Here is a 56,584-nt window from a genome sequence, read left to right on the forward strand (position 1 = left end):
ATATTCGGCGAAACCCTGGGCATCGCACTTGAGCCGCGAGTCCAGCCCGAGCACGCCGTGCTCCAGGGCATTGGAATACAACTCGGCCATCACGCTGTAGAGCGCCCCGCTCTGCTCGCGCAGGCCGTGGATTTCCAGCAGCAGCTGCAGCAGATAAGGCAAAGGGTTGTAGCGCTTGAGGGTCTCGGCACGGAATTCGAAGCTGACCGACCAATCCAGCGGGCACGATTGGCCACTGTCGGCATACAACGGCCCGGTGGCACGCAGTGACTGGCCGGCCCGCAGGGTGATTTCCACCATGCTCACGTCATCCCGCGCCTCACCGCGAAACGCCGCCAGGGCCTCTTCGATATCCTCGAACAGGCGATTGGGCTCGCGATTGGCCGCGAAGACCTGCTGCAAACGCTCGGCACCGAACAGTTGATCATGGGCATCGGCGGTATCCAGCACGCCGTCGGACAGCAAAAACACCCGGTCGCCCAAGGCCATGGGCCACACCTCGGTGCGGTCATCAAAGGCTTGCGCCGACAGCACCCCCAACGGCAAATGCCGCGATTGCAGCGGCGTGCGCTTGCCGCTGGCGACGTCATGCACATAACCGTCGGGCATACCGCCGTTCCACACCTCCAGCGCACGCCGCTCGGTGCTCAGGCACAACAGCGTGGCGCAGCAGAACATGTCCACCGGCAGGATGCGCTTGAGCTTGGCATTCATCTCCCGCAGGATCTGAGACAGGCCATACCCCTTGGCGGTCATGCCGTAGAACACTTCCGCCAGGGGCATGGCGCCCACTGCCGCCGGCAGGCCGTGGCCAGTGAAATCGCCGAGCAGCACGTGCATGTCGCCCGACGGCGTGTAGGCCGCCAGCAGCAGGTCGCCATTGAACAGCGCATAGGGCGATTGCAGGTAGCGGATGTTCGGGGCGGCGTTGATGCAGCCGGAGTGGGCGACCTTGTCGAACACCGCCTTGGCCACCCGCTGCTCATGCAGCAGATAGTCATGGTGCCTGGCGATCAGGTCACGCTGTTGCAACACCGTGGCTTGCAGGCGGCGCAGGCGGTCCATCGCGTTGATCTTGGCCGCCAGGATCAGTTGGTTATAGGGCTTGGGCAGGAAGTCATCACCGCCGGCATCCAGGCAATCGGCCAGGGCGGCGCTATCGCGCAGGGAGGTGAGGAAAATGATGGGGACCAACTCCTCCCCCGCCAGTTGCTTGATCCACCGCGCGGCGCCGTAGCCATCCATCACCGGCATCAAGGCATCCATCAGCACCAGTTGCGGACGCTCGCGGGCAAAGAGCTCGACAGCTTCTTCGCCGTTGGTGGCGGTAAGCACCTGATGCCCCTGGCGCCGCACAATGGTCGACAGCAGCAGAAGATCGGTCGCATTGTCATCGGCGATCAAGATCGTCAGCGGCTCAACCGCAGGGGCCAGGGCGCTCAATTGATGTCGAACAGCTTGTCGAAGTTGGAGATGGCGAGGATCTTGCGCACGTCGGAGTTGCTGTTGATCACCTCGACTTGCGCATCGTCCCCACCCGCGTGATCGCGCAGCAGCAGGAGCATGCCCAGGGCCGAACTGTCCATATACGTGGTGTCTTTCAGGTCGACCACATAGGACTCAGGCACTTTGTAGAAACGCTCGTAGGACTCACGAAAGTCCTGATGACTGCCGAAATCAAACCGGCCCTTGATTGCAATCGTCAACTTCTTCCCATCCAGGGATACTTCTGACTCGACTGACATACGACGGCTTCCTTGTCATTGGCGATATGCAACAAGGTTTAGCAGGTGATGGGGCTGTGGGCAACTTCTCGCCAAGATCAATACACATCTTTACGCGGCATGCGCTGGGACAACTCATCCAGCAGCTTTTGCTCGCGCTTGTCTTCGAGGGCCCGCGCCTCATCGATATAGCGCTGCACCAGCTTGCGCAAGCCTTCGACTCGCGCAAACGCTTCCTGCCAACTTTCGCGGGCTTTATCGAGGTTGTTCTGGTGCCAGGCCAGGCTCTGGCGCTGTTGGCCGACGGCGGTTTCCAGTTGATTGAGAAAGCCCTGGTAGCCCATCAGCCATTGGCCCGAAACGCCCTTGGTGCCGCGCTCGATCCATTGTTGCTGGTACTCGCCGCGAAAGCGTTCCAGGTCGCCCAGCTTGCTTTCCGCCAGGCGAACCTGGCCCTGGAAATAACCCAGGCGCTGCACGGCGGTTTTTTCGGCCTTTTCGGCCATGTCCACCACCGGGGCCAGGCGCGCGGCGCGGCTGTTGGCCATGGCTTAGCCGCCTGGCGCAGGCGCGAAGATGGAGTGCAGATGGGCTTCGCTTTCGCCCATGCTGATCTTGTCGTTCAGGCCCTGGCGCAGGTAGGTCACCAACTGCGGTTGCAGGGCGATCGCCAGGTCGGTGTCGCGATCACCACCGGCCACGTAGGCGCCGACGCTGATCAGGTCGCGGCTCTGTTGATAGCGCGACCACAACTGCTTGAATTGTTGCGCACGGACCATATGCTCCGGCGTGACCACCGCCGGCATGACCCGGCTGATGGACGCTTCGATATCGATGGCCGGGTAGTGCCCTTCTTCGGCCAAACGGCGCGACAGCACAATGTGACCGTCGAGCACGCCCCGCGCCGAGTCGGCGATGGGGTCCTGCTGGTCATCGCCTTCGGACAGTACGGTGTAGAACGCGGTGATCGAGCCGCCACCGGCCTCGGCATTACCGGCACGCTCCACCAGCTTGGGCAGCTTGGCAAACACTGACGGCGGGTAACCCTTGGTCGCCGGCGGTTCACCGATGGCCAGGGCGATTTCCCGCTGGGCCTGGGCGAAACGTGTGAGCGAGTCCATCAGCAACAGGACGTTCTTGCCCTTGTCGCGAAAATATTCGGCGATGCGCGTGCAGTACATCGCGGCGCGCAAACGCATCAGCGGCGCATCGTCCGCTGGAGAGGCGACGACCACGGAGCGCTTGAGGCCTTCTTCACCGAGGCTGTGCTCGATGAACTCCTTCACCTCGCGGCCCCGTTCGCCGATCAGCCCCACCACGATGATGTCGGCCTCGGTAAAGCGCGTCATCATGCCCAGCAACACCGATTTACCCACACCGGTACCGGCGAACAGGCCCAGACGCTGGCCGCGGCCGACCGTCAATAATCCGTTGATGCTGCGAATGCCCACGTCCAGCGGCACGCTGATGGGGTTGCGGTTGAGCGGGTTGATGGTGGGGCCGTCCATCGGCACCCAGTCTTCGGCTTTCATGCCGCCCTTGCCGTCCAGTGCGCGACCGGCGCCATCCAGCACGCGGCCAAGCATGCTCATGCCCATGGGCAGGCGACCCGTATCGGCCAGCGGCACCACGCGGGCACCGGGGGCGATGCCCGCCAGGCTACCCACGGGCATCAGGAAAATCTTGCTGCCGGAAAAACCCATCACTTCCGCTTCGACCTGCACCGGGTGGTAGCTGTCGTCGTTGATCACCATGCAGCGGCTGCCCATGGCGGCGCGCAGGCCCTCGGCTTCGAGGGTCAGGCCGACCATACGCAACAAGCGCCCTTCGAGGATGGGCTGGCCGGGCATTTCAGTGGCCTCGGTGTAGCCGCTCAGGCGCTTGGCGAAGCTGGTGCGATCAAGGCGCATCGGTAGCGTCCAGGTCCACGCTGAGGTCAGGTTCGGCGGGGTTCAATACCTGCTCGTGAACTTGATCCAGCAACTTGGCCATGATCTGGCTGATGCGGGTTTCCACCGTGGCATCGATGCGGCTGTGTTCGGTCTCGACCCGGCAACCACCGGGCTGCAGCGCTGCGTCTTCGACGATGCGCCAGGTTTCTTCATGGCGCTCGCGCAGGGCTTTGACCTGCTCGAAATCCTGCGGGTTGATGTACAGCCGTACATTGCCGACACCCAGGGGCAGCAGCTTGAGGGCTTCGCGCATCACACTTTCGATATGGCTGGAATCGAGCACCAGTTCGCGCTGGATGACCTGGCGGGCAATATGTTCCACCAGGCCGACCATGGATTTTTCGATCTGCGAATCCTGCTCGGCGATGGGATCGAACAACACGCCCATCAAGCGCTCCAGGCTGGCCAACTGGACGCTCAGCGCCGCTTCGGCCTCTTGGCGCACCTTGAGGGTGGTGCTGCGAAAACCGTCTTTTTCACCGGCCGCGAAGCCTTCGTTGTAAGCCTCCTGGCGGATGCTTTCCAACTCTTCCAGGGTCAGTGGCTGGACTTCTTCCAGCGGCACTTCTTCCATTTCCACCGGCAGCTCTTCAACCGGTTCCGGCTCAGGCTCCGGCACGTGCGGATCGAAACTGGGCAACGACCAGATGTCGAACCCACCGACATCCCGTGCGCGAATCAGATCGCTGGGCGCCTCATCTTTGTTCGACATCAGGGGCGCCTTAGATCATTTCTTCGCCGCCCTTCCCGCCGAGAACGATTTCTCCGGCTTCGGCCATACGGCGGGCAATGGTGAGGATTTCTTTTTGCGCGGTTTCCACGTCGCTGACGCGCACCGGGCCCTTGGCTTCCAGGTCGTCGCGCAACAGTTCCGAAGCACGCTTGGACATGTTCTTGAAGATCTTCTCCTTGACGCCTTCGTCCGAGCCTTTGAGGGCCAGCACCAGCACGTCGGAGGAGACTTCGCGCAGCAGCGCCTGGATGCCACGGTCGTCGACATCGGAGAGGTTGTTGAAGACGAACATGAGGTCTTCGATCTGGCCGGACAGGGTGTCGTCGATCTCGCGGATCGAGTCCATCAACTGGCCTTCGACCGAGCTGTCGAGGAAGTTCATGATGTCCGCCGCGCGCTTGATGCCACCCAAGGTGGTCCGTGCGGCGTTGGAGTTGCCGGAGAACTGTTTCTCCAGAATGGTGTTCAATTCTTTCAGGGCCGCTGGCTGCACGGTGTTCAGCGACGACACCCGCAGGATGATGTCCAGGCGCACTTTATGGTCAAAGTGGCCGAGCACTTCACCGGCCTGGTCCGGGTCGAGGTACGCGACGACGATGGCCTGGATCTGCGGGTGCTCGAAGCGGATCACGTCGGCGACCGCACGCGGTTCCATCCACTTGAGGCTGTCCAGACCGCTGGTATTGCCGCCCAACAGGATACGGTCGATCAGGCCGTTGGCTTTGTCTTCGCCCAGGGCCGAGGTGAGCATCTTGCGGATGTAGCTGTCGGAGCCGACGCCCAGGCTGGTCTGGTCGCCGACGATCTCGACGAACTCGCTCATCACCTGTTCGACTTGCTCACGGTGCACATTGCGCATTTGCGCCATGGCCACGCCCACCCGCTGAACCTCTTTGGGGCCCATGTGGCGCAGCACTTGGGCGGCGTCGGTTTCACCGAGGGACAGCAGCAGGACTGCGGCTTTGTCGACCTTGGTGAGCTTGGCAACAGCGGCTCGATTATCACTCATCTGCGTTGATCCACTCTTTCACGACCTGGGCCACACGGCCCGGGTCTTCTGCCACCAGACTTTTGATTGCGTTCAACTGTGCGTCGTAGCCTTCGCTCGGGCTTGGCAACAGGATGCTTTGCGGGCCGCCGAGGCTGACGCGGTCGTTGGCCAGTTCGCCGTCCAGGCCGCCCATGCCACCCAACTCGACGTCACTGCCACCAAACGCCGCCAGTTGTTTGTTCTTGCCGTTGCCGGTGATGTTATTGAGCACCGGACGCAGCACGCCAAACACCAGCACCAGGATGAACAACACACCCAGCACTTGCTTGACGATGTCCCAGAACCACGGCTGGGTGTAGAACGCCGCTTCGGCGATGACTTCACCACGCTCGGCGGAGAACGGCATGTTGATCACGCTGACGCTGTCACCACGGCTGGCGTCAAAACCGACGGCGTCCTGCACCAGGCGGGTGAAGCGCGCCAATTCGTCGGCGCTCCACGGCGCACGGGTAACGGCGCCATCCGCCGCGTTGACCTTGACCTGATCATCGACCACCACCGACACCGACAGGCGATTGACGCGACCCTGTTGTTGCTTGGTGTGGCTGATGGAACGGTCGAGTTCGAAGTTCTTGGTGGACTGGTTACGCTTGTCCGCCGGGTACGGTGCGAGCATCGGCTGGCCGGTGGCCGGGTCCATGATCTGCTGGCCGTTGGCGTCCAGCAATGGCTGGCCAGGCTGGATCGCAGCAGCGGCAGCAGCAGCGCCACCGGTGGTTTGCGGGGCCGAGGCAGGGGCCGGTGGCTGGTTGCTCAGGGCACCCGGCACGCCTTGCGGCGGGCCGTTGGCGGCGGTGCGTTGTTCGCTGGTGGACTGCTCGCTGCGCAAGGCCGGCTGGTCCGGGTTGAATTGCTCGGAGGTCGACTCGACCGCGCTGAAGTCCACGTCGGCGGACACTTCAGCCTTGTAGCGGTCGTTGCCCAGCACCGGTTGCAGGATGTTGTGCACACGCTGGGTCAGCATGCTTTCCATGCGGCGGCTGTAGTCGAACTGCTTGCCGGCCTGGGTCAGCGCGGAGTTTTCCGCCATATCCGACAGCAGGTTGCCCTTCTGGTCGACCACGGTGATCTGGGATTTGCTCAGCTCAGGCACGCTGGTCGCCACCAGGTTGACGATCGCCAGCACTTGGCCTGGCTCCAGGGAACGGCCGGAGAACAGCTCGACCAATACCGAAGCACTTGGCTTGCGTTCATCACGCACAAACACCGAGCTTTTCGGAATGGCCAGGTGCACACGGGCGCCCTTGACGTTATTGAGGCTGGAGATGGTGCGGGCCAGCTCGCCTTCGAGGCCACGACGGTAACGCGTCGCTTCCATGAACTGGCTGGTCCCGAGGCCCTGGTCCTTGTCGAGGATTTCAAAACCGATATTGCTGTCGGACGGCGTTACGCCAGCGGCGGCGAGCTTCATGCGCGCACGGGCCACGTCATCGGCCTTGACCAGCAGCGCGCCGGAATTGGGCTCCACGGTATAGGCGATGTCGGCGGCGGCGAGGGTTTCCATGATCTGCTTGGAATCCATGCCCGCCAGGCTGCCGTACAACGGACGGTAATCGGGTTGTTGCGACCACAACACCACGGCAAAACCAATTGCCACGCTCGCAGCCAGGCCGACCATCAGGCCCACCTGACGCAGCATGGTCATTTCCGAGAGGTTTTCCAGGAACGACAGGCCAAACAGCGGCGGCTTGCCATCTGCCTTGGCGGGTACGTTGTCGGAGACTGCTTCTGCCATGACTTAAATCTCGCCCTTAAACCGGCATCTGCATGATGTCTTGATAGGCCTGAACCAGCTTGTTACGCACTTGGGTCAGAGCCTGGAAGGAGACGCTGGCCTTTTGCGAGGCGACCATCACATCGGTGAGGTCCACGCCGCTTTTGCCGATCTCGAATGCATTGGCCAACTGGCTGGAGGCTTGCTGGGTGTCACTGACTTTGTTGATGGCTTGGCCGAGCATGTCGGCGAAGCTGCTTTGGCCCAATTGCGGCGCTGGCGCGACGGATTTCGGTTGAGCCATGGCATCCATTTGCATGGAGCGCATATCCAACATCAATCGATTGAACTCAATACCCTGGCTCATGAACTTCTCTCTCCAACCCGCAAATTTTTGACACTACGCAGCGATTACTAGGGGAGGTAGCAACAAGGGTGCCAGCTCTGTATCAAGTCGTAAGAAAAGGCGACAAACCTTGTCGACCTTGTTACCGGTCAGGTGGCGAACAGATACGCTTCCACGTCCATCCCGGCGTCACGCATTTGCGCCAGCTTGTAGCGCAGGGTACGCGGGCTGATGCCCAGGCGCTCGGCGGCCTCTTTGCGGCGGCCGCGCTCGGCGCGCAGGGTGTCGATGATCATCTGGAATTCGCGGCGACGCAGGTCGTCGCCCAGGGCACCGCCGGGCTCCGCCTCGGCAACCACGGGCGCAGGCGCCAAGGTAGGCAATGGCGCCGCACCACTGCCCATGGACAGGCAGAAATCCTGGGGCTGGATCAAACCGCCCTGCTGCAGAATCAGCGCGCGCTGGATGGCGTTGTCCAGTTCCCGCACGTTGCCCGGCCAGGGATAGCCGATCAGGCAGGCTTGCGCCTCGGCCGACAGTCGCGCCTGGGCGTGCTTCATTTTTTTGACGTGGTTGTTCAGCAGCCGCTCGGCCAGCGGGACGATGTCCGCTGGGCGCTCACGCAGCGGGCGCCAGGCCAGGGGAAATACCGAAAGCCGGTAGAACAGATCTTCACGAAAGCGCCCCGCCGCCACTTCGCCGGCGAGGTCACGGTTGGTGGTGGCGACCACACGGATGTCCAGCTGGATCGGCTTGCGTGCGCCCACGCGCTCCACTTCGCGCTCTTGCAGCACGCGCAGCAGCTTGGCTTGCAGGCCCAGCGGCATTTCCGAGATTTCGTCCAGCAGGATGGTGCCGCCGTCGGCCTGTTCGAATTTGCCCGCCTGGGCCGCGATGGCGCCAGTGAACGAGCCTTTTTCATGGCCGAACAAAGTGGCTTCCAGCATGTTGTCGGGGATCGCCGCGCAGTTGATGGCGATGAACGGTTGTTTGGCGCGAGTGGATTGTTGGTGGATATAACGCGCCAGCACTTCCTTGCCGGTGCCGGACTCGCCGGAAATCAGCACCGTGGAATCACTGCGCGCCACGCGGGCCGCCAGCTCCAGCAATTGCGCACTGGCCGGCTCGAAGGCAATCGGGCCCTCGCCTTCGCTGGCGGGGATCACGCCCAGGGCGTGCCGCGCGACCAGTTCGATCAGCGCCTTGGGTTCGAAGGGCTTGACCAGGTAGTCCGCTGCGCCCTGGCGCATGGCGTCCACCGCGCGCTCCACGGCGCCATGGGCAGTCATCAGCAACACCGGCAGTTGCGGTTGGCGCGCACGCAGCAGGGCCAGCAATTGGTGGCCGTCCATGCCTGGCATGTTCACGTCACTGACCACCAGGCTGAAGGTTTCCTGCTCCACCGCCTCCAAGGCCTCCTCGGCAGAACCGACCGCCCGGTAGTCATGGCCCGCCAACAGCAGCGTGTCAGCCAATGCTTCACGCAGGGCGCGATCGTCTTCCACCAACAGAACCTTGATAGCCATTACTTTTTACTCCGCGCCTGCCGCGCATGAAAACAGCGGCAGGCTTATCAGTGCACAGGTGCCACGCCCCAGTCGGGAATGCAGTTGCAATTCTCCCTGATGGGCACGGGCCACGGCCTTGACCACGGTCAGGCCGAGGCCGGTTCCGTTGGTCTTGGTAGTGAAGAAGGGTTCGCCCAGGCGCTTCAGCACCACAGGGTCGATGCCGGCACCGCTGTCGCTGATGCACAGGCGCAAGGTTTGCTCACGGCTATACAGGTGGACCTTGAGCCGTGCACCCGGGCCGCTGGCCTGGATAGCGTTTTCGATCAGGTTGAGCAGCGCGCCCACCAGGGTGTCTCGATTGCACAGCAACTCGCCGAGGTGGCTGTCGCACTGCCAGCGCACCTGAGTGTCTTGAATATGGGTGCTCGCAGCCGCTTGCAGGGCCTGCATCAGGTGGGCGGGTGTCACACGGTCGGTCAGCGGCAATTCGCCGCGGGCAAACACCAGCATGTCGCGCACCTGGTGCTCCAGTTCGTGCAGACGCTCCTTGAGACGGCCGGCAAACCGCTGCTGGGTGGCGACAGGCAATTGCTCATCAGTCAAATGACTGGCGTAGATCAACGCCGCCGACAGCGGCGTGCGGATCTGATGCGCCAAAGAAGCGACCATCCGCCCTAATGACGACAAGCGCTCGTGGCGCGCCAATTGGTCTTGCAAGTGACGGGTTTCGGTCAAGTCATTAAGCAACACCAATTGCCCCGGCTCCGCGTCCAGGGAACGGGTGGCGATGGACAGGCGGCGCCCGTCCTTGAGGGAGATTTCGTGACCGTCATCTTCACGCGGCGCGAAGCAACGGGTGATGACATGGCGCCACAACTCGCCTTCCAGCGGCAGGCCGAGCATGTCGCAGGCCGCAGGGTTGGCCTCGCGCACGCGGCCCTGGTCATCGATGACAATCACCCCACCGGGCAGCAGCGACAGCAGGTTTTGCAGACGGTTGGCCAGGCGCTCTTTCTCGGCCAACTCTTGCATGCGCTGGGCGCTCACCACTTCCAACTCACCTTTAAGCTCCGAGACGCGGGCTTCGAGCAGGCTGTAGGAGTCAGTCAATTGGCTCGACATCTGGTTGAACAGCGAAAACGCCTGTTCGAGACCCTGACGGCTTTGCTGCTCCACAGAGGGAATAAGCCCCGGGATAGAGGGGCTGGAAGATTGCTGGGCGGCGTGGGGCATCATGCTCTCTCGCTGGCTGACCGTCAGTTAAACGGAACGTTGCGAGGGCTGTAGCAATACTTGTGCCGAAAAAAAACCGCTGATAAATCAGCGGTCTCTGGAATCAGGCGTCAATCATCCGCCTGTTCATCGCCTTCCCGACGACTCATGCCGTACTTGCGCATCTTCTCCACCAGGGTGGTTCGGCGGATGCGCAAGCGCTCGGCGGCGCGGGCGACGATGCCGTTGGCGTCGTCCAGGGCCTGTTGGATCAAGCCTTGTTCCAGGTTGCCGAGGTAGTCCTTGAGGTCCAGGCCTTCGGGCGGCAGCATGGCGGTTGAACCAAAGTCCGGCGTGTGGCCGTTGATGGCGACACGCTCTTCCATGTCGCTGCGCAGGCTGTCGACCATCTGCTCGTCTTCATCGTCGACGTAGCGGAATTTCTTCGGCAACTCGATCACGCCGATCACACCGTACGGGTGCATGATCGCCATGCGCTCCACCAGGTTGGCCAGCTCGCGCACGTTACCCGGCCAGCCGTGGCGGCACAGGGACATGATGGCGGCAGAGTTGAAGCGAATCGAACCGCGCTTTTCGTGTTCCATGCGCGAGATCAGTTCGTTCATCAGCAGCGGGATGTCTTCCACGCGCTCACGCAGCGGGGCCATCTCGATTGGGAAGACGTTGAGGCGGTAGTAGAGGTCTTCGCGGAAGCTGCCCACCTCGATCATGCTTTCAAGGTTCTTGTGGGTAGCGGCGATGATGCGCACGTCGACGCTCTGGGTCTTGTTGCTGCCCACGCGCTCGAAAGTGCGCTCCTGCAACACGCGCAGCAGCTTGACCTGCATCGGCAGCGGCATGTCGCCGATTTCGTCGAGGAACAGGGTGCCGCCGTTGGCCAGCTCGAAACGCCCGGCACGGCTGGTGATCGCCCCGGTAAAGGCGCCCTTCTCGTGGCCGAACAGTTCGCTTTCAAGCAGCTCTGCCGGGATCGCCCCGCAGTTGACCGGCACGAATGGCCCGTCGCGGCGCTTGGAGTGGTAGTGCAGGTTGCGTGCGACCACTTCCTTGCCGGTGCCCGACTCGCCGAGGATCAGAACACTGGCGTCGGTATCGGCCACTTGCTGCATCATCTGGCGCACGTGCTGGATGGCGCGGCTGGTGCCGACGAGGCTGCGGAACAGGTTGGGTTCGCGGTGGCGACCGCGCTCGCGGGCCTGGTCGTACATCTCGCGATAGACCTGGGCACGGTGCAGGGAATCCAGCAATTTGCTGTAGCTGGGGGGCATTTCCAGGCTGGAAAGTACGCGGCGGCGTTGGTCTTCCGGCAGCTCGACAGAAGAAATATCACCAATCAGCAACACGGGAAGGAACTCATCCCAGGTAGACAGTGTCTTTAACAAGCCCAAAACAGCGCCTGGAGCGTTTACCGTCCCGATCAGCACACAAATGACTTCACGGCTCGATGACAACGAGCTGACCGCCTGCTGCCAGTCATGGCTACCGCAGGGCAGATTTTCTTCGCCAAGAAAATTCAAAATCACCGCCAGGTCGCGGCGGCGGACGCTATCGTCATCGATCAGCAGAATTTTGGTTTCACGCCACATGCAATAGCAACTTCCCTAGTAAAACTTCCTGCCCCGAGATTGAGGGCAATCGAGGCGCCTGTAAGACTTCTTACCCTACTAGACGTCTGAAATCTGAAAACAGCACTAGTTAAGTCAAAAATGCGAGCACAGTCAAATATATGACGCGCCGTTCGGATTAACTGAGCCATTCAGCCGAACAGATGGTAAACCTTTGACGCATTTTTAGCTTGGTTGATCTGCGACATCTCTTCAAAAATAGCCTGCCTTTCGCCCGTCGTCACCTGCAGCAATTGCTGGTAGACCGCCAACAGGCTCTCAAGCTTCTCACGCAACGCATCTTCGTCTACCGGCGCCTCACTGAGCACCTGCTCGATCACGTCGCGACAGCCCATATCCAGCTCGCCGATGGCGTCCCAGTTACGGTCCGCCAGCGCGCCCATCAGCGCCTCACGGGTTTCATCAATGCGTTGCAGTGCGTGGCTCATGACGTGTTCCTCAAGGCACCCAGGCCTTATTCTGCGGTGGCCTGTGGGGCGCCAATCGCATCCCAGCCTTCTTTAACGGTAATCATCAAACGAGCCACTTCGTCGATCATGTCGACGTCGTTATGCAGGTTGGCTTCCATCAGACGGTTGGTCATGTAGGCGTACAGACTCTCCAGCTGTTGGACGTAAGCCGGGTTATCACTCTTTTCAGCGTCCAGGCCGTCGCGCAGGCCGATGACGATGTCGATGGCCTTGCCGAGCATCAGGCCCTTCTGGGCGATGTCGCCACGCGCCAGCGCGCCCTTGGCCTGGGCCATACGGTCGAGCCCGCCTTCCATCAGCATTTGCACCAGGCGATGCGGGCTGGCTTCGGAGATCTGAGCATGGGAATTGACCTTCTGGTATTGGCGAAGGGCTCTCATGGGATTCATGTTTCTACCTCGTGACAGGCGACAGCGAAAAGGATTCTAGTAACCAATATGTCGACGGGTTCGCAAAAAGCTTTAGCCCCCGTCGTCCCGCGATAAAAAAAGGCCAGGCAGCGCGCCTGGCCTTTTTTTGGTCAGCAGGGGATCAAGTATTGGTCTTTGGATTGTTCAAGGCATTGAGCGTGGTCATCACGCTGGTGCTTTGCTGGCGCAATTGGGCGACCAGGGTGTCCATGGCGTTGTACTTGGCCGACAGACTGTTCTGCAGAGTTTCCATACGTGCATCCAGGGAGGTCTGCTGCTTGGTCAGATCCTTGAGGCTTTCGGACAGCGTCGCCGAGCGCGTCGCGAAAATACCGGTGGAGGCCTTCGCGTAAGGTTCTGTAGCCGTCTTCATGCGCGCGAGCATGCCAGTAGTACCGGTGAACATGCTGTTGATATCAGCCGCGTTGGTCTTGACCGCTGCATCCCACTTTTTATCGTCGATAGACAACAGGCCGGTGGTCGAGCTGGTGGCGACACCAAATTGGGCCAGCGCCTTGAAGCTGCCGGTACCCGATAAGGCGTTGAACTCGTTACGAATCGCACTCTGCAACGACCGCATGGTCGAGTCACCGGTCAACGCCGCTGCGGTGGTTGAGCCGTCCAAGTTGGTGGTGACCTTGGTTTGGGCGTTCATCGCGGTAATCAGGGTGTTGTAGGCATCGACAAAGCCCTTGACCCCAGTCTTCAGCGCCGCAGTGTTGGTACTGACCGTGATCAGCGTTGCGGTTCTTGGGGCATCGGTAGAGGTATCGCCTGCCGTCTTCAGCGCGGACACCGAGACCAGCTTGATATCCACGCCGCTGAGCGCACCAGTAATGCTGTTGGTCTTGGACGTAGCCGCAATCCCGTCGATGCTATATTTGGCATCCTTAGGATCGTCAACCACCGTAGCGCCCACATCCAGGCCCGAATTACCGGATAGTGTAAGGTCAGAACCAACGCCCATGGTGGTGGACGTCAGGATCAGCCGCGAACCGGTAGAGTCGGTAAGGATGTTGGCACTCATGCCGGCGGTGCCGAATTGCGTGTTTATCGAGTCGCGCACTTGCTGCAAGGTCGCGCCAGCCGGAATGCTGACATCGAATTTCTTGCCAGATTGGGAGATGGTCAGCGTAGTCGGCTTGTCGGTGGCATTCACCACCGCCGACGCACCGCTGGCGAAGGTTTTGCTCGAAAGCTTCGAAGGCTGCGCCAACTGCTCGACGATCAGACGGAAGCTGCCACTGGACGCCGTTTTACTGGCCGTCATGGTGGCGACCTTCTCATCCGACGACGTTCCGCTCAGGCCGGTAAAGCTTGAGCTGGCCGTCATGGTATCAAGCGCCGCACGGAAGGCATCAAGGGCTACTTGAATCGTGCCGAGCGAAGACAGCGTGGTGGTCGCTTTTCCGGTCTGGGTATTGATCTGCGCCTGCTTGGGCGCTTTTTCAGCGTTCACCAAAGACGTCACAATCGCTTGCGTATCGATGTTCGAACCGATACCACTTACCGTTGAACCCGCCATCATCTATCTCCTGTTCGGTGGCTGCCGTTATCTTGACTTATTACGCCTCAAGACCAGACAGCAACAAGTTTCATGCCAGCTCAGACCTTGTCGTCAAACAACAAGTTGCTTGCGCTGCTGAGGTTCTGTGCCAGCTTCAAGGCTGTTTCCGACGGAATCTGGCGAATCACTTCACCATTGTCGGTATTGATGACCTTGACCACCACGCGGTGGGTGGAGTCATCAATGGAAAAGTCCAAGCTACGCTGGGTAGCCTGAACGAAATCACGAATATCGGTTACTGCTTTTTCCAGGTCGGCGCGTGCGGGCTCTTGGCTGATCGCGGGCGTTGCCTGGACATTCTTGACACTGTTGTCAGTCACTACCTTGGCAGGTGCGCTTTGAGGTGCAACCGGCGGATAAGACTGGTTCAGCTTTACACTCATGTCCATGTCCAATCTCCTCTAAACCGAAAAAACGGAAGGGCACGTAGACGCGCCCTTCCGTTAGTTACCAAGCGCTGGAATTACTGAAGCAGCTTCAGTACAGCGGATGGCAGCTGGTTAGCCTGCGACAGGATCGCGGTGGAAGCCGACTGCAGGGTTTGTTGCTTGGTCAGTTCGGCGGTTTCGGAAGCGAAGTCGACGTCCTGAACGGTGGAACGTGCAGCGGTGGAGTTCTTCTGGATGTTTTGCAGGTTGTCTACAGTAGTGGTCAGACGGTTCTGCACGGCACCCAGGTCGGAACGGACGCTACCAATTTTGTCCATGGCCTTGTCGATAACCGACAGAGCGTTCTGGGCATTAGTGGAGCTGGTCACGTCGGTGTCCGACACGTTGGTTTTGGTCGAAGTTACAGCAGCACCGCCGAACAGATCAGTTACCGCGGTGCCGGCGCTGCCGTTAGCCAGAGAGTAGCCTTTGGCCGAATCCAGCGAAACTTGACCAGTCACAACGGTAGCGCCAGTGGCGGCTACAGCGGTGAAGGTAGTGGCGTAGTCACCAGCGCCGTTTTTGGCAGCAACGGTGACAGCGGCAGAACCAGTATCGCCAGTGAACGCCAGGTTCTCACCCGAATCGGATTTGACTTCCAGGGTGCCTTTGGCTTCGTCGTAATTAACGCTGATGCCCAGTTTCGAGGCGTTGGACTTCAACTGGTCAGCCAGGCTGGCGGTGTCGGTTACGCCGACGAAGCTAACGGTTGCGCCGCCAACGGTCAGCTTGAAGTTGGCAGGAACGCCAGGAACAGCAGGTACAGCCGGAGAAATGTCCGGATCGCCCGGGTTTGCACCAGGAACAGCAGCAACTGCAGGTGTGCCCTTTGTGGTCGCTTCGTTGATTTTGAATTTAACTTCGGTGCTGGCAGTAGCAGTCAAGCCACCGATAGCGCCGTTGGCTTTAGCAGCGATGTCCTTGGCCGAAGCGCCGACATCGTAGGCAACGTTTGCAGTCTGGCCGTTACCAGTGATATCGAAGTTAGCAGCCGTCAGGCCAGTAGCGTTCGGGGTGATAGCGACCGATTTAACCTGCTGCGAACCGATGTTGTTGGCAGCCACGTTGTCCAGGCTGACGTTGATGGTTTCGTTGGCGTTGGCGCCTACTTGAATAGCCTTGGTACCGTACGAGCCGTCCAGCAACTTCTGGCCACCGAAAGTAGTGGTTTGCGAGATACGGGTCAGTTCCGAAGTCAGAGCCTGGTATTCGTCGTTGTTCGACTTACGGTCGTCAGCGCTGAGGGAACCAGTAGCGGAAGACAGAGCCAGGGTACGCATTTTTTGCAGGATGTCGGTCGAAGCCTGCATCGCGCCTTCAGCGGTCTGAGCGATGGAGATACCATCGTTGGCGTTCTTTACAGCTTGACCCAGGCCGTTGATTTGGCTGGTCAGGCGGTTAGCGATCTGCAGGCCGGCAGCGTCGTCTTTAGCGCTGTTGATACGCAGGCCGGAAGACAGGCGCTGCATGGAAGTGGCCAGGGCGCCGCCAGCTTTGTTCAGGTTGCCCTGAGTAGTGATCGAAGCAATGTTGGTGTTTACTGTTAAAGCCATGACGAAATCCTCGTTGGATGGATACTGCGGCTTCCGGCCCTGGCAACCGCCGGGTGTGGCCTGAGAACCTACGTAATAGTTATCGTCGTGGTGGGCAGTTGCTTGAGGATTTTTTTGATTTTTTTTACTGGCGCCGTGCCACCCCTTGCAATTCAAGGGTTTACGCAGACGCACCCCCCCTATTTCATTGGTGTTTCTGGCGCCAAATAAAAAACGCCGATGATCTCTCGATCATCGGCGTTTTTTTATAGGCCCTGCCAAAGGGTCACGGGCGATACAAAATCGCCGAACCCCACGACAGGCCCACACCAAAACCGCTGATGGCCACGCGCTTCCAGGTGGCGTCCATCACATGCTTTTCCAGCAGCAGTGGAATGCTCGACGACACGGTGTTACCGGTCTCGACCATGTCCTTGATGAACTTCTCCACGGGTGCATCTTCAAAGCGGCGCGCCACGGCGTCGACAATCGCCGCACTGCCCTGGTGGATGCAGAACGCGTCGATCTCATCGGCCGCAAGGTCCGACTCGTTGAGCAGCTCGTGCAAATGCGCCGGGACCTTGAGCAAAGCGAAGTTGAACACCTGGCGGCCGTTCATGAAGAACACGCCATCGCTGACCTTCAAGTGCGGCGCGCCGGAACCGTCGGTGCCGAACTTGGACTTGCCCAGCAACCACGGCGCGTCTTCGCCCATCCAGGTGGCGGTGGCGGCATCGCCGAACAGCATGGTGGTGTTGCGGTCTTCCGGGTCGACGATCTTCGAATAGGGGTCGGCGGTGATGAGCAGGCCGTTTTTCAGGCCGGTGGCTTCCATGAAGCCCTTCATCGCGTAGATGCCGTAGACGTAGCCGGAGCAGCCCAGGGAAATATCAAAGGCCGCCACATGCGTCGGCAGGCCCAGCTTGTCCTGGACGATGGCGGCGGTGTGGGGCAAACCCTCTTCATCACCGTTCTGGGTGACGACAATCAGCGCGTCAATCGATTCGCGCTTCAGGTCCGGGTTGTTGGCAAACAAAGCGTTGACCGCCTCGACACACAGATCGGAAGTTTCCTGGGCGGCTTCCTTGCGCGGCAGGAACGCCGAACCGATCTTGCCAATGATGAATTCTTCATCCTTGGCGAATTTGGCACCCTGGGCGTAGTTATCGATCCCGTCTGCCGGCACGTAACTGGCGATGCTTTTTATGCCAATCATTGTGGCTTCCCAATACTAAATAGCTGGAGAACACCCCGAGGACTGCGCCCGGAGTGCTGACAATAAAGGGGATAACCCCATAACAATCTCGCTGAAAGCCGCCCCGCAAGGACCCTGTGACGACTTATCCTTTTCACACGATACAGTGAAGATGCGCTTTATGACTCACAGGTCACTCAATTTTGTGTGCTTTATGCAAAACGTTTCAACAATTTAGCCCCAGAAACGACAACGGCCCGCTCTGTTTCCAGAGCGGGCCGCTTGACTTGAAGCCACTTACATCTTGTTGAACAGACTCAACTGCGAGACTTTCACGAAGGCCAGCTGCGAGGCTTCGAGCATGGTTTGCTGCAGCGTCAGGTTGATCGCCGCCTCGCCCATGTCGACGTTGGCCAAGGCGCTCATGGTGGTGTTGTTGGCCAGACTGATGCTGGCGTTTGCGCTGGCCTGCACCGTCAACGCATTCTCCCGCGCACCGATGGAGCCACGCACGTTGTCCACCTGGTCGGCCGAGCTGGTGAGGTTACTGACCGCAGCGTTCAGCGCGTTCTGAAGCTTGACCCGCGCCCCCGGAATACCGTCCGCCGGTAGTTCCAACGCCTTGCGCAGTTGGCCCAGGGTATCGAGGGCGTTCTGGGTTTTCTGGGTGGTGTTGCCCACCGAAAACTGATCGCCGACGTTCGGCGTACCGCTCAGTTCGAAGGTGACGCCCGCTGCCGTGATGGTGCTCGGGCCCGGCGGGGTGCCGGTGCCAGGGGTGACCACGCCATTGTCCACAATCGGCTTGCTGCCAGCGGTGTACGGCTGGGCATAGACCTTATAGGCGTTCGGGTCGGTGTCGTCGAACTTGATCAATACGCCGCTGTTGGGAAAGGTGCTCGAATAGCTGGCCGCACTGCTGACGCTGGCGTTGGTCAATTGCGCACTGGACGTGTTGCTCGCGGTCCGCGCGATGTTGAACCCATCAGGCTTGGCGCTGAGGCTGAACTCACGCCCCTTGACCAGCGCATCGGCATCAGGCCCGGTGGCGCGGTCGGTGAGGTCTACCGTGATATCGAACTTGACGCCGCGCAGGTTGACGCTGGCGCTGCCTTCCTTGGTGGAGTCGAACGTGCCGTTACCGTCAACCTGCGACGTAATGTCGTTGTTGTCTTTGTCGGTAATGACGTACTGGGTGCTGCTGGTGAAGGTCAGCTTGTACGGCTGGCCGTCGGCAAACTGCCGGGTGTAGTCGGAGCCCGACGTGACCAGGCCGCTCGATATAGCGACCTTGTGGTCGTCGACCAACGGCGGCGAAATCGCAGGCGCCACCGGCGCAGCAGCCGGCGCGAGGTAATTGGCCTGGGTGCGACTGGTGTTGACCGCCCCTTCCAGGATCGTCTTGCCGGTATCGCCGGTGCGCACCGTCAGCGTCTCGGAAACCTGCAGGCTCAGCTCGTTCTCATCGCCCTGATAGCTGTATGTGCCATCGTTGTTGCGCGAGTACGGCGGCGTGTCGGTCTTGGAGCCGGAGAACAGGTAGTTGCCGGCCGAATCCTTGCTGTTGAGCAAGCCCAACAGTTGATCCTCAAGCGCGCCCACCTCGACCGAAATGGACTTGCGGTCAGCATCGCTGGTCACGCCGCCGGCACGCAGCGCCAGTTGGCTGCCGGCCTGGATTGTGGTGTTGATCGCATCCAGAATGCTTTCTTCGTTGGTCAGCTTGTTCTGGATACTGGTGATATTGCCGCTGTACTGCGACAGCATGTCTTTCTGCTGTTGCAGCATCAGCAAGCGCTGGGCTGCTACCGGATCGTCCGAAGCGGTCTGCACACGCACGCCGGAACTCGCTTGCTGCTGGGCCTGCACCACACCCGAATAGTTGTTCTGATACTTGCTGGCACTGGTGTCGAAATACTGCTGTGTAGAAATGCGCATCGTCCCAGACTCCCTTAAAGACTATTGATCAGCGTGCTGAAGGTTTCTTGCGCAGCCTTGATAATCTGCGACGACGCTGTGTAGTACTGCTGGAACTTGATCATGTCGCCCGCTTCTTCATCCAGGTTGACCTGGGAGACGGAGTTGCGCGCGTTCTTGTTGGCCGTCAACAGCGCGTTGGTGGCCGTGGTGTCCGTGGTGGCCGCTGCGGCCTTGGCGCCAACGGTCGAGACCAACTTGCTGTTGGCCCCCACCAGGCTGGTGCCGCCACTGCCATCGGCCGCCAGGCCTACGGTTGCCTTGGTCTGCAGGTTGAGCAGGGCCTGGGCGTTGCGGTTGTCGGACTTGCCGGAGGCATTGAACGAGAAGGAGGTGCTGTCGCCGTTGGCCGGCGAACCGCCCACCGTGGTGTCGAAGCTGAAGTTCTTGGCCGGCGACAACAAGGTTCCGCTGGCATCACGCATCGGTACGCTGATGCTGATCTTGTTGGTCTGCCCCGGCACGATGCTGCCGGAACCGATCGGATCACCCTGGGCGTTGCTGAGGGTGTAGGCCTGCGTGCCATCGGCTGCCGGTTTGGCGAAGACCATCGTCACCGGCATCGAGTGTTCGATGCCGGTGCGCAGTTGTGCGGTGTCGGCGCCGCCCTGGATGTCCAAGGGCACGGTGAGCGTCGGCGGCGTAAAAGTGCCGGTGCCCTGGTTGGTTTTACCCGCCTCGCCCTGCAACGGCGCGGCAAACGCAATCTTGCTCGGGTCGGTCAGGATGGTGCCGATTTCCTTGGCGCCGTTGGCCGTCGGGCTGACCTTGAAGCTGTCGCCCGCCTGCACGTTTGTTCCCGTCTTGACCGCCAGGGTGAACCCATCGATAACCGGCGGCGGCGTGGCACTCAGGTCATACGTGCCCATGGCCTTGCCGTCGGAACGCAGCACCGTGACCTTATTGAGGTTGGCACCATCGTTGAAGCTGACCTTGTAATCGAAGTTGGTCAGTTGGCTGCTGTCCTTGATCGTCACGCCCAGCGCGCCGTCGCCCAGGTTGCCTTGGGCTGCCTGGCTGCGCAGGGCAACGGAGGCGGCGTTGTTGATGTCGGTGAACATCGAGGCGCCGAACTCGCCATTGAGGTCCAGGCCCTGGCCCAATTGGCTGTTGAGGGCATCGGCAGTGACAAGCGCGATACGCCCCAGGTCATTGATGGCTGGCATCAGCGCATCGCTGCGATAACGCAGCAGGCCACCGATGCTGCCGCCACTGATCACATTGCCCAGGTCCAGGGTCGTACCGCCCGGCGCATTGAGCTGGATCGTGTACTGGCTGGTGTCGCTGTTGCTCGGCACGGCGGAAATGCTGCTGGACTGATCGCCCAGCACCAGGGACTGGCCGCTGCCGGTGCTGACGCTGAACACGCCGTTCTTTTCCGTGGCGGTCACACCGATCAACTCATTCAGCGAGCGCACGGCCTCAGCCCGGGAATCGAGCAGGTTGGCCGGGGTGGTGTTGGACGAACCCTGGACCTGGGCGATCTGCTTGTTGAGGGACGCAATCGACGACGTCAGTTGGTTGACCTGATCGCTCATCGAGGTCAACTGGCTGTTGATGGTCTCTTTCTGCTGGCTCAACTGGCTGGAGATCGCATTGAACCGGTTGGTCAGCGTCTGGGCGTTAGTGAGCAGGATCTGGCGGGCCGACGTATCGTTCGGGCTGGCCGAGGCGGTCTGCACCGCAGCAAAGAACGAGCTGAGCACGGCGGACATGCCGGTGGTCTTGTCCGACAGCGTCTTGTCGACCGCACTGACCTGGTCCAGATACGCCTTGGCGTCGCTGTTGAGCGAGGTGCTGTTCTGGTAGGCGGTGTCCAGGTATTCGTTATAGACCCGGCGCACGTCGGCCAGGGTGGTGCCGCTGCCGATGAACACGCCGCCGTACTGGTTGTTCGCGTTCGCACTCTGGGTGGTCTGCTGACGCGAATAGCCCGCGGTATTGGCGTTGGCGATGTTGTTACTCAGAACCGACAACGATCCTTGAGCGGCGTTTAGCCCCGACATCCCGATATTGAGCAAACTCATGGTTCAGACCTTATAAATGAGTGGTCGCGCCCGCGGCAGCGTAATCCTGATAACTGTTCATCGTTTTTGCGATCTGCGAAATCTTGCTGGCGTAGGCCGGATCGGTGGCGTAACCGGCTTTTTGCAACTCGCGCACAAACTGTTCCGGGTTGTCGGCCGACTTCACAACTTCTTTATAGCGATCATTGCTTTGCAGCAAGGTCACGAGGTCGTGGAAGCTGTCCTGGTAGGAGTCGTAGGAACGGAACTGCGCCGTTTCCTTGACCATCGCGCCATCGCGAAACTCGCTGGTGATTGCACGTGCCTGACCGCCCTGCCAACTCTGGCCGGCCTTGATACCGAACAGGTTGTGGCTGCTGCTGCCATCTTCGGCGCGCATCACCGATTTGCCCCAACCGGTTTCCAGGGCGGCCTGGGCCACCAGGTACTTCGGATCCACGCCAATACGCGCTGCCGCGGCCTTGGCCATCGGCAACATGGTGGCGACAAATTCATCCTGCGAACTGAACGCCTTTTTCGCCGGTGCCAGTGGCGGCTGGGCCACGGCGCGGCTGTAGATCTGCATACGGTCGTTGGGCACGGCAAAACTGCGTGCGGTGCTGTTGATGACGTTGTCGTCGGCGGCACTGTTACGCAGCGGCGCGGTCTTGGCCTCGGCCGCCACTTGGGTGCTCGGCACAATACCGGCGAGCAGGCGATCGGCCAGCTTGCTTGGCAAGGCAATGCGGCGCTGGTTCATCAGTTCCATGTCGTTGCTGTGGGCAGCGGCAGCACCGGCCTGAGGCTCGGCCACACGGTAGGCCCACAGCGGACGCTGGCCATTGGAGCGACCCAGCGGACCTTCGGCCTGGGTGCCGGCGGCAATTTCCGTCGGCACGTCGACTTTCTTGACGGGTTCTGCGGCTGCCGGACCTTGCAAGGTGGCCGCAGCAGCGTCCACCGGCTTGTTCTTCTGCATCTGGCGCATGAGCACGTCGGCCAGGCCGATACCACCGCCCTCGCGCGACATCGACACCGCCAGTTGCTGGTCGTACATCTCCTGGTACTGCTTGGCCGCCGGGGTGTTCATCGGGTTGTCTTTGCCCAGGGCCTCGGTGGCCGAACGCATCGATTTGAGCATCTCGCTCACGAACAGCGACTCGAACTCCTGCGCCACTTTGCGCATGTTGCCTTCGCTGTTCTTGTCGCCGCCGACCTTGAGCTGGTTAAGCCGGTTCAGGTCGGAGTAAGACCCCGAATCCGCCGTGCTGCTGATCCCGCTCTTGCGCATATCCATGGCCATGGCCTCAGATCACAATCAGGTCGGCTTGCAAGGCGCCGGCCTGTTTCAAAGCTTCAAGGATTGCCATCAGGTCGCCAGGCGCCGCGCCCACTTGGTTCACCGCGCGGACAATCTCATCCAGCGTGGTGCCGGGGCCGAACTTGAACATCGGCTTGGCTTCCTGTTGGGCATTGACCCGCGAGCGCGGCACGACCGCCGTCTGGCCATTGGACAACGGCCCAGGCTGGCTGACGATCGGGTCTTCGGTGATGGTCACGGTCAGACTGCCGTGGGTCACCGCAGCCGGCGATACCTTGACGTTCTGGCCGATCACAATGGTGCCGGTGCGCGAGTTGATGATGACTTTGGCCACTGCCTGGCCTGGGTCGACTTCAAGGTTTTCCAGGATCGACAGGTAATCCACACGCTGGCTTGGGTCCAGCGGCGCGGTCACGCGGATCGAACCGCCGTCGATGGCCTGGGCCACGCCAGGGCCGAGCATGTCGTTGATCTTGTCGACCACGCGCTTGGCGGTGGTGAAGTCGGACCGGTTGAGGTTCAGGGTCAGGCTGTTGCCCTGGTTGAAACCGCTGGGCACGGTACGTTCCACCGTGGCGCCGCCAGGAATCCGACCGGCCGAGGGCACGTTGACGGTGATCTTCGAACCGTCGCGACCTTCGGCGTCAAACCCGCCCACCACCAGGTTGCCCTGGGCGATGGCGTAGACGTTGCCGTCGATACCTTTGAGCGGCGTCATCAGCAGGGTGCCGCCGCGCAGGCTTTTGGAGTTACCGATGGAAGCCACGGTGATGTCCACCACCTGGCCAGGCTTGGAGAACGCCGGCAAATCGGCACTGATGGACACGGCCGCGACGTTCTTGAGCTGCACATTGCCCGAGCCCGCCGGCACCTTGATGCCGAACTGCGAGAGCATGTTGTTGAAGGTCTGCAAGGTAAACGGGGTTTGGGTGGTTTGGTCGCCCGTACCATTGAGCCCCACCACCAGGCCGTAGCCGATCAACTGGTTGGAACGCACGCCGGAGATGCTCGCGATGTCTTTCAGGCGTTCGGCCTGGGCGACAGCGCTCAACGAAAGCAGGAGTGCGGCCGCCATCAGCTGTTTGAATTTCAAAGTGGCCACCTAGAAAGGGAACAGCGGGCTAAGGAAGAAACGGTTGAACCAGCCCGGCTGGCTCGCATCGGCAAAGGCGCCAGTGCCGGAATAAGTGATGCGCGCATCGGCAATCCGCGTGGACGGTACGGTGTTGTCGGTGGAGATGTCATCGGCGCGCACCATGCCGGCGATGCGTACCAGCTCGTCACCGGTATTGAGGGTCATCCACTTCTCACCGCGCACGGCGATGATGCCGTTGGGCAATACATCGGCCACGGTCACGGTGATCGAACCGGTCAGGCTGTTGCCCTGCCCTGCCGCGCTCTTGCCGTCGGTGGCACGGGATCCGCTGTAGCCGGCGTTCAGGGTCAGGTCACCATCGCTCAACGGGTTATTGACGTTGGGCACAGCGCCAAACAGCGAGCTCAAACCAAGGCTGGCGGTGCTGTTTTTGCCCACTTGGGAGTTGGCGTTCTTGCTGGCCTGGGTGCGCTCGTTGAGGGTGATGGTGATGATGTCACCCACCCGGAACGCCTTGCGGTCGCTGTACAGGTTCTGTTCGAAACCGGCCTGGTAGATCGAGCCATTGTTGGCAGCCGCCGGCAACGGCGTGCGCGGCAACACCGGCGCGTAGTACGGGTCATTGGGTTTGGGCGTCGGGGCGACACAGCCCGCGAGCACGGCAATCCCACTCAATGCCAAAACGGAAACAAAGCGATTCATGACCCATACCTCACGGTGTAGCAGGCGCCCTCAAGAGCGCCCCATAGACTTGATTACAGATTCTGCGTTACGAACGAGAGCATCTGGTCGGCGGTGGAAATCACCTTGGAGTTCATTTCGTAGGCGCGCTGAGTGGTGATCATGTTGACCATCTCTTCCACGGTGCTCACGTTGGAGGTTTCCAAGGTGCTTTGCAGCGTGGTGCCGAAACCGTTCAGGCCAGGGGTGCCGATTTGCGGCGCGCCGCTGGAGGCGGTTTCCAGGAACAGGTTGTTACCCATGGCCTGCAGGCCGGCCGGGTTGATGAAGTCGGCGGTTTGCAGGTTGCCGATCACTTGCGATGCCGGGTTGCCGGCCACGGTGATGGATACGGTGCCGTCGTTGCCGACGGTGAAAGTCTTGGCATCGGCTGGCACGATCACGGCCGGCTCCAGGGCGAAACCGTTGGCGGTGACGATCTGGCCATTGGAATCCAAGTGGAAAGTACCGTCGCGGGTGTAGGACGTAGTCCCATCCGGTTGCAGGATCTGGAAGAAACCACGGCCGTTGATGGCCATGTCCAGCGGCTGACCGGTCTGTTGCAGGTTACCGGCGCTGAAGTTCTTCTGGGTGCCGACGATTGCCACACCGGTACCCAATTGCAGGCCCGACGGCAGTTCGCTGTCCTGGGTCGACTGGGCACCCGGCTGCTTCTTGATCTGATAGAGCAAGTCCTGGAACTCGGCGCGGTCACGTTTGAAGCCCGTGGTCGATACGTTCGCCAGGTTGTTGGAAATGGTCGTCAGGTTGGTGTCCTGGGCGGACAGACCTGTTTTGGCAACCCATAGAGCCGGAAGCATGGTGTTCTCCTTCGTGCGCCTGTTTGTTGGCGCCGTTTAGCAAATTAGTGAGTGAGCGCTGATCAGCTCATCTGCATGACGCGAGTCATGGCCTGGTCGTCTTCCTTGGCGCTGTTCATCATCTTGATGTGCAGCTCGAACTGCTTGGAAAGCGCCAGCACTGCCGTCATCTCTTCCACGGCATTGACGTTGCTTGCCTGCAGGAAACCCGAGGTCAGCTTGACAGTCGCATCGGCTACGGCAGGCTGGCCATCCTTGGTGTGGATGGTGCCGTCGAGGCCTTTATTCATATTCTTGAGGTCGGGCTGGACCAGCTTGATCCGGTCCACTTCCGCCATCACCCGTGGGCCTTCGCCCATGGCGCGGATGCTGATGGTGCCGTCGGAGCCGACTTCGATCTTCTGCTGGGGCGGCACGGCAATCGGGCCACCGTTGCCCATGATCGGCATGCCGTTGCCGGCGCGCAGCACGCCCAATGCATCGACGTTCATGCTGGCGCTGCGCACGTAGGCTTCGCTGCCGTCCGGGGTCTGCACCGCCATCCAGCCGTCGCCGCTGACGGCCACGTCCAGGTCACGGCCGGTCTCGATCATCGCGCCAGGGGTGAAGTCAGTGGCTGGACGCTCGGTCAAGGCAAACGCCCGCGCCGGAAAGCTGTCACCGAACACCGGCATCGAACGCGCCTGCTCCAGGTCACGTTGAAAACCGTTGGTGGAAATGTTCGCCAAGTTGTTGGCATGGGCCTTCTGCGCCAGTGCATTCTGGCTGGCGCCGGTCATTGCCACATAAAGGTACTTGTCCACACTCTTTCCTCTTTCTGACGCAGGCTTGCCGCCCACCGCTGTACTGATGAGGCTTAAGCAATTTGCGAACCAACTTTGTGAAAGTGGCTAAAGTGCAGGCAGGGCAAGGGTTTTCACGGACGCGCAAGTATTTCGAGGTTGTACCAGAGTCGAAAAAACGGCGGACTACTGCCGCTTCCGGCAACTACCGGTCAGGAAAACGACGAAGATCAATTGTGGGAGGGGGCTTGCCCTAATGCCAGTCAGTTAAGGGCGAACACCGTACCTGTGGCGAGGGAGCTTGCTCCCGCTGGGCCGCGAAGCGGCCCCAAAAATGGGACTGCTGCGCAGTCCAACGGGAGCAAGCTCCCTCGCCACAGGTTACTTTTTGCCCTTTTATCTCTTAACTGACCGGCATTAGGGCTTGCCCCCGATGACGGTGGTTCAGTTGCTGATGTATTGAGTGACACACGGCTATCGGGGGCAAGCCCTCCCACATTTTGCCCCCACAGTGTCAGTTGATTATTTTTCGACCTTGAGAATTTCGTGATCGCGCAGTTTGTTGGCGATGGTGGTGTGCGACACCCCCAAGCGCTTCCCCAACTGGCGGCTGCTCGGATGCTCGGCATACAAACTTTCCAGCACCGCCTTCTCAAAGCGTCCGACAATCGCCTCCAACCCACCCTCCAGGGAAAAATCGCCAAGTGGCTGACGCGCGCCGTAATCCGGCAAGCGAATATGCTCGACCTTCACCGTCCCGCCCTCGCACAGCGACACCGCCTGGAACAACACGTTTTCCAACTGCCGCACATTGCCCGGCCAATGGTAGTGGCTGAGCCGCTCCATCGCCGCCGGCGCGAGCTTGGGCAGCGGGCAACCGATCTGGCGGCTGGCCTGATCGAGAAAGTGTTCAACCAAAGGCCCCAGTCCATCCAGGCATTCGCGCAGCGGCGGGATGTGCAGCGACAGCACGTTAAGGCGGTGATAGAGATCCTGACGGAATTCGCCACGGGCGCAGAGTTCGGACAAATCCACCTGGGTCGCACAGATCACTCGCACATCCAGATACACCTCTTCATCACTGCCCACCCGACGAAAGCAACCGTCCTGCAGAAAGCGCAGCAGTTTCACCTGCAGGCGCGCACTCATTTCCCCCACACCATCGAGAAACAACGTACCGCCCGCCGTCAACTCCAGCAGCCCCAGCTTGCCTTCGGCCCGCGCGCCTTCGAACGCGCCGGGGCCGTAGCCGAACAACTCGGTCTCGGCCATCGACTCCGGCAGACCGGCACAATTGAGCGCCATCAGCGGCGATTGCCCACGGGGGCTGGCCAGGTGACAGGCGCGGGCCAGTAGTTCCTTGCCAGTGCCGGTTTCGCCTTCTATTAATAGCGGCGCATCCAACGGTGCCATGCGCCGGGCTTCACGCACTACCGCCGCCATGACTTTGGAGCTTTGGAAGATGCTGTCAAAGCCGCGCAACTCCTGCTTGCGCACGTTATAGATGCGCTCGCCCACGCGGTCGGCGCGGTGCAAGGTCAGCACGGCGCCGGCCATGGCTTCGCTGTCATCGTGCTCGGAGGACTGCAGCGGCGCGATGTCCGCCAGGAACACGTCACCCTTGACCTTGACCCGCAATCCATTGATCCGCGACTTGCTCGCACGCACCAGTTCCGGCAAGTCAAAGTCCTCGGCGTAGCGCGACAGTGGAATGCCCGGCACCTCGTCCACCCGCACCCCGAGCAACTGCGCCGCCGCACGGTTGGCAGCGACGATGGAGCCGCCCATGTCGATGGACAGCACTGGAAATTCCAAGGCGCCGAGCAAGGCATTGAGCTCCATGTGCCTACGCTCACTGGGCATCAGCCCTACCCTTTTCACGCCAAACACCCCGGCAATCGCCTCGAACTGCGGGCGCAGCGCCTGGAACTGCATGTTCACCAGGTTCGGGCAAAACAGGTAAATGGCATTGCCATGCTCGCCGCCGACTTCGCCCTTGGCGACGTTGACGCCGTACTCCACCAGCAGGTTGAGGATGTCCCGCAGGATGCCGATGCGGTTTTGGCAGTGCACTTTGATACGCATGAAAGGGCCCGAACAATGGGTAGGCGCCGGGTCTTTTTGACGCTGGGCGCAGATAGTCGTCAAGATTATGTGACAGTTTGTGTGCCTTTCCCAGCCCAATGCCGCGACGAACTGCACATGCGTAACGATTACTTTACGAAAATTCGCGTTATTTCCTACAAATCCACTTTACCGGCGGATGGAATCTCGCCTTGCAAGGGTTATCAATAGGTTCATCGCAGGACATAACAAGAACGAATGCCTAGCAGGAGAGCCGTATGAAACAGACGCACTACGTGGCCCGCGAGCCCGATGCGCAAGGTTTTATCCATTACCCGCCGGAAGAACACGCGGTGTGGAACACCCTGATCACGCGCCAGTTGAAAGTGATCGAAGGCCGCGCCTGCCAGGAATACCTGGACGGCATCGACAAACTCGGCCTGCCTCTGGATCGCATCCCACAATTGGGCGAAATCAATAAAGTCCTGGCCGAGACCACCGGCTGGCAAGTCGCCCGCGTCCCCGCGCTGATCCCCTTCCAGACCTTTTTCGAACTGCTCGCCAGCAAGCAATTTCCGGTGGCGACGTTTATTCGTACCCGCGAAGAACTGGATTACCTGCAAGAGCCGGATATTTTCCACGAGATCTTCGGCCACTGCCCGCTGCTGACCAACCCCTGGTTCGCCGAATTCACCCACACGTACGGCAAGCTCGGCCTGGCGGCCACCAAAGAGCAACGGGTGTATCTGGCGCGCCTGTACTGGATGACCATCGAGTTCGGCCTGGTGGACACGCCCGCAGGTCGACGCATCTACGGTGGCGGTATTCTGTCGTCGCCCAAGGAAAGCGTGTACTGCCTGTCGGACGAGCCCGAGCATCAAGCCTTCGACCCGCTGGAAGCGATGCGCACGCCGTATCGCATCGACATCCTGCAACCGCTCTACTTCGTACTGCCCGAACTCAAGCGCCTGTTCGACGTGGCGCAGGAAGACATCATGGGCATGGTCGAGCACGGCATGCAGCTTGGCTTGCACGCCCCCAAATTCCCGCCCAAACCAAAGGCTGCTTGAACTGCGTCTTTTAAGGCCAGGTGAGTCTGTTCCCTGGCCCCGCGTTGCTTTAGGGTAACGCCCACTGATCTTCACTCATTCGAATTCAGGACATCCCACATGACCACCTTGAACCAAGCCCACTGCGAAGCCTGCCGCGCCGATGCCCCGCAAGTCAGCGATGAAGAGTTGCCGGTGCTGATCAAGCAGATCCCCGACTGGAACATCGAAGTCCGCGACGGCGTCATGCAGTTAGAAAAGGTTTTCCTGTTCAAGAACTTCAAGTTCGCCCTCGCCTTCACCAATGCCATGGGTGCCATCTCCGAAGCCGAAGGCCATCACCCTGGCCTGCTCACCGAATGGGGCAAGGTCACCGTGACCTGGTGGAGCCACTCCATCAAGGGCCTGCACCGCAATGACTTCATCATGGCCGCGCGCACCGACGAAGTGGCCAAGGACGCCGAGGGCCGCAAGTAATGCACTTCGATGCCATTGGCCGCGTGCCCGGCGACCCGATCCTCGGGTTGATGGACCTGTATGCCCAGGACACCAACCCAGACAAGTTCGACCTCGGCGTAGGCGTCTATAAAGACGACCAGGGCCTGACGCCGATTCTGCACTCGGTGAAGCTCGCCGAGCAGCGTCTGGTCGACACCCAAACCACCAAGACCTACATCGGCGGCCATGGCGATGCCCGCTTCGGCACGCTGATCCGCGAACTGGTGCTGGGCGCCGACTCCACACTGATCCGCGACCGCCGCGCCGGCGCCACCCAGACCCCAGGCGGCACCGGCGCGCTGCGCCTGAGCGCCGACTTCATCGCCCATAGCCTGCCAGGCCGTGGTGTGTGGCTGAGCAACCCGACCTGGCCGATCCACGAGAGCATTTTCGCCAAGGCCGGGCTCAAGGTCAGTCACTATCCGTATGTAGGCGCCGACAATCGCCTGGATGTGGCGGCGATGCTGGCCACCCTTTCCGCCGTGCCCCAGGGCGACGTGGTCCTGCTGCATGCCTGCTGCCACAACCCGACCGGTTTCGACCTGTCCCAGGACGACTGGCGCCAGGTGCTGCAGATCGTGCGCGAGCGCCAGTTGCTGCCGCTGATCGACTTCGCCTACCAGGGTTTTGGCGACGGCCTGGCGCAGGACGCCTGGGCAGTGCGACTGTTTGCTGCAGAATTGCCGGAAGTGCTGGTCACCAGTTCCTGTTCGAAGAACTTCGGCCTGTACAGCGACCGGGTCGGCGCACTGATCGTGTGTGCGGCAGATGCCGAGAAGCTCACGGATGTGCGCAGCCAACTGGCGAATATCGCGCGTAACTTGTGGTCCACGCCGCCGGATCATGGTGCTGCGGTGGTCGCGACCATCCTCGGTGATGCGGAGCTGAAAAAACTCTGGAGTGAAGAAGTCGAAACCATGCGTGCGCGGATCGCCCAGTTGCGATCCGGACTGGTCGAGGCGCTGGCCCCCCATGGTCTGGCCGAACGGTTTGCGCACATTGGCGCGCAGCGCGGGATGTTTTCCTATACCGGCTTGAGTGCCGAGCAGGTCAAGCAACTGCGTGAGAAGCACAGCGTGTATATGGTCAGTTCAGGGCGGGCGAATGTGGCCGGGGCGGACGCGACGCGATTGGCTCAGCTGGCCCAGGCCATCGCCGACGTCTCCAACTGAAAAAGCCGGGCCTTTATGTGGGAGGGGGCTTGCCCCCGATAGCAATCTTTCAGCAAAAAATGGGCTGACTGACCCACTGCCATCGGGGCAAGCCCCCTCCCACATTTTGCCCGAGTACACCTCTGCCCTCGGCGCTGCCGGCCCAAGCTATCGCCGACGTCTGCATCTGAAAAAACCGGGAATCAAGGTGGGAGGGGGCTTGCCCCCGATAGCAATCTTTCAGCAAAAAATGGGCTGACTGACCCACTGCCATCGGGGGCAAGCCCCCTCCCACATTTTGCCCGAGTACACCTCTACCCTCGGCGCTGCCGGCCCAGGCTATCGCCGACGTCTGCATCTAAAAAAACCGGGACTCAAGGTGGGAGGGGGCTTGCCCCCGATAGCAATCTTTCAGCAAAAAATGCGCTGACTGACCCACTGCCATCGGGGGCAAGCCCTAATGCCGGTCAGTTAAGAGATAAAAGGGCAAAAAGTAACCTGTGGCGAGGGAGCTTGCTCCCGTTGGACTGCGCAGCAGTCCCATTTTTGGGGCCGCTTCGCGGCCCAGCGGGAGCAAGCTCCCTCGCCACAGGTACGGTGTTCGTCCTTAACTGACTGGCATTAGGGCAAGCCCCCTCCCACATTTTGCCCGAGTACACCTCTACCCTCGGCGCTGCCGGCCCAAGCCATCGCTGACGTCTGCATCTGAAAAAACCGGGACTCAAGGTGGGAGGGGGCTTGCCCCCGATAGCAGTCTTTCAGCAACAAATGCGCTGACTGATCCACTGCCATCGGGGGCAAGCCCCCTCCCACATTTAGACTGCGTTGACCGCTAGCCCGCGACCATTTCTGCCTTGAGCAGCGCTTCCTTGGCCTGTGCATCCGCCAAGCGATACAACTCGATGCTCCCATCCCAGTGTTCGATCAACGCCGTGCACGACTCCACCCAATCCCCGCAGTTGAGGTAGTCCACCTCGCCGACCTTGCGAATCTCCGCATGGTGAATATGCCCGCACACCACGCCATGTAATTCGCGCTTGGTCACTTCATGGGCGATGGCTTCTTCGAAATCACTGATAAAGCTCACGGCGGTTTTGACCTTGTGCTTCAGGTACGCCGACAGCGACCAATAGCCATAGCCGTACCGCGCACGCCAGTGGTTCAACCAGCGGTTCAACGTGAGGGTAAATTCGTAGGCCGAGTCGCCGAGGAAGGCGAGCCAGCGGTGGTAGCGGGTGATGACATCGAACTGATCACCGTGGATCACCAGTAAATGCCGGCCATCGGCGGTCACGTGCACCGCCTCATCCACCAACTGGATATTGCCCAGGATCAGTTTGGAATAGCGGCGCAGGAACTCATCATGGTTGCCGGTGACGTAGATCACCTCAGTGCCACGCTTGGCCATGGTCAGCAAGCGGCGGATCACGTTGGTGTGGGCCTGGGGCCAGTACATGCCGCCGCGCATTTTCCAGCCGTCGATGATATCGCCCACCAAATACACCTTGTCGGCGTGGTAGCCCTTGAGGAAGTGCGACAAATGTTCGGCCTGGCAATCCCGGGTGCCCAAGTGCACGTCAGAGATCCACAGGGTGCGTACGCGCTGCTTGCGGCTGGGTTTGGTGAACTCGGCACTGGTCATGGGCATCCCTCGACGCTGTTTTCGCGAGCTTGCGCCCTGGCGATTAATAGCCCATGACAGCTGTGCGTCAGTCTGATGACAGCGTCTGTCGCCCACAGCCATGACCATGCGCAGTTGGTGTTCGGGCTGTCCGGTCATCTGGACCTGGAAGTCGATGGCCGTGGCAGCCAGGTGCGCGAAAGCAGCGTGATGGTGCTGCCCTTTTCTGCCCACCACGTTGCGCGAGTTTGGCGCCTCTCCCGGCGCGTGCGGCGCTCGGCATAAGGCGAGTCTTACGCTAAAAATCGCGAGCTGCGCGACAGACGTCCGCACCCGTACCCTCTAGACTGCGATTCTGTTAACCCGTTGGTTCAAGGATCGCAATGACTCCCCGTTCAGCCCTCGGCGCCTTGCATATCGGCGCATTGATGTTTGGCCTTACCGGTGTATTCGGCAAGCTGGCGGCCGCCTCGCCGGCCATTATCGTCTTCGGTCGCGCCGCGTTCGCCGTCATTGCCCTGGCCGTGTTTGCGCGCTTCGCCAGCAATGCCCCGTGGAAAACCCTGGAACTGCGCGACTGGAAACGCCTGCTGGTCAGCGGCGTATTACTGGCCGCGCATTGGGTAACCTTCTTTATCGCAGTCAAGGTGGCGGGCGTGGCCGTCGCCACCCTTGGCTTCACCGCGTTCCCGGCGTTTACCGTGATCCTTGAAGGGCTGATCTTCCGCGAGCGCATTCGCGCCAATGAAGTCGTGCTGGTGGCGCTCGTCACCGTCGGCCTGGTGCTGGTGACGCCGGACTTCAACCTGGCCAGCGAAGCCACCGGCGGTTTGCTCTGGGGCATCGCCTCGGGGCTGTTGTTCTCGTTGTTGTCGCTGAATAACCGCGCCAGCTCCGGGCGGATTCCTGCCGTACAGGCTGCACTGTGTCAGAACGTGGTAGTCGCGGTGTGCCTGCTGCCCGTAGCCGCACCGGGACTTGCGGATGTGCGTGCGCTGGACTGGTTGTGGATCGGCCTGCTCGGCGTGTTCTGCACCGGCCTGGCCCACAGCCTGTTTGTCGCCAGCCTCGCGGTGATCAAGGCGCGTACCGCCTCCGTGGTTTTTGCCATGGAGCCGGTCTACGGCATCACAGTGGCCTGGCTGCTGTTCGCCGAAACCCCGACACTGCGCATGCTGTTGGGAGGCGCGCTGATCATCGTCGCCATCGTGCTCTCAGGGCTGATGGGTAGTGCCAGCCAGGCCAAACAGCCGACAGCAACGGCCTGATCTATACTTTAAACATCCGCAACAGTCTGTAGTCGTTCAACGGATAACTGACCGCCCGACAACAGCCTTGATGTGCTCTGCAGTTGCTGTAAGCGAGTGGTCACTCCTTAAACGCAATGCAGGGGTTACACCATGGAAATGTTTATCAGCTTGCTGGTTCAAATCATCAGCGGTGTCGTCGGCGGCAATGTGGCCGGCATGACCAAACAAAGCCTGGGCACCGGGCTCAATACGATGCTGGGCGGTATCGGCGGGCTCGTACTGGGCCAAGTCGCTGCGGCACTGACGGGCACTTCGGGCGGCGAGGCGCTGGATGTGGCGGCGGTTGGCAGCAATATTGTCGGCGGCGGCGTCGGCGGCCTGGTGCTGACGTTGATCGTGGGTTTCATCAAAAGCAAGATGGCCGCCAAGTAGCGGCCTCCATCCGTCACCGCCAGCCGATGGCGGTGACCTTCACGGCGTGCGGTCGTTGTGCCCCAGGTCACGCTGCGGGTCGATCTGATCGCGCACGCGCTGCTTGAGCACCTTGGCCTCAGGGAAACCGCCGTCAGCCTTGCGCTCCCAGATCTGCACGCCATCGCAGGTGATGCGAAACGCACCGCCGGTTGCCGGTTCCAGGGACACTTTGCCCAAGTCATCGGCAAAGGTGCTTAACAGCTCCTGCGCCAACCACGCGGCGCGCAGCAGCCATTGGCACTGGGTGCAATAGGTGATCACGATCTCGGGTTTGCTGGCGGACATCATTTGACAAGTTCCTGGCATGACGAGGGATGAGGTTCGAGTGGCTATAATACGGGCCTTTATCGCCCAGCCCTGAGATTCCTGATGCGCCGCCTGCTGTCCTGCCTGTTTCTGTGCCTCGTCCCCCTGCTTGCCGATGCCGTAGAGCCGCCCCGCCCGAAAATCGGCCTGGTACTGTCCGGCGGTGCCGCCCGCGGGCTGGCGCACATTGGCGTGCTCAAGGCCCTGGAGGAACAGGGCATCCATATCGACGCCATCGCCGGCACCAGCATGGGCGCGGTGATTGGTGGGCTGTATGCCTCAGGCTACAAGATCGACGAACTGGAAAAGCTCGCCCTCGGCATCGACTGGCAGCAGGCGTTGTCCGACGCACCGCCGCGTGAAGACGTGCCGTTTCGGCGCAAGCAGGATGACCGGGATTTCCTGGTCAAGCAGAAGCTCAGCTTTCGCGATGACGGCAGCCTCGGCCTTCCGCTCGGCGTGATCCAGGGCCAGAACCTGGCGCTGCTGCTGGAAAGCATGTTCGCCCACAGCAGCAACACGCGCAATTTTGACAAGCTGCCGATCCCCTTCCGCGCCGTGGCCACCGACATCACGACTGGCGAGAAAGTGGTGTTCAGCAAGGGCCATCTGCCCCAGGTGATCCGCGCCAGTATGTCAATTCCGGCAGTGTTCGCCCCGGTCGAGCTGGATGGCCGGCTACTGGTGGATGGCGGCATGACCGATAACATCCCGCTGGATGTGGCGCGGGAGATGGGCGTGGATATCGCCATCGTGGTCGACATCGGCACCCCGCTGCGCTCGCGCAAGCAACTCGCCACCGTGGTGGACGTACTCAACCAGTCCATCACCCTGATGACCCGGCGCAACTCCGAGGAACAACTCAAGGCCCTCAATCCCAAGGACGTGCTGATCCAGCCGCCCCTGGCGGCCTATGGCGTGACCGACTTTGGCCGCGCCAAGGACATGATCGACGCCGGCTACCGCGCCACCCGCGCCCTCGATCTGCGCCTGGCCCATTTACGCCCCGCCGAACCGGTTGACCCCCAACTGGCGGCCGCGCGTACGCCGGGCGAGCGCACCCCGGTGATCACTGCGATCCGGCTGGAAAACGACTCGAAAGTCAGCGACGACGTGATCCGCTATTACATCCGCCAACCGCTGGGCGAACCCTTGAACCTCGGCCGCCTGCAAACCGACATGGGCACCTTGTATGGCCTGGATTACTTCGAGCAGGTGCAATACCGCGTGGTGAAAAAGGGCCAGGACAACACCCTGGTGATCAGTGCACGCGGCAAGCGCAGCGGCACCGACTACCTGCGCCTGGGCTTGAACCTGTCAGACGATATGCGCGGCGACAGCGCCTTCAACCTTGGCGCGAGCTACCGCATGAACGGCATCAACCGCCTCGGCGCTGAATGGCTCACGCGGGTACAGATCGGTGATCGGCAAGAACTGTACAGCGAGTTCTACCAACCGATGGACGCGGGCTCACGCTACTTCATCGCGCCCTACCTCAGCGCCCAGGCGCAGAACGTCGAGCTGATTCTGGACAACGACCCCATCTCCGAATACCGCCTGGAGCGCTATGGTTTCGGCCTGAACGTGGGGCGCCAGATCGGTAACAGTGGCGAGATCCGCTTCGGCGTCGGCGAGGCCTGGGGCAAGGCGGATGTGCGCATCGGCGACCGCGACCTGCCGAGCGTGAGTTTCAGCGAAGGCTTCTATGAGCTGAAGTACTCCTTCGACTCCCTCGATAACGTGTACTTCCCGCATACCGGCGAAGACATCGGCCTGGCCTACCGCGAGTTCGAACCGGGACTGGGTTCGGACCAGCGCTATCGACAGTGGGAATTCAAACTGGACAAGGCCATGAGCCATGGCCCGGACACGCTGGTGCTGGGCGGTCGCTACGGGCGCACCCTGGATGATTCGGATGTGGTGATTTCCAGCTTCCTGCTGGGCGGTGCGCGGCAGTTGTCGGGCTTCCGCCAGGATGCAATTTCCGGGCAGAACATCAGCCTGATGCGTGCGGTCTACTACCGCCGACTGACGCCGCGTTCCTACTTGCCGTTGGATTTCCCGCTGTATATGGGCGCATCCCTGGAGCGGGGCCGGGCATGGAACAACGACAATGAGTTCGACAGCGGATATATCAACGCTGCGAGTATTTTCCTGGGGTTTGATACGCCGTTGGGGCCACTGAATTTCAGCTATGGGTTCAACGACGATAATCAGAAGGCGGTGTACCTGAACCTGGGGCAGACGTTCTGACGCTACGCCGAACCCGTGTTGAAGCGCTTAATTGTGGTTAGCCCGCTCACCACAACAGGCCCGCTAACCACAGCAAGCCAGCCGGGCATAATCAGCGTTTAGATCAGGACTTTTCCAGATTCGCCAGAATGTGCCCATGCACGCGCATGCACACGCTCAAATCCGCTTCATCCACGCCCACGAACAACTCGTGGCGCAGCGCGGTGGCAATGGTTTCAATCTGTTCGATCAACGGCCGTGCGGTGTCACACAGCAGGATGCGTTTGGCGCGTCGGTCTTCCACCACCGCCTGGCGTTGCACCAGGCCCTGGCCTTCAAGGCTGTCGAGCAAGCGCGCCAGGGTCGGCCCTTCTACACCAACGCTTTGCGCCAGCTCGCGCTGGGTGGGCGCCTCTTCGAAACGGGCCAGGTGCAGCAGCACCAGCCAGCGCGCCTGGGACAAGCCCAGCCCCGCCAAACGGCGGTCGAGCTCGGCGCGCCAACCTCGGGACATTTGCGCCAGTTGCATGCCAAAGCGGTGTTGATCGGTTAACGGCATAAAAAACTCATGGGTTAGACTGAAAATAAAGTGTGGCTAATTATTAGCCAGCTAAGCATGAGCCCCGCCACTAGGCAAGAGTTGCTATGTACTGAATCGTTACGTTGTCGTAATTGACACACTAAATTTCGAATTCAGACTGCAAAGCGGCCCGCACGCAGTACAAAACGCCCTCAGGCACACGTCCGGCAAACAGGGGTGCGATCTCAGCAACGGGTGGCAATTCGCCTTCTCCGTCGAGGAATGCGTCCTGGATTTCACCGAGCAAATCTTCCGGTAAATCAAGGGCCTGCTCCAAGGACAGCTGCTGCTTGCCGATCGATTCAGCGAGCAAGGTGTAGACGTTCTTCTCCGAGCATTGCAACTGGCCGGCGATCTGGATCGGGGTCATGCCGGCACGTGCCAGGCTGATGAGTTCGTGGCGGATATCGGCGATTTCCTTCGGCGCTTCGGCCTGGCCGCCGAGCACTTCGAGGAACGCCTGGCCGTAGCGCTCCAGCTTGCGCGCACCAACACCGCTGACCCGCGCCATCTCGGCCATGGTGGTGGGCTGCTCGCGCAGCATTTCCAGCAAGGTGGAATCGGGGAAAATAACGTACGGCGGCACGCTGTGTTCCTGGGCGAGCTTGCGCCGCAGGGTACGCAGGGCTTCCCACTGTTCGCGCTCCTCGCCGCGTACAAGCTGGCTGGCCTGACTGGTGCTGGTCTTGACGGTGGTTTGCGGCTTGAGGTCGCGACGCAGTTCCAGGCTCACTTCACCCTTGAGCAGCGGGCGGCAGCTGTCGTTAAGACGCAGACCGCCGTAGCCTTCGATATCGATGTCCACCAGGCCGCGTGCGACCATCTGACGGAACAGCGAACGCCACTCGCCCTCGGCGCGGGCTTTGCCGACACCGTAGACCGAGAGTTTCTCGTGGCCGAAACTGCGGACTTTTTCGTTGTCCTTGCCCAGCAACACATCCACCAGATGGCCCACGCCGTAGCGCTGGCCAGTGCGGTAGATGGTCGACAGCGCCTGGCGCGCCGGCTCGGTGGCGTCCCACGTCTGCACGCCATCCATGCAGTTATCACAGTGGCCGCACGGCTGCGGCATGTCTTCGTCGAAATACGCCAGCAGGGTCTGGCGGCGGCAGCGGGTCTCTTCACACAGCGAGAGCATGGCGTCGAGCTTGTGCTGCTCCAGGCGCTTGTGGCGCTCGTCGCCTTCGGAGTTCTGCAGCATCTGCTTGAGCATCACCACGTCCTGCAGGCCGTAGACCATCCATGCATCCGCCGGCAGGCCATCACGGCCGGCGCGGCCAGTTTCCTGGTAGTACGCCTCAAGGGATTTGGGCAGGTCCATGTGGGCCACGAAGCGCACGTTGGATTTATCGATGCCCATGCCGAACGCGATGGTGGCCACCATGATCAAGCCTTCCTCGTTGAGGAAGCGCTTCTGGTGAGCAGAGCGGGTTTCGTTGGGCAAACCAGCGTGATACGGCAGCGCCGGATAGCCTTGTTCACAGAGAAATGCAGCGACTTCATCGACCTTCTTGCGCGACAGGCAGTAGACGATGCCCGCATCGCTGCGTCGTTCAGAGAGGAACGCGAGCAACTGCTTGCGCGGCTGCTCCTTGGGCACGATGCGGTAGAAAATATTCGGCCGGTCAAAGCTCGACAGGAAACGCTCGGCATTCTGCAGGTGCAGGCGTTCAACGATTTCTTCGCGGGTGCGCTTGTCGGCCGTGGCGGTCAGGGCAATGCGCGGAACGTCGGGAAACAGCTCGGCCAATTGACCCAGCTGCAAATACTCGCGGCGGAAATCATGACCCCACTGGGAGACACAGTGGGCTTCGTCGATGGCGAACAGGGCAATGTCCAGGCTCTGCAAAAACGCCAGCATGCGCGGCTGCACCAGGCGCTCGGGGGCCAGGTAGAGCATTTTGACTTCGCCGCGCTTGATGCGTGCGGCCAGGTCGCGCTGCTGCTCGGCGCTGAGGGTGGAGTTCAGGGCAGCCGCGGCGACGCCGAGCTCTTCCAGGGTCGCGACCTGGTCGTCCATCAGCGCGATCAGCGGCGATACCACCACGGCCAGCCCGTTGCGCAACAACGCCGGCACCTGGAAACACAATGACTTGCCGCCGCCGGTAGGCATCAGTACCAGGGCATCACCACCCTTGGCCACGCGCTCAATGATCGCACCCTGGCGGCCACGAAAACTGTCGTAGCCGAAGATGTCCTTGAGGACGCGTTGAGCCTGATCGAGCATGTATAACTCCAACAAAATAGTGCCGAAATCCCTCTGTACAGGCTGGTCGAAAAAACGCGGATTCACGAAAAATAATCCGTAAGCGAAGTTTTCTCGACCTGGCGCTTGGCCTGCAGGGGCATCACAAAACGCGGCAGTATACCCGAGCGCCATCCGGCAAAGGGCGCCGCTGACGAATTGCAGCCCGTCTCTAAAACCTGGCAAATGTGCACGCCGACTGGCTTGGGCGCGCAAGAAAGCCTAGAATTCAGCATCGTTTATTCCCAAGGTAATTCTTCAATGTCCTTCGCTGAGCAACTAACCCGCCTGCAAGCCTTCCTCGACGCCGATGAGCTGCATGACGAGGCGCTGGACTACGTGGCCGCCCACGGCTACCTGACCGCCCTGTCGATCTGCTCCGAAGTCGTTCCCGACCGTGAATGGATCGATGCGCTGTTCGCCGAAGAGCCGCATTACGAAAACGACGCCCATCGCGAAGAAATCGAATCCACCCTGCTGGCCCTCAAGGCCCACATCGCTCGCCAACTGGCGTCTGATGAAGAGTTCGAGCTGCCTTGCGAACTGGACCTGGGCGACGACCCGGACGACTCCGACCTGCGCGGCTGGTGCATCGGCTTCATGGAAGGCGTATTCCTGCGTGAAGCCGCCTGGTTCGAAACCGCCGAGGAAGAAGTCAGCGAAATGCTCCTGCCGATCATGGTGGGTTCGGGGCTGTTTGAAGAAGAAGCTGAATTTTCGGACATTGCCGCCGACGCCAACCTGATGGACGACATGATCGTCCAGATTCCGGAAGCCCTGACCGCCCTGTACCTGCTGTGCAACGCCCCTGACGAAAAACCGGCGATCCTCAAGCCACGTCACCACTGAGTCCCTTGCCCGTGACACCCATGGGCAATCGCTCGCTGCTCCTACGCTACGTGCTGCTGGCTATCGGCTGGCTGAGCGTAGCGCTGGGGGTGATCGGCATTTTCCTACCGGTATTGCCGACCACGCCCTTTCTCCTGCTCGCCGCCGCCTGCTTCGCCCGAAGCTCCCCACGTTTCTACCACTGGCTGGTGCAACACCCGCGCCTGGGCCCGTGGATTCGAGATTATCTGGACGGCAACGGCATCCCGCTCAAGGGCAAGGTCTACGCCATCGGCTTGATGTGGCTGAGCATCGGCCTGTCCTGCTACCTCGTGCCACTGCCATGGGCACGCGGGTTCATGCTGACCAGCGCGGTATTGGTGACGATCTACATCCTGCGTCAGAAAACCCTGCCCCCACGCTAAACGCCGCCCTGCGACATTAGATCCCACACGACCTTGGTCGACACTGACTAACCCCAGCCATCATGCGAGACTGTCCAACCGGGCCTGGAATGCCTGGGTGTTCCTATACTCGGAGTTACCATGACGCTGTCCAGCGGGCTGATCGCCGCCGTTGCCCTGGCCTATATGGCCATTATGTTTGCCATCGCCTTCTACGGTGACCGCCGCCGTGCGCCTTTGCCGCCGCGTGTGCGCGCCTGGGTGTACAGCCTGTCGCTCGCGGTGTATTGCACCAGTTGGACCTTCTTCGGCGCCGTAGGCCAGGCCGCCGAGCAGCTGTGGGCGTTTTTACCGATCTACCTCGGACCGGTGTTGTTGCTGGTGTTGGCACCCTGGGTGCTGCAGAAGATGATTCTGATCAGCAAGCAGGAAAACATCACCTCCATCGCAGACTTTATCGCCGCACGCTACGGCAAGTCCCAGTCCCTGGCCGTGGTGGTCGCGTTGATTTGCCTGGTCGGCGTACTGCCCTACATCGCCCTGCAACTCAAAGGCATCGTGCTGGGGGTGAACCTGCTGATCGGCGCTGGCGCCGACACCACCGGAACGCGGGCCCAGGACACGGCGCTGATCGTGTCGCTGGTGTTGGCGCTGTTCACCATTGTGTTTGGCACGCGCAACCTCGACGCCACAGAGCACCACCGTGGCATGGTGCTGGCGATTGCGTTTGAATCCCTGGTCAAGCTATTCGCGTTTCTCGCAGTGGGCGCGTTTGTGACCTACGGCCTCTATGACGGTTTCGGCGACCTGTTCAGCCAGGCAATGCTCGCGCCACGCCTGGAGGAGTACTGGAAGGAAACCGTCAACTGGCCGTCGATGGTGGTGCAGACCGGCGTGGCGATGATGGCAATCATCTGCTTGCCGCGACAGTTTCATGTGACCGTCGTCGAGAACATCGACCCACAGGATTTGCGCGTCGCCAAATGGGTATTCCCGGCGTATCTGATCCTTGCTGCGCTGTTCGTGATCCCCATCGCCCTCGGCGGCAAAATGCTGCTGCCGGGCTCGGTGTTGCCGGATTCCTATGTGATCAGTCTGCCCATGGCCGAAGCCCATCCGGCGCTGGCGGTGCTGGCATTTATCGGCGGCGCCTCGGCGGCCACCGGCATGGTGATTGTAGCGAGCATTGCCTTGTCGACCATGGTTTCCAACGACATGTTGCTACCGTGGCTGTTGCGCCGCTCCAGCGCCGAGCGGCCGTTCGAGGTGTTCCGCCACTGGATGCTCTCGGTGCGCCGGGTCAGCATTGTGATCATTCTACTGCTGGCTTACGTGAGCTACCGTTTGCTGGGTTCTACGGCGAGCCTGGCGACTATCGGTCAAATCGCGTTTGCCGCCGTGACCCAGCTCGCCCCGGCCATGCTCGGCGCGCTGTATTGGAAACAGGCCAACCGGCGCGGTGTGTTTGCCGGATTGGCGGCGGGCACATTCCTGTGGTTCTACACCTTGGTCCTGCCCGTAACGGCGAAAAGCCTGGGCTGGTCCCTCAGCCTTTTCCCCGGCCTTACGTGGATGCATTCCCACCCACTGGGGTTGTCCGTCACGCCCCTCACCCTGGGCACCGTGTTCTCCCTGGCGGGCAACTTCACCTTGTTTGTGTGGGTGTCGATGCTGTCGCGCACGCGGGTGTCGGAGCACTGGCAAGCCGGGCGTTTTATCGGTCAAGAGATCAGCCAGCGTGCCAACGCCCGTTCGATGCTGTCGGTACAGATCAGCGACCTGCTTAGCCTGGCGGCGCGTTTTGTCGGTGAAGAACGGGCACAGCAAAGTTTTATCCGCTTCGCCTATCGCCAGGGCAAAGGCTTTAACCCCAATCAGAATGCCGATAACGACTGGATCGCCCATACCGAGCGCCTGCTGGCCGGTGTGCTCGGTGCCTCTTCGACTCGCGCGGTAGTAAAAGCTGCGATTGAAGGGCGGGAAATGCAACTGGAGGACGTAGTACGCATCGCCGATGAAGCGTCGGAAGTCCTGCAGTTCAACCGTGCGCTGCTGCAGGGCGCCATCGAGAACATCACCCAGGGCATCAGCGTGGTCGACCAGTCGCTCAAGCTGGTAGCCTGGAACCGGCGCTACCTGGAACTGTTCAACTACCCCGACGGGTTGATCAGCGTGGGCCGGCCTATCGCCGACATCATCCGCTACAACGCCGAGCGCGGCCTGTGTGGCCCCGGCGAGGCTGAAGTGCATGTGGCGCGACGCCTGCACTGGATGCGCCAGGGCCGCGCGCACACCTCCGAGCGCTTGTTCCCGAATGGACGGGTGATCGAGCTGATCGGCAACCCGATGCCCGGCGGTGGGTTTGTCATGAGTTTCACCGACATCACCGCGTTCCGCGAAGCCGAGCAGGCCCTCACTGAAGCCAACGAAGGCCTGGAGCAGCGGGTGACCGAGCGCACCCATGAACTGTCGCAGCTGAATGTGGCGCTCACCGATGCCAAAGGCGTGGCCGAATCCGCCAGCCAGTCGAAGACACGCTTTCTCGCGGCCGTCAGTCATGACCTGATGCAACCCTTGAACGCCGCACGCCTGTTTTCCGCCGCCCTCTCCCACCAGAACGACGGCCTGTCCACTGAAGCCCGGCAACTGGTGCAACACCTGGACAGCTCGCTGCGCTCGGCTGAAGACCTGATCAGCGACCTGCTGGATATCTCGCGCCTGGAAAACGGCAAGATCAACCCACAGCGCCAGCCCTTTGTGCTCAACGAACTCTTCGACACCCTGGGCGCGGAATTCAAGGCGCTGGCCCAGGAGCAGGGTTTGCGTTTCCGCCTGCGCGGCAGTCGCCTGCGGGTCGACAGCGACATCAAGCTGCTGCGACGGATCCTGCAGAATTTCCTGACCAACGCTTTCCGTTATGCCGATGGCCCGGTGCTGCTTGGCGTACGCCGGCGCAAGGGTGGGTTGTGCCTGGAAGTGTGGGACAGAGGCCCCGGCATTCCGCAGGATAAACAGAAGGTGATCTTCGAAGAATTCAAGCGTCTGGACAGCCACCAGACCCGCGCCGAAAAAGGCCTGGGCCTGGGTCTGGCAATCGCCGACGGCCTGTGCCGCGTGCTGGGCCATCGCCTGAGCGTGCGCTCGTGGCCAGGCAAAGGCAGCGTATTCAGCGTGCGCGTGCCGCTGGCGCGCAACCAGGCCAGCCCGCAGCCCAAGCCGACAGCGGAAAACGGCCAACCCTTGAGCGGCGCGCAGGTGCTGTGCGTGGATAATGAAGAGAGCATCCTGATCGGCATGCGCAGCCTGCTGACGCGCTGGGGCTGCGAGGTGTGGACCGCCACCGACCAGGCGCAATGCGCGGCATTGTTGGCTGAAGGGGTGCGGCCGCAACTGGCGCTGGTGGATTACCACCTGGACCATGGCGAGACCGGTACGCAATTGATGGGTTGGCTGCGCGCGCAATTGGCGGAGCCGATTCCCGGCGTGGTCATCAGTGCCGATGGCCGCCCGGAGATGCTGGCCGAGGTGCATGCGGCGGGGTTGGATTACCTCGCCAAGCCGGTGAAGCCTGCGGCGTTACGGGCGTTGTTGAGTCGGCATTTGCCCTTATAGGCTGTGTGTACTCAACCAAAATGTGGGAGGGGGCTTGCTCCTTCCCACACTTCGATCTGCGTTTACTCGGGGACGTGCGCTACTCCATCTGAATCGGTCATCGCCCGCTCCAACAGATCGGCCGGCAGGCTTTTACTCGCGCGAGCGCCGAGCAACCGCAATTGCTCGGTACGACTGACCAGATTTCCGCGCCCATCTGTCAGCTTGTTTCGCGCCGCGCTGTAAGCCTTATCCAACTGCTGCAGACGGTTGCCCACTTCGTCCAGATCCTGAATAAACAGCACAAACTTGTCATACAGCCAACCCGCACGCTCGGCGATTTCACGGGCGTTCTGGCTTTGGCGTTCCTGCTTCCACAAGCTGTCGATCACCCGCAGCGTAGCGAGCAATGTGGTGGGGCTGACGATCACGATATGGCGGTCGAAGGCCTCCTGAAACAGATTCGGCTCGGCCTGCAATGCGGCGGAAAACGCCGCTTCGATCGGCACGAACAGCAACACAAAGTCCAGGCTGTGCAAACCTTCCAGGCGTTTGTAATCCTTGCCGGCCAAGCCTTTGACGTGATTGCGCAGCGACAGTACGTGCTGCTTCAGTGCCGCCTGGCCGATCACTTCATCATCGGCCGCGACGTACTGCTGATAAGCCGTCAGGCTGACCTTGGAGTCCACCACCACCTGCTTGTCGCCGGGCAACATGATCAGCACATCCGGCTGGAAGCGCTCGCCGTCCGGCCCTTTGAGGCTGACCTGGGTCTGGTATTCGCGGCCCTTTTCGAGGCCTGCATGTTCCAACACCCGCTCAAGGATCAGTTCGCCCCAGTTGCCCTGGGTTTTCTGGCCCTTGAGGGCGCGGGTGAGGTTGGTGGCTTCGTCTGACAGGCGCAGGTTCAGTTGCTGTAGGCGCTCAAGCTCCTTCGCCAAGGAAAAACGCTCACGGGCCTCGTTCTGATAGCTCTCTTCCACGCGCTTTTCAAAGGACTGGATGCGCTCTTTCAACGGGTCGAGCAGCTGGCCCAGGCGTTCCTGACTGGTTTCGGCAAAACGCTGTTCACGTTCGTCGAAGATTTTGCCGGCCAACTCGGCGAACTGTGCGCGAAGCTCATCCCGCGAGCCTTGCAGGTCAGTGAGGCGCTGTTGATGGCTGTCCTGCTGCTCGCGCAGTTCAGCGCGCAAGCCGGCCGCCAGGGCGTCGAGGCGGCGCAATTCGGTGTCCTTCGCGCTGCGGTCGAGGTTCCAGGCGTGGGCGGCGTCGCGGGCGTTGTCACGGTCGATCTGCAACAGCTCGACTTCACGGCGCACGGCGGCAAGGTCGGCTTGCTTGGCGGCGTTGGCTTGGCTCAGGTCGCTGATTTCATCGCGACTGGCATCCAGTTGGACGGCGAGCCCCTCCTGCGCCAGTTGCGCGGTGGCCAGGCGCTCTTCGAGCAGTTCCCAGCCGGTGGTGCGCGCGCTCAACCGCCGCTGGATCTGCCAGCACACGGCCAATAAAGGCACTGCAGCGCCAGCAACGCCCAAGGCGATACTGGTCCAGTCAAAAGCCATAGCCATTTCTGCCATCACCGAAAAAGAGCAAGGTTAACCAAGCATAGGGCGCGAAGACAGCTCAGTCTTCGACCTGGCCCAGTTCGCGTTGGGCGCGACGGTCACCGGCACGGGCTGCCAGGCGCAGCAGGTCGTGGCCGATGCGGCGGTCGCGGGCGTTGCCGCACTCACGGCACATCAATTGGCCGAGGCGACTCTGCGCGGCGACCACGCCTTCACGGGCCGGCTGCTTGAGCAAGCGCCCGGCGAAATGTTTGACGTTGTTGCTGTGTCCCAGGCGCGGGCTGTCGAGCAACCACAGGGCGATCTTCAAGGAGAAGCGCTTGGGTGCGGTAACAGTCTGTGGGGTATCGGTAACAGGAGTTGATACTGAGCGAAACTTCATAAAGCACTGTGGGGCAGAACAGAAGGCGCGCCACTCTACTCTTTTTTTCGTACAGGTAAAGCTGAAAAAACCGTGCACGCCCGTTCTAGAGCAAGCGCTCGGGACAATCCACAGAAGCTGTGGATAACTCAGTGGACAACCCACCTTTAACTCGCGCAAAGGCCCATGGAACGGGGCTCGCAGTCAAACTGACGATTTTTTCACCAATAAAAAAAAGCCAGATTTTTCATTGACTTAAATTTCCATTGCAGGCAAATGCCGGCCCGGCGACGCAGTTGACAGCTAGGTTACACACCTCGCAACTAATGTGCACAAGTACCGATCCGATGGTTATATCCCCGGCTTTTTTTGAAGCGACTGACTTCAAAAATGTTACCGCCGCCGCAAAACGGGGACTTTTCAAATCCATACCGGCTCGCCACACTGCCCGACGGGCAACGCAACGCTGGGTAGGTCGATGAAAGGAATTCTGTTATTCGCCGTGTGGTTACTGGCCATCTGCGCCATCTCATTGGGGATCAATGTCGCGCTGCCATCCCCGGATGGGGCGCTGTTTGCCATCGCTATCCTGCTGTCGGCCGCTTTCACGGCCGTAAGCCTGTGCATCGAGTTGGGTGAAGGCCGCATCAACGATATGGCCGATGTGATGAAGGCGGTCGAGACCGGCCAATCACTGCGTCTGACCCTTGCCGCCTATGGGCTGGGCTGCTCGATGGCGGCGGCCGTCACCGTATTGGTCTACCGCAGCCTACTGGGCAGCTGATTGAAGTTTTTTGGCTAACACACTTCCCTTACCTGTTTCAATCCGTTACTATCTGCGGCGTTAGTACCAAGCTGAAAGTCAATTCTGGTCGAACAACTCCCCTGAACAACACGGGATCGACCACCTCGATGGTTTCCAGGTATCACTTGCGACGACACTGCCTTTGAACAAGCAAAGGGTGTTGCGAAGTTTCCATACTCTGACCGAACCAACCTGCAAATTGATCAGGATCTTCACCCTGGGCCCAGAACCTTTGCCCCTGTTGTGTTGCCTGCCCTCCTAAGTACCTACCTGCCAGCCCAAGCGCGCCTAACTTATTAGCGCTTCAAACTGGCTGCTTTGTTCCAGTCGGGTTCTTCGTTTGATCAATGGTGATCAACGTTACTGGAACGTTTTAACGTTGCACGGTTCTTAATCCGTGTCATTTGTAGGAACACCAATAATATGAACGCTCAAATCCATACTCAGGATGCCATTCGCACCCTCACCAATGCTTTTGCTCCAATGAACTGCCTGATCATGGCCGCTCGCAAAGGCTGCTTCAGCTTCACCCTGGTCAACGAACACGGCATCGCTCGTCACAGCGAACGCCTGTACCCCGATCAATACTCCAGCGCAGAACCGCTGCAGGCCGTGATCGAGCGTACCCGTCAGGCACTGGTTGCCTGATCGACCCGAGTCGCTGAAACACAAAAAACCCTGTTTAAAACACAGGGTTTTTTATTGCCCGCGATTTGAGTTTTACGGAGATTCACTAAGTTCAAATCGATATAAACGTTATAACTGGATGAATAAGATGTTTTAAAAACAGTCCTTTACATCACGAATATGACACTACACTTCAACTCAAGCGGCATGATCCGCTTGCGGCGAGCCTGAGATCCGATCCACTGCTGCCAAGCCCCCTCCTTCTCAGGCCTCGCCCACCACTTTCACGGATTGAGGCTTGTATGGGTATCGCTGCCAGTGAATTGTGTCGTTATGTAATCCGGCCAACGTTGATGTACCTCGGCCGGGAAAGTCCTACGGCTGAGTCCCTGCTGCTAGGTATTGCGGCCAGCCAGTCGGAATTGGGTTCAGCCTTGCACGATCGACGCGGCCACGGCCTGTACAGCATCACCGAACCCCGCCATCGCGCCTTGTGGGACACCTATCTGGCGCTCGATCCGGAACGTGCCAGCCTGGTACGCGGTTTGGCCAGCCAACATGCGTTCCTCAGCGCGCCCCAGTTGGAGCTCACCGTCAACCTGCGTTACGCCACGGCAATCGCCTGGCTCCTGGTAGAACAACACAGCCCCGCACTGCCGGCGGCCGGTGATGTTTTAGCCATGGCACGTATCTGGAAAGAAATATTTCATCCGCAAGGAAGGCTGCGCGATTTCACTCAAACCTGGCAAACCTGTGTTTCACCCATGAATCACGCGGTTTGCTGACCGGGCAATTTGCAAGATTCGCCAAAAACGCTGAATTCTGGTCGGATTGTCCTACAAAACCGCTCTATCTCCTACATTACAGCCTATAGCGCGACGTTAATTTTATTGGTACTTTCCGCAGCGGTGATCACCACGGAGTTCTAATAATGAAAAAAGTAATGCTCAAGACCACACTTAGCCTCGCCGTTGCCATGGCATCCTCCCAACTGTTCGCGAGCGGTTTCGCATTGAACGAACAGAGCGTCAGCGGGATGGGTACGGGTTTCGCAGGTCGCTCTTCTTCTGCCGATGATGCAAGCACTGTTTACGGTAACCCTGCCGGTATGTCTCGCCTTAATGGCCAGCAGATCACGGGCGGTGTTGCGGCGATTGATGCATCGACCAATATCAAAGATGCGAATGGCCTTCCAGGCGGCTCCAACAAAGGCGACATGGTTCCGTTCACCGCGGTGCCGTTCGGCTTCTACACCAACAAACTCAACGATCAGTGGGCCATCGGCTTTGGTGTGTATGCACCATTCGGCCTGGTGACCGACTATGAAAACGGCTTCCAGGGCCGTGGTTTCGGCAGCAAGAGCGAAGTGAAGGTCATGACCTTCCAGCCAACTGTCAGCTATGCGTTCAACGACAGGGTATCTATCGGTTTTGGCCCTACCATCAACCGGATTTCCGGTGTGCTGGAGTCGGACAAGACCCTGAGCCTCACGCAGCCCGACACCAACGTCAAAATCAAAGGCGACGACACTGCGATCGGCTTCAACGTAGGTGTTTTGGTCCAGGCCACCGACACCACCCGCGTGGGCCTGACCTACCACTCCAAGGTCAAGTACAAGCTTGAAGGCCACACCGAGGTGTCCGGCCCTCCTTTGACCCAGGGCTTCCTGAGAAACAACCGTTACGACGCCTCGTTGAAAATCGAAACGCCGGAATCATACGATCTGTCGGTCACTCAAGACCTGACCGATGCCTGGAAACTGTACGGCGGTGCGACCTGGACACGCTGGAGCCGTCTGAAAGAGATCACCGTCAACAACGAGGGTGTGACTGCGGCAAACGGTGGTGCCTTGGCCCCAACCCGTATCAGCAGCATCACCGAAGAGCAGAACTGGCACGACACCTGGGCTTACGCCGTGGGTACTTCGTACCAGTTGACCAAGCAGGTTGTACTGCGTACCGGCCTGACCTTCGATCAGTCGCCCACCAATAACAAAGATCGCTCGCCACGTATTCCTACCGGCGACCGTACAATCTTCAGTGTTGGCCTGGGCTACAAAGTGATGGATAACATGACGGTAGACTTGGCTTACTCCTACCTCAAGGAAGAAGACGTCAAGGTCAATAACACGTCTGCGCCGTTCAACTACAGCGCCAAATACGAAAACAGTGCCAACGGTTTCGGCCTGGGCATGACCTACACCTTCTAATTCAGACAGGTGTAAAAAAGCCCCGCTCTCCTGCACAGGAGGCGGGGCTTTTTAGTGACCGACGTTCAGGGCTTGGACGCTATCGCCGCCTCAACGGCCTTGATCAGCTCCGGGCTGTCCGGCTTGGTCAGGCTGGAAAAATCGCCGATCACCTTACCCTGGCGATCCACCACATACTTGTAGAAATTCCACTTCGGCGCATTGCTTTGCTGCGCCAACACCTTGAACAGATTCACCGCGTCCGGCCCCTTGACCTTCTGCGGTTCCGTCATGGTGAAGGTTACCCCGTAGTTCACGTAGCAGACCTTGGCGGTCTCCTCGCCGGTCTTGGCTTCCTGCTTGAAGTCATCGGACGGCACGCCGATCACTTCCAACCCTTGATCCTTGTAGCGCTGATACAAGGCTTCGAGACCTTTGAACTGCGGCGCGAACCCACAGAAACTCGCGGTATTGACGATGACCAGAGGTTTACCGGCAAAACGCTGACACAGGTCGATGGACTCCTTGGCGCGCAGTTTGGGCAATTGGCCTTCAAGCAAAGGCGGGCAATCGGCAGCCAACGCCACACCACCAAAAGCCGCCATCAGCACAGGTACAGCCAGCCAGCGCATCTGCATGTCGAAACGTCCTTTCTAGAGTTCAGGGATCGAACTTAACAGATCGACATACCCAGTTGCATCAATGCCAGCCCACCGCGTTGCCAGCCCCACCATGCCAGTATCAGCAGGATCAGCCCCGCAGTGATCAATAAACCCCGTGCTGTCAGGCTCATGCCGCCTCCATTTGCGCCTGCAAACGCGCCACCGGCCGCTCGCGAACCGGCCAATTGAGGGCGGCTGCGAGCAGGCTCAACACAATGGCACCCTGCCAGATCACATCGTAGTTACCGGTTCGATCATAGACCACCCCGCCCAACCAGCCGCCGAGGAACGAACCGATCTGATGGAACAGGAACACGATCCCACCGAGCATCGAAAGATTTCGCACACCAAACAAGGTGGCTACGGTGCCGTTGGTCAGCGGCACGGTGGACAACCACAATAAGCCCATCGCCATGCCGAACAGATAGGCGCTGATTTGCGTCACCGGCGCCCACAGGAACAGCACAATCACCAACGCGCGCAGCAGGTACAACCCGGTCAGCAAGCGCGGCTTGGACATGCGCCCACCCAACCAACCGGCGGTGTAGGTGCCGACGATATTGAACAGGCCAATCAACGCCAGCACCGTGGTGCCCGTGCTGGCCGGCAAGTGCTGATCGACCAGATAGGCCGGCAGGTGCACACCGATAAACACCACCTGGAAACCACAGACGAAAAAGCCAAAGGCCAGCAACCAGAATCCGGAATGTCCGCAGGCTTCGTGCAAGGCCTCGCGCAGGGTTTGTTGCCCGGCCAGCACCGGCAGCGGCCGGTCCTTGAGCATGCTGACCAGCGGCAGGATCAACGCGACCATCAGGCCCAACGCAAGCAGCGCCGCCGACCAGCCCAGCCAACTGATCAAGCCCAAGGTGCCAGGCACCATCGCGAACTGGCCGAACGAACCGGCGGCACTGGCGATGCCCATGGCCATGCTGCGTTTTTCCGGCGCCACGGCACGCCCGACGACGCCCAGAATCACCGAAAACGAGGTGCCGGACAGACCGATACCAATCAGCAGGCCAGCGCTCAGCGAAAGCGACCACGCGGAATCGGACAAGCCCATCAACACGAGGCCCACGGCGTACAGTACCCCGCCGACAAAGACCACTTTGGTCGCGCCGAAACGGTCGGCCAACGCGCCGGCAAATGGCTGCGCCAGGCCCCAGATCAGGTTTTGCAGCGCGATTGCCAAGGCGAAGGTGCCTCGGCCCCAACCGAATTCGCTGCTCATCGGCGCCAGGAACAGGCCGAACCCGTGTCGAACGCCCAGCGACAACGCCAGGATCAGCGCACTCCCTACAAGGATCCAACCACTGGTGCGCCACATCGAGGTCATTTCTTATTCTCCGCTCGCGGGTATATACCCGCTTGTGTTCGAACAAACTCACCTTCAGGCGAGTTCATCCAGCAAGGCCAACAAGGTTTCGCGTTTATCCGCGCCGAGTTGATCGATCAATTTCTGTTGCGCCGCTTCCCAGGCAGGCAAGGCGGCGGCCAGTCGTTCTGCACCGGCGTCGGTCAGCAACACCAAGCGATTGCGCAGGTCATTGCCCTCGACCAACTGCACCAGCCCTTCGCACTCCAACACCCGCAAATTACGCCCCAAGGTGCTGCGATCCAGGCCCATGGCATCCGCCAGGCTTGAGATGCTCGGCTGATCGAGACGCTGCAAGTTGCACAGTAAAGAATACTGGGCAACGTTGATCCCGAAGCCGTCGAGGGCGCCGTCGTAATGCCTGCTGACGCCACGGGCGGCACGTCGCAGGTTGGTGCATAAACATTGGGAGGCAAGCATGGAACGTGTATATACCCGCGATTATGGAAATGCAAGAAAGTGTTACAGCGCCAGGCCGACCAGTACGACGACTTCCAGCAGCTCCAACAAGGCCCCTGCAGTGTCGCCTGTGGTGCCGCCGAGGCGATTGACCATCAACTGGCGCAGGCCCATGAAGCAGATCGCCGCCAACAGCACCGCAACCCCACCGCTGAAACCTGCGATAAGAATGCAGGCCAGCCCACTGAGGATCAGCACCTGTTGGCCGACAAGCCGAGGTAAGTGATCCGACAATGCCTGACCCAATCCACCTGCACGTACGTAACGTGTGGTCAGAAACAACGCCAGCATCGACGCCCGCCCGATCAGCGGCGCCAGAATCAGTGCAGCGCCGTTGTGCTGTTCGATCAAGGCCACCAGTGCCGTGAACTTGAGCAGCAACACCAAGCCCAGGGTGACCACCGCAATCGGCCCGCTGCGCGGGTCTTTCATGATGGTAAGGGTGCGCTCACGGTCGCCGAAACCACCGAGCCAGGCGTCCGCGCTGTCCGCGAGGCCGTCCAAGTGCAAGCCGCCGCTGAGCAGCACCCAGGCCGTCAGCAGCAGTGCGGCATGCAGCAACAGCGGCGCGCCCGTCAGCACCGTATTCAGCCCCCACAGCAACAGCCCGAACAGCAACCCGACCACCGGATAAAACAGCAACGAGCGCCCCAGCTCCTGAGGTTGCGGCATACCCGGCAACCGAATCGGCAAACTGCTGAGAAATTGCAGCGCGATCCAGAACGGCAGCATCGTCAGATTCCTTCCTTCAACGCGCCATCGGCGCAGACTTGCAAGCTGAACAGCCCGCCATGGCCAACCTCGACACTCAGCAATTGCTCGCGAGGCAAACCTCGGGCCTGGGCCAGCAGCAAACGCATCACCCCGCCATGACTGATCAACAGCACCCGCTCACCGGCATAAGCCTGATGCAAGCGTGAGACGGCGCCTAAAACCCGTTCGGAAAAATCCCTGACCGGCTCGCCTTCGGGTGGTGTGAAGCTGTAGGGGTCGGCCCAGAACAGGCCTAGACCTTCGGCGTCGGTTTCCATCAACGCCGCCGCGCTCTGCCCTTCCCAGGCGCCGAAGTGCAACTCTTGCAGGTCCTTTTCCAGACTTACCGGCACCTTCAGCCGCGCCCCCAACTCATCAGCGAACTGCGCGCAGCGTTGCAGCGGCGAACTGACCAGCCGGTCCCAAGGCGCCTGCGCAACCACAGCGGCGCGCATCTGCTCCCAGCCCCTGGCGGTCAGCGCATCGTCCAGACTACCGCGCAGGCCGCCGCCCAGCTCGGTTTCGCCGTGGCGCAGCAGGTCCAGGTGCAAGGTCATGCCGGACGATCTGCCACGGCCGCCTCGGCAAACGTCGCCATCTGCCCGTGCAGCGCACACGCCAGGCGCAACAACGGCACAGACAATGCGGCGCCGCTGCCTTCGCCCAGCCGCAGGCCCAGTTCCAGCAAAGGCTGTGCATCAAGGCTTTGCAGCACATGACGATGGCCCGGCTCGGCGCCACGATGGCCGAACAGCAGCCAGTCGCGGCAGCCCGGATTAAGGCGCGTAGCCACCAGCGCGGCGACCGTGCAGATAAACCCGTCCACCAACACCACCACGCCTTCCTGGGCACACGCCAGATAAGCCCCTACCAACGCGGCAATCTCAAAGCCGCCCAGGTTGAACAGCGTGTCCAGCGCATCACCGCGCTGCGTGGCATGCAACGCCAATGCACGCTCGATCACGGCAACTTTGTGGCTGACACCTGCGGCGTCAAGCCCGGTACCGGGGCCCGTCAGGTCACTGACCTGGCAGTCGAGCAACGCACACGCCAACGCACTGGCGGCGGTGGTGTTGCCGATGCCCATCTCGCCGCCGATAAACAACTGCGCACCGCTTTCACGGGCGCGCAGCACGCTGTCGCGACCCGCTTGCAGCGCCAGTCGGCCTTGGGCACTGGTCATGGCCGGGCCATTGACGAAGTTGGCAGTGCCCGCGCCGAGATTCAAATGACGCACGCCCGGCAGGCTCAGCGACGGGTTGACCGTACCGAGGTCGACCACTTCCAACTGCGCCTCCAACTGCCGCGCCAAGACACTGATCGCCGCGCCGCCGGCGACAAAGTTATGCAGCATCTGCCCGGTCACTTCCTGGGGAAACGCCGACACACCTTCGGCAACCACACCATGGTCGCCGGCAAAAATGGCAATCCACAGCTGATCAACCGTCGGTTTGACCTGCCCCTGCAAACCGGCCAATTGCACCGCCAGCGCTTCCAACTGGCCTAGGGAACCGGCCGGCTTGGTCAACTGCTGCTGGCGCGCCAGGGCCTGTTCGTACGCCGAGGCGTCAATCGCCTTACAAGGATTGAGCCACCAGGTGTCAGTCATAACGCAGTACCTTTCAAAGTCAGGGGCAGGCCGGCAACGGTCAGGACAACACGCTGACACCGCTCGGCCAAGGCTTGATGCAGCCAACCGGCTTCATCCACATAGCGGCGAGTCAATTCGCCCAGCGGCACGACACCCATTCCGGTCTCGTTGCTGACAAAAATGATTTCCCCCGGCAGCGAAGCCAGGGTTTGCAACAACTCATCACGCTCGAACGCCAGGCGCTCGGCGTCGTCGAGCATCAGCAGATTGGTCAGCCACAGGGTCAGGCAATCCACCAACAGGCAGCGGTCGGCGGCGGCATTCTCACGCAGCACGCGCGCCAGCTCGACGGGCTCTTCGATCAAGCCCCAGTCATCAGGACGACGCTCGCGATGCAAGGCAACGCGGGCATTCATCTCGCCATCAAGCGGTTGGCTGGTGGCGATATAAATAACCGGCAACGCACTATCAACTGCAAGCCTCTCAGCCAGTCGGCTCTTACCCGAGCGAGCACCGCCCAAAATCAGCTGAAGCATGAACCGCCCCCCACTCCACCAGCACCTGATACACCGCTATCGGGGGCAAGCCCCCTCCCACATTTGGACCGTGAGTACACCATTAAACCCCACACAGTTTGCGCAACAAATCGGTGTCCAAGTGGTTCTCCACCAGATCCGCCAGGCGCTCGATATCGCGCTCGCGCAGGGCGTGGTAGTCCACCTCCTGCACATCCGGCAACCCGGCCCAACGCAGCAACGCAATGCAGGCCGCCGGGGTCTCGAACAAGCCGTGCAGATACGTGCCGAGAATCTGCCCGTCAGAACTGAAAGCCCCATCACTGCGCCCATCGTCCAGCCTCACTGCCGCATGAGACAACGCATCGCCCGACGTCACCCCTGCATGAATCTCATACCCACTGACCTCTGCATCCTCCAGCACCAACCGCCCACGCACATTGCGCAACTGCTTCTCCTCTTCCAGGGTCGTGGTGAACGCCAGTAACCCCAGCCCATCACTAGACCCGGCGCCCCCCTCCAACCCCAGCGGGTCATGCACCTGCTCACCCAACATCTGCAACCCGCCGCAAATCCCCAGCACCTTGCCGCCATAGCGCAAGTGCCGCGCCACGGCCGTATCCCAGCCATTGGCACGCAGATACGCCAAGTCACTGCGCACACTTTTCGAGCCCGGCAAGATAATCAGGTCGGCAGCAGGGATCGCCTGACCCGGCCCGACAAACTGCAAATCCACCTGGGGATGCAGGCGCAACGGGTCAAAGTCGGTGTGATTGCTGATGCGCGGCAATACCGGCACCACCACCTTGAGCACCTGCGCCACTTTGTCGATCTGGCGTTGGTCAATACCGTCTTCGGCTTCCAGGTGCAGGTCCATCACGTAAGGCAACACACCCACCACCGGCTTGCCGGTGCGCGCTTCCAGCCAATCAAGGCCCGGTTGCAGCAGCGCGATATCGCCACGAAAGCGGTTGATGATGAAGCCCTTGACCCGCGCCTGTTCACTGGGGGAAAGCAACTCCAGGGTGCCGACCAGATGGGCAAACACACCGCCGCGATTGATGTCGGCGATCAGCAGCACCGGGCAGTCCACCGCTTCGGCGAAGCCCATGTTGGCGATGTCGTTGGCGCGCAGATTGATCTCTGCCGGGGAGCCCGCGCCTTCTACCATCACCA

The 56,584-nt window shown here is 60.7% G+C and carries 52 protein-coding genes and 1 pseudogene (2 of these 53 cut by a window edge); 14 read left to right on the top strand and 39 right to left on the bottom strand.

What is annotated here, in order from left to right; all coding sequences use genetic code 11:
* From AB3G88_RS19540 to AB3G88_RS19660, 25 genes are all read right to left on the bottom strand, one after another.
* A protein-coding gene (locus AB3G88_RS19540) for an ATP-binding SpoIIE family protein phosphatase (protein ID WP_191959172.1) crosses the window boundary here: on the bottom strand, positions 1-1,443 show its 5' portion. It extends 276 nt beyond the left edge of the window; 1,443 of the gene's 1,719 nt are visible here — the first part of the coding sequence; the start codon lies at positions 1,441-1,443; its stop codon lies off the left edge, out of view.
* Positions 1,440-1,745, bottom strand: a complete 306-nt coding sequence (locus AB3G88_RS19545; RefSeq protein WP_480451257.1) for an STAS domain-containing protein — start codon at positions 1,743-1,745, stop codon at positions 1,440-1,442. Before AB3G88_RS19545 ends, AB3G88_RS19540 begins: the two co-directional genes overlap by 4 nt.
* Before the next feature lie 77 nt (positions 1,746-1,822).
* A complete protein-coding gene (gene fliJ, locus AB3G88_RS19550) occupies positions 1,823-2,272 on the bottom strand; it encodes a flagellar export protein FliJ (protein WP_099584123.1) in 450 nt (149 codons plus the stop codon).
* A gap of 3 nt (positions 2,273-2,275) precedes the next feature.
* Positions 2,276-3,634 (bottom strand): flagellar protein export ATPase FliI, encoded by a 1,359-nt coding sequence (gene fliI / locus AB3G88_RS19555; RefSeq protein WP_191959170.1) that lies wholly within the window; start codon positions 3,632-3,634, stop codon positions 2,276-2,278.
* Positions 3,624-4,388, bottom strand: coding sequence for a flagellar assembly protein FliH (gene fliH, locus AB3G88_RS19560; RefSeq protein ID WP_099584121.1), 765 nt, complete (start codon positions 4,386-4,388; stop codon positions 3,624-3,626). Before fliH ends, fliI begins: the two co-directional genes overlap by 11 nt.
* 10 nt (positions 4,389-4,398) lie before the next feature.
* The gene (gene fliG, locus AB3G88_RS19565; RefSeq protein ID WP_017735208.1) at positions 4,399-5,418 is read right to left on the bottom strand and encodes a flagellar motor switch protein FliG; all 1,020 of its coding nucleotides are present in this window, start codon (positions 5,416-5,418) and stop codon (positions 4,399-4,401) included.
* Complete coding sequence (fliF, locus tag AB3G88_RS19570; protein ID WP_099584120.1) at positions 5,411-7,195, bottom strand: flagellar basal-body MS-ring/collar protein FliF; 1,785 nt, start codon at positions 7,193-7,195, stop codon at positions 5,411-5,413. The genes fliG and fliF overlap by 8 nt, the downstream gene beginning before the upstream one ends.
* 16 nt (positions 7,196-7,211) lie before the next feature.
* A complete protein-coding gene (gene fliE / locus AB3G88_RS19575) occupies positions 7,212-7,541 on the bottom strand; it encodes a flagellar hook-basal body complex protein FliE (protein WP_099584119.1) in 330 nt (109 codons plus the stop codon).
* A 128-nt stretch (positions 7,542-7,669) separates the two neighbouring features.
* Entirely contained in the window at positions 7,670-9,046 is a 1,377-nt protein-coding gene (locus AB3G88_RS19580) for a sigma-54-dependent transcriptional regulator (protein WP_480451261.1), read from the bottom strand.
* Positions 9,047-9,052: 6 nt separating this feature from the next.
* Positions 9,053-10,264: a sensor histidine kinase gene (locus tag AB3G88_RS19585; RefSeq protein ID WP_099584117.1), complete on the bottom strand. Its 1,212-nt coding sequence runs from the start codon at positions 10,262-10,264 to the stop codon at positions 9,053-9,055.
* A 110-nt stretch (positions 10,265-10,374) separates the two neighbouring features.
* Complete coding sequence (locus AB3G88_RS19590; RefSeq protein WP_099584116.1) at positions 10,375-11,850, bottom strand: sigma-54 dependent transcriptional regulator; 1,476 nt, start codon at positions 11,848-11,850, stop codon at positions 10,375-10,377.
* A 170-nt stretch (positions 11,851-12,020) separates the two neighbouring features.
* Positions 12,021-12,317, bottom strand: a complete 297-nt coding sequence (fliT, locus tag AB3G88_RS19595) for a flagellar protein FliT (protein WP_099584115.1) — start codon at positions 12,315-12,317, stop codon at positions 12,021-12,023.
* Positions 12,318-12,343: 26 nt separating this feature from the next.
* Positions 12,344-12,748 (bottom strand): flagellar export chaperone FliS, encoded by a 405-nt coding sequence (gene fliS, locus AB3G88_RS19600; RefSeq protein WP_099584114.1) that lies wholly within the window; start codon positions 12,746-12,748, stop codon positions 12,344-12,346.
* Between the two features lie 142 nt (positions 12,749-12,890).
* Entirely contained in the window at positions 12,891-14,294 is a 1,404-nt protein-coding gene (gene fliD, locus AB3G88_RS19605) for a flagellar filament capping protein FliD (RefSeq protein WP_191946577.1), read from the bottom strand.
* A gap of 80 nt (positions 14,295-14,374) precedes the next feature.
* Complete coding sequence (locus AB3G88_RS19610; RefSeq protein WP_099584112.1) at positions 14,375-14,725, bottom strand: flagellar protein FlaG; 351 nt, start codon at positions 14,723-14,725, stop codon at positions 14,375-14,377.
* 74 nt (positions 14,726-14,799) lie between these two features.
* Positions 14,800-16,317 (bottom strand): flagellin N-terminal helical domain-containing protein, encoded by a 1,518-nt coding sequence (locus tag AB3G88_RS19615; RefSeq protein ID WP_191946579.1) that lies wholly within the window; start codon positions 16,315-16,317, stop codon positions 14,800-14,802.
* A gap of 265 nt (positions 16,318-16,582) precedes the next feature.
* Positions 16,583-17,512: a ketoacyl-ACP synthase III gene (locus AB3G88_RS19620; protein WP_150675837.1), complete on the bottom strand. Its 930-nt coding sequence runs from the start codon at positions 17,510-17,512 to the stop codon at positions 16,583-16,585.
* Between the two features lie 276 nt (positions 17,513-17,788).
* A complete protein-coding gene (locus tag AB3G88_RS19625; protein WP_480451265.1) occupies positions 17,789-19,429 on the bottom strand; it encodes a flagellar hook-associated protein 3 in 1,641 nt (546 codons plus the stop codon).
* 14 nt (positions 19,430-19,443) lie between these two features.
* The gene (gene flgK / locus AB3G88_RS19630; RefSeq protein ID WP_112196376.1) at positions 19,444-21,495 is read right to left on the bottom strand and encodes a flagellar hook-associated protein FlgK; all 2,052 of its coding nucleotides are present in this window, start codon (positions 21,493-21,495) and stop codon (positions 19,444-19,446) included.
* A gap of 10 nt (positions 21,496-21,505) precedes the next feature.
* Complete coding sequence (flgJ, locus tag AB3G88_RS19635; RefSeq protein WP_099584107.1) at positions 21,506-22,777, bottom strand: flagellar assembly peptidoglycan hydrolase FlgJ; 1,272 nt, start codon at positions 22,775-22,777, stop codon at positions 21,506-21,508.
* Positions 22,778-22,781: 4 nt separating this feature from the next.
* Positions 22,782-23,870, bottom strand: coding sequence for a flagellar basal body P-ring protein FlgI (locus AB3G88_RS19640; RefSeq protein ID WP_081797739.1), 1,089 nt, complete (start codon positions 23,868-23,870; stop codon positions 22,782-22,784).
* A 27-nt stretch (positions 23,871-23,897) separates the two neighbouring features.
* The gene (flgH, locus tag AB3G88_RS19645) at positions 23,898-24,593 is read right to left on the bottom strand and encodes a flagellar basal body L-ring protein FlgH (protein WP_480451268.1); all 696 of its coding nucleotides are present in this window, start codon (positions 24,591-24,593) and stop codon (positions 23,898-23,900) included.
* Positions 24,594-24,646: 53 nt separating this feature from the next.
* Positions 24,647-25,432 (bottom strand): flagellar basal-body rod protein FlgG, encoded by a 786-nt coding sequence (gene flgG / locus AB3G88_RS19650; protein ID WP_076952969.1) that lies wholly within the window; start codon positions 25,430-25,432, stop codon positions 24,647-24,649.
* Positions 25,433-25,494: 62 nt separating this feature from the next.
* The gene (locus AB3G88_RS19655; RefSeq protein ID WP_099584104.1) at positions 25,495-26,235 is read right to left on the bottom strand and encodes a flagellar basal body rod protein FlgF; all 741 of its coding nucleotides are present in this window, start codon (positions 26,233-26,235) and stop codon (positions 25,495-25,497) included.
* Between the two features lie 501 nt (positions 26,236-26,736).
* Positions 26,737-28,299: a sigma-54-dependent transcriptional regulator gene (locus tag AB3G88_RS19660; protein ID WP_112196378.1), complete on the bottom strand. Its 1,563-nt coding sequence runs from the start codon at positions 28,297-28,299 to the stop codon at positions 26,737-26,739.
* Between the two features lie 257 nt (positions 28,300-28,556).
* Here AB3G88_RS19660 and phhA point away from each other — a divergent pair, with 257 nt between their 5' ends.
* From phhA to AB3G88_RS19675, 3 genes are all read left to right on the top strand, one after another.
* Positions 28,557-29,348, top strand: a complete 792-nt coding sequence (phhA, locus tag AB3G88_RS19665; protein WP_099584102.1) for a phenylalanine 4-monooxygenase — start codon at positions 28,557-28,559, stop codon at positions 29,346-29,348.
* A gap of 99 nt (positions 29,349-29,447) precedes the next feature.
* The gene (locus tag AB3G88_RS19670) at positions 29,448-29,804 is read left to right on the top strand and encodes a 4a-hydroxytetrahydrobiopterin dehydratase (RefSeq protein WP_158876892.1); all 357 of its coding nucleotides are present in this window, start codon (positions 29,448-29,450) and stop codon (positions 29,802-29,804) included.
* Positions 29,804-30,997 (top strand): amino acid aminotransferase, encoded by a 1,194-nt coding sequence (locus AB3G88_RS19675; RefSeq protein ID WP_480451271.1) that lies wholly within the window; start codon positions 29,804-29,806, stop codon positions 30,995-30,997. Before AB3G88_RS19670 ends, AB3G88_RS19675 begins: the two co-directional genes overlap by 1 nt.
* Positions 30,998-31,808: 811 nt before the next feature.
* Here AB3G88_RS19675 and AB3G88_RS19680 read toward each other — a convergent pair.
* Positions 31,809-32,618, bottom strand: coding sequence for a UDP-2,3-diacylglucosamine diphosphatase (locus AB3G88_RS19680; RefSeq protein WP_099584100.1), 810 nt, complete (start codon positions 32,616-32,618; stop codon positions 31,809-31,811).
* A gap of 75 nt (positions 32,619-32,693) precedes the next feature.
* Between AB3G88_RS19680 and AB3G88_RS19685 the strand changes: the two are divergent.
* The 3 genes and pseudogenes from AB3G88_RS19685 to AB3G88_RS19695 all read left to right on the top strand — a co-directional run.
* Positions 32,694-32,834, top strand: a pseudogene (locus tag AB3G88_RS19685) (cupin domain-containing protein); the annotation flags it as partial.
* Between the two features lie 146 nt (positions 32,835-32,980).
* On the top strand, positions 32,981-33,865 hold the full coding sequence (locus tag AB3G88_RS19690) for a DMT family transporter (RefSeq protein WP_099584099.1): 885 nt from the start codon (positions 32,981-32,983) through the stop codon (positions 33,863-33,865).
* A 132-nt stretch (positions 33,866-33,997) separates the two neighbouring features.
* On the top strand, positions 33,998-34,279 hold the full coding sequence (locus AB3G88_RS19695; protein ID WP_099584098.1) for a hypothetical protein: 282 nt from the start codon (positions 33,998-34,000) through the stop codon (positions 34,277-34,279).
* 39 nt (positions 34,280-34,318) lie between these two features.
* Here the strand turns inward: AB3G88_RS19695 and AB3G88_RS19700 are convergent, their stop codons facing one another.
* Entirely contained in the window at positions 34,319-34,606 is a 288-nt protein-coding gene (locus tag AB3G88_RS19700; protein ID WP_099584163.1) for an Rdx family protein, read from the bottom strand.
* Positions 34,607-34,690: 84 nt separating this feature from the next.
* Between AB3G88_RS19700 and AB3G88_RS19705 the strand changes: the two genes are divergently transcribed.
* Positions 34,691-36,880 (top strand): patatin-like phospholipase family protein, encoded by a 2,190-nt coding sequence (locus AB3G88_RS19705; RefSeq protein WP_099584097.1) that lies wholly within the window; start codon positions 34,691-34,693, stop codon positions 36,878-36,880.
* Between the two features lie 103 nt (positions 36,881-36,983).
* On the opposite strand, the gene AB3G88_RS19710 is transcribed toward AB3G88_RS19705, so the two are convergent.
* Entirely contained in the window at positions 36,984-37,418 is a 435-nt protein-coding gene (locus AB3G88_RS19710) for a MarR family transcriptional regulator (protein ID WP_028617350.1), read from the bottom strand.
* Positions 37,419-37,539: 121 nt separating this feature from the next.
* Positions 37,540-39,666: a DNA helicase RecQ gene (gene recQ / locus AB3G88_RS19715; RefSeq protein ID WP_480451275.1), complete on the bottom strand. Its 2,127-nt coding sequence runs from the start codon at positions 39,664-39,666 to the stop codon at positions 37,540-37,542.
* Between the two features lie 279 nt (positions 39,667-39,945).
* Here recQ and AB3G88_RS19720 point away from each other — a divergent pair, with 279 nt between their 5' ends.
* From AB3G88_RS19720 to AB3G88_RS19730, 3 genes are all read left to right on the top strand, one after another.
* Positions 39,946-40,533, top strand: coding sequence for a UPF0149 family protein (locus AB3G88_RS19720; protein ID WP_112196381.1), 588 nt, complete (start codon positions 39,946-39,948; stop codon positions 40,531-40,533).
* Between the two features lie 20 nt (positions 40,534-40,553).
* A complete protein-coding gene (locus AB3G88_RS19725; RefSeq protein WP_099584094.1) occupies positions 40,554-40,937 on the top strand; it encodes a YbaN family protein in 384 nt (127 codons plus the stop codon).
* A 120-nt stretch (positions 40,938-41,057) separates the two neighbouring features.
* Positions 41,058-44,528 (top strand): hybrid sensor histidine kinase/response regulator, encoded by a 3,471-nt coding sequence (locus AB3G88_RS19730; protein WP_099584093.1) that lies wholly within the window; start codon positions 41,058-41,060, stop codon positions 44,526-44,528.
* A gap of 62 nt (positions 44,529-44,590) precedes the next feature.
* On the opposite strand, the gene AB3G88_RS19735 is transcribed toward AB3G88_RS19730, so the two are convergent.
* Positions 44,591-46,069, bottom strand: a complete 1,479-nt coding sequence (locus tag AB3G88_RS19735) for a DNA recombination protein RmuC (protein ID WP_480454457.1) — start codon at positions 46,067-46,069, stop codon at positions 44,591-44,593.
* A gap of 61 nt (positions 46,070-46,130) precedes the next feature.
* On the bottom strand, positions 46,131-46,454 hold the full coding sequence (locus AB3G88_RS19740) for an SEL1-like repeat protein (RefSeq protein ID WP_191946587.1): 324 nt from the start codon (positions 46,452-46,454) through the stop codon (positions 46,131-46,133).
* A gap of 457 nt (positions 46,455-46,911) precedes the next feature.
* Between AB3G88_RS19740 and AB3G88_RS19745 the strand changes: the two genes are divergently transcribed.
* From AB3G88_RS19745 to AB3G88_RS19760, 4 genes are all read left to right on the top strand, one after another.
* Positions 46,912-47,217: a hypothetical protein gene (locus AB3G88_RS19745; RefSeq protein WP_099584090.1), complete on the top strand. Its 306-nt coding sequence runs from the start codon at positions 46,912-46,914 to the stop codon at positions 47,215-47,217.
* Positions 47,218-47,661: 444 nt separating this feature from the next.
* Positions 47,662-47,886 carry a hypothetical protein gene (locus AB3G88_RS19750; RefSeq protein WP_003175353.1) on the top strand — a complete coding sequence of 75 codons (225 nt, stop codon included), beginning with the start codon at positions 47,662-47,664 and terminating at the stop codon, positions 47,884-47,886.
* Positions 47,887-48,167: 281 nt separating this feature from the next.
* Complete coding sequence (locus AB3G88_RS19755; RefSeq protein WP_099584089.1) at positions 48,168-48,650, top strand: hypothetical protein; 483 nt, start codon at positions 48,168-48,170, stop codon at positions 48,648-48,650.
* Positions 48,651-48,796: 146 nt separating this feature from the next.
* Complete coding sequence (locus AB3G88_RS19760; protein WP_112196383.1) at positions 48,797-50,074, top strand: OmpP1/FadL family transporter; 1,278 nt, start codon at positions 48,797-48,799, stop codon at positions 50,072-50,074.
* Between the two features lie 65 nt (positions 50,075-50,139).
* Here AB3G88_RS19760 and AB3G88_RS19765 read toward each other — a convergent pair whose 3' ends face one another.
* From AB3G88_RS19765 to AB3G88_RS19800, 8 genes are all read right to left on the bottom strand, one after another.
* Entirely contained in the window at positions 50,140-50,691 is a 552-nt protein-coding gene (locus AB3G88_RS19765; protein WP_099584087.1) for a glutathione peroxidase, read from the bottom strand.
* 151 nt (positions 50,692-50,842) lie between these two features.
* Complete coding sequence (locus AB3G88_RS19770) at positions 50,843-52,042, bottom strand: MFS transporter (protein ID WP_160385062.1); 1,200 nt, start codon at positions 52,040-52,042, stop codon at positions 50,843-50,845.
* 63 nt (positions 52,043-52,105) lie between these two features.
* Positions 52,106-52,510, bottom strand: coding sequence for a MarR family winged helix-turn-helix transcriptional regulator (locus AB3G88_RS19775; RefSeq protein ID WP_099584085.1), 405 nt, complete (start codon positions 52,508-52,510; stop codon positions 52,106-52,108).
* 42 nt (positions 52,511-52,552) lie between these two features.
* Positions 52,553-53,281: an adenosylcobinamide-GDP ribazoletransferase gene (locus AB3G88_RS19780; RefSeq protein WP_112196384.1), complete on the bottom strand. Its 729-nt coding sequence runs from the start codon at positions 53,279-53,281 to the stop codon at positions 52,553-52,555.
* Between the two features lie 2 nt (positions 53,282-53,283).
* Complete coding sequence (gene cobC, locus AB3G88_RS19785) at positions 53,284-53,859, bottom strand: alpha-ribazole phosphatase family protein (RefSeq protein ID WP_480451279.1); 576 nt, start codon at positions 53,857-53,859, stop codon at positions 53,284-53,286.
* Entirely contained in the window at positions 53,856-54,911 is a 1,056-nt protein-coding gene (gene cobT, locus AB3G88_RS19790; RefSeq protein WP_480451281.1) for a nicotinate-nucleotide--dimethylbenzimidazole phosphoribosyltransferase, read from the bottom strand. Before cobT ends, cobC begins: the two co-directional genes overlap by 4 nt.
* Positions 54,908-55,429, bottom strand: a complete 522-nt coding sequence (gene cobU, locus AB3G88_RS19795) for a bifunctional adenosylcobinamide kinase/adenosylcobinamide-phosphate guanylyltransferase (protein WP_112196387.1) — start codon at positions 55,427-55,429, stop codon at positions 54,908-54,910. The genes cobT and cobU overlap by 4 nt, the downstream gene beginning before the upstream one ends.
* A gap of 82 nt (positions 55,430-55,511) precedes the next feature.
* Positions 55,512-56,584, bottom strand: partial view of a cobyric acid synthase gene (locus tag AB3G88_RS19800; RefSeq protein ID WP_480451283.1) — the 3' portion only. It continues 379 nt past the right edge of the window; the window shows 1,073 of its 1,452 coding nt (coding positions 380-1,452); its start codon lies off the right edge, out of view; the stop codon is at positions 55,512-55,514.

This window comes from Pseudomonas arvensis (assembly GCF_056688935.1).

Bases quoted from the DNA above. Each gene is read 5' to 3' on its own strand.
- AB3G88_RS19545 (WP_480451257.1), bottom strand. From the start codon at position 1,745: ATGTCAGTCGAGTCAGAAGTATCCCTGGATGGGAAGAAGTTGACGATT.
- fliJ (WP_099584123.1), bottom strand. From the start codon at position 2,272: ATGGCCAACAGCCGCGCCGCGCGCCTGGCCCCGGTGGTGGACATGGCC.
- fliI (WP_191959170.1), bottom strand. From the start codon at position 3,634: ATGCGCCTTGATCGCACCAGCTTCGCCAAGCGCCTGAGCGGCTACACC.
- fliH (WP_099584121.1), bottom strand. From the start codon at position 4,388: ATGTCGAACAAAGATGAGGCGCCCAGCGATCTGATTCGCGCACGGGAT.
- fliG (WP_017735208.1), bottom strand. From the start codon at position 5,418: ATGAGTGATAATCGAGCCGCTGTTGCCAAGCTCACCAAGGTCGACAAA.
- fliF (WP_099584120.1), bottom strand. From the start codon at position 7,195: ATGGCAGAAGCAGTCTCCGACAACGTACCCGCCAAGGCAGATGGCAAG.
- fliE (WP_099584119.1), bottom strand. From the start codon at position 7,541: ATGAGCCAGGGTATTGAGTTCAATCGATTGATGTTGGATATGCGCTCC.
- AB3G88_RS19580 (WP_480451261.1), bottom strand. From the start codon at position 9,046: ATGGCTATCAAGGTTCTGTTGGTGGAAGACGATCGCGCCCTGCGTGAA.
- AB3G88_RS19585 (WP_099584117.1), bottom strand. From the start codon at position 10,264: ATGCCCCACGCCGCCCAGCAATCTTCCAGCCCCTCTATCCCGGGGCTT.
- AB3G88_RS19590 (WP_099584116.1), bottom strand. From the start codon at position 11,850: ATGTGGCGTGAAACCAAAATTCTGCTGATCGATGACGATAGCGTCCGC.
- fliT (WP_099584115.1), bottom strand. From the start codon at position 12,317: ATGAGCCACGCACTGCAACGCATTGATGAAACCCGTGAGGCGCTGATG.
- fliS (WP_099584114.1), bottom strand. From the start codon at position 12,748: ATGAATCCCATGAGAGCCCTTCGCCAATACCAGAAGGTCAATTCCCAT.
- fliD (WP_191946577.1), bottom strand. From the start codon at position 14,294: ATGGCGGGTTCAACGGTAAGTGGTATCGGTTCGAACATCGATACGCAA.
- AB3G88_RS19610 (WP_099584112.1), bottom strand. From the start codon at position 14,725: ATGGACATGAGTGTAAAGCTGAACCAGTCTTATCCGCCGGTTGCACCT.
- AB3G88_RS19615 (WP_191946579.1), bottom strand. From the start codon at position 16,317: ATGGCTTTAACAGTAAACACCAACATTGCTTCGATCACTACTCAGGGC.
- AB3G88_RS19620 (WP_150675837.1), bottom strand. From the start codon at position 17,512: ATGATTGGCATAAAAAGCATCGCCAGTTACGTGCCGGCAGACGGGATC.
- AB3G88_RS19625 (WP_480451265.1), bottom strand. From the start codon at position 19,429: ATGCGCATTTCTACACAGCAGTATTTCGACACCAGTGCCAGCAAGTAT.
- flgK (WP_112196376.1), bottom strand. From the start codon at position 21,495: ATGAGTTTGCTCAATATCGGGATGTCGGGGCTAAACGCCGCTCAAGGA.
- flgJ (WP_099584107.1), bottom strand. From the start codon at position 22,777: ATGGCCATGGATATGCGCAAGAGCGGGATCAGCAGCACGGCGGATTCG.
- AB3G88_RS19640 (WP_081797739.1), bottom strand. From the start codon at position 23,870: ATGGCGGCCGCACTCCTGCTTTCGTTGAGCGCTGTCGCCCAGGCCGAA.
- flgH (WP_480451268.1), bottom strand. From the start codon at position 24,593: ATGAATCGCTTTGTTTCCGTTTTGGCATTGAGTGGGATTGCCGTGCTC.
- flgG (WP_076952969.1), bottom strand. From the start codon at position 25,432: ATGCTTCCGGCTCTATGGGTTGCCAAAACAGGTCTGTCCGCCCAGGAC.
- AB3G88_RS19660 (WP_112196378.1), bottom strand. From the start codon at position 28,299: ATGCGTATCAAAGTGCACTGCCAAAACCGCATCGGCATCCTGCGGGAC.
- phhA (WP_099584102.1), top strand. From the start codon at position 28,557: ATGAAACAGACGCACTACGTGGCCCGCGAGCCCGATGCGCAAGGTTTT.
- AB3G88_RS19670 (WP_158876892.1), top strand. From the start codon at position 29,448: ATGACCACCTTGAACCAAGCCCACTGCGAAGCCTGCCGCGCCGATGCC.
- AB3G88_RS19675 (WP_480451271.1), top strand. From the start codon at position 29,804: ATGCACTTCGATGCCATTGGCCGCGTGCCCGGCGACCCGATCCTCGGG.
- AB3G88_RS19680 (WP_099584100.1), bottom strand. From the start codon at position 32,618: ATGACCAGTGCCGAGTTCACCAAACCCAGCCGCAAGCAGCGCGTACGC.
- AB3G88_RS19690 (WP_099584099.1), top strand. From the start codon at position 32,981: ATGACTCCCCGTTCAGCCCTCGGCGCCTTGCATATCGGCGCATTGATG.
- AB3G88_RS19695 (WP_099584098.1), top strand. From the start codon at position 33,998: ATGGAAATGTTTATCAGCTTGCTGGTTCAAATCATCAGCGGTGTCGTC.
- AB3G88_RS19700 (WP_099584163.1), bottom strand. From the start codon at position 34,606: ATGTCCGCCAGCAAACCCGAGATCGTGATCACCTATTGCACCCAGTGC.
- AB3G88_RS19705 (WP_099584097.1), top strand. From the start codon at position 34,691: ATGCGCCGCCTGCTGTCCTGCCTGTTTCTGTGCCTCGTCCCCCTGCTT.
- AB3G88_RS19710 (WP_028617350.1), bottom strand. From the start codon at position 37,418: ATGCCGTTAACCGATCAACACCGCTTTGGCATGCAACTGGCGCAAATG.
- recQ (WP_480451275.1), bottom strand. From the start codon at position 39,666: ATGCTCGATCAGGCTCAACGCGTCCTCAAGGACATCTTCGGCTACGAC.
- AB3G88_RS19720 (WP_112196381.1), top strand. From the start codon at position 39,946: ATGTCCTTCGCTGAGCAACTAACCCGCCTGCAAGCCTTCCTCGACGCC.
- AB3G88_RS19725 (WP_099584094.1), top strand. From the start codon at position 40,554: ATGGGCAATCGCTCGCTGCTCCTACGCTACGTGCTGCTGGCTATCGGC.
- AB3G88_RS19730 (WP_099584093.1), top strand. From the start codon at position 41,058: ATGACGCTGTCCAGCGGGCTGATCGCCGCCGTTGCCCTGGCCTATATG.
- AB3G88_RS19735 (WP_480454457.1), bottom strand. From the start codon at position 46,069: ATGGCTTTTGACTGGACCAGTATCGCCTTGGGCGTTGCTGGCGCTGCA.
- AB3G88_RS19740 (WP_191946587.1), bottom strand. From the start codon at position 46,454: ATGAAGTTTCGCTCAGTATCAACTCCTGTTACCGATACCCCACAGACT.
- AB3G88_RS19745 (WP_099584090.1), top strand. From the start codon at position 46,912: ATGAAAGGAATTCTGTTATTCGCCGTGTGGTTACTGGCCATCTGCGCC.
- AB3G88_RS19750 (WP_003175353.1), top strand. From the start codon at position 47,662: ATGAACGCTCAAATCCATACTCAGGATGCCATTCGCACCCTCACCAAT.
- AB3G88_RS19755 (WP_099584089.1), top strand. From the start codon at position 48,168: ATGGGTATCGCTGCCAGTGAATTGTGTCGTTATGTAATCCGGCCAACG.
- AB3G88_RS19760 (WP_112196383.1), top strand. From the start codon at position 48,797: ATGAAAAAAGTAATGCTCAAGACCACACTTAGCCTCGCCGTTGCCATG.
- AB3G88_RS19765 (WP_099584087.1), bottom strand. From the start codon at position 50,691: ATGCAGATGCGCTGGCTGGCTGTACCTGTGCTGATGGCGGCTTTTGGT.
- AB3G88_RS19770 (WP_160385062.1), bottom strand. From the start codon at position 52,042: ATGTGGCGCACCAGTGGTTGGATCCTTGTAGGGAGTGCGCTGATCCTG.
- AB3G88_RS19775 (WP_099584085.1), bottom strand. From the start codon at position 52,510: ATGCTTGCCTCCCAATGTTTATGCACCAACCTGCGACGTGCCGCCCGT.
- AB3G88_RS19780 (WP_112196384.1), bottom strand. From the start codon at position 53,281: ATGCTGCCGTTCTGGATCGCGCTGCAATTTCTCAGCAGTTTGCCGATT.
- cobC (WP_480451279.1), bottom strand. From the start codon at position 53,859: ATGACCTTGCACCTGGACCTGCTGCGCCACGGCGAAACCGAGCTGGGC.
- cobT (WP_480451281.1), bottom strand. From the start codon at position 54,911: ATGACTGACACCTGGTGGCTCAATCCTTGTAAGGCGATTGACGCCTCG.
- cobU (WP_112196387.1), bottom strand. From the start codon at position 55,429: ATGCTTCAGCTGATTTTGGGCGGTGCTCGCTCGGGTAAGAGCCGACTG.